Source organism: Streptomyces oceani, from assembly GCF_001751245.1.
Lineage (GTDB): Bacteria > Actinomycetota > Actinomycetes > Streptomycetales > Streptomycetaceae > Streptomyces > Streptomyces oceani.
In genome coordinates this window covers 184,298-225,844 of sequence record NZ_LJGU01000093.1, presented here as the reverse complement: position 1 = coordinate 225,844, position 41,547 = coordinate 184,298, and the positions used below count along the sequence as shown (strand labels likewise).

The window sequence follows — 41,547 nt, the reverse complement described above, 5'->3', positions numbered from 1 at the left end:
GGGGCAGCCGCGGTGGGAGCGGCTGGGGCTGCCGCGGCCGACTGACTCGGCGCTCCGTCACCGACGACGGGCTTGCCGGCTCGCTCAGCGGCGGCGGCCTCGGCCGGACTGGGTGCCGCGGCGGTCTCGGTATCCACCGCGCGCTCCTCGCGGGGGCTGGCTCCCGCCGGCCCGGGTTGGTAGTCGGCGAAGAAGTCCCACCAGGCTCGGTCTACCGAGTTCGGGTCCTGGAGGTACTGCTGGTAGATCTCATCGACGAGCCACTCGTTGGGGCCGAAGGCGGCCGCGGGATTCTTCCCGGCGGCGTCGGCTTCGGTCGAGACGCTCGAGCTATTGGGGGACTGTGACGACACGGCGACAACCGCCCTCTTCCGCTTCCTAAAAAATGGTGGACAGCGGGAGTAAAGGCTACGCCTTCTACCCGGTTACTTGCAGTCCGGGCGGGCTGTCGTCGTGCAAGTCACAGGGAAATGCTGGTTTCAGAGCCAGAATTGGCGGGAAACAAGCGTCGTTCTGCCCGTACGCGTGCGACTGGTGCCCGTGCGTGATCGACTCGCGCGCTCCGGTTGTTGAGCCGTGCGTACGGGCGCCGTGCGCCCCTGATCCGGGGGAAGCCGTACGGGAACCCGCACCGGGCGCGTCCGGCGCCCCGCACCGGGCGTCCGCGTCCGCCCTGGCTAGGGCCCCGGCAGCGTGACCTGGATCCGACAGCCCCGGTCCGACTCCGCCACCCGAATCCGTCCCCCGTGCAGGTCGACCGCCCAGCGTGCGATCGCCAGACCCAGCCCCGTACCGCCGTCCGCGCCGCCCTTCGAACCCGCTGGGCCGGTCACCCGGTTGAACCGCTCGAACACCTGGTGCCGCTCGGCCTCCGGGATGCCCGGACCCTCGTCCAGTACCTCGACCACCAGGCTCTCGGGCTGCTCACCGGCGTACGCACGCACCGTCACGCGCCCGTGCGCCGGGCTGTGCTTCACCGCGTTGTCGATCAGGTTGGCGACCACCTGGTGCAGCCGCTCCTCGTCCGCGTGACCGGTCAGCTCCGGCGGTGTGACGTCCAGGTGCAGATGGACGTCCGCTCGGGAGTGGCCCTGCCCCTTGCTCATGTTGGCTTCCTTGAGCACGCTCGCGAGGTGTGGCCACACCTCGAAGCGGCGTGCGTGCAGCGGCACCACGCCGCTGTCCAGGCGGGACAGGTCCAACAGGTGCTCGACCAGCCGACCGAGCCGTTGCGTCTGGTGCAGCGCCGTACGCATGGTCTCGGGATCCGCCGCGGAGACGCCGTCCACGACGTTCTCCAGTACGGCCCGCAGACCCGCGATCGGCGTCCGCAGCTCGTGCGAGACATTCGCTACCAGCTCCTTGCGGTGCTGGTCGACCGCCTCCAGGTCCGCGGCCATCCGGTTGAAGGTGGCGGCGAGTTCGCCGAACTCGTCCCGCCGGTCACCGCGCACCCGCCGGGTGTAGTCGCCGCGTGCCATGCCGCGCGCCGCGTCCGTCATCTCGTCCAGCGGCGCGGTGAGCGTCTGGGCCAGGAACTGTGTCATCAGCAGCGAGACGATGATCGACAGGATCGTGATCACCCGGACCTCGGTGGCCGAGTGCACCGCGAAGAGCGCCAGCAGCGTGGTGATCACCACGGAGAGGATCACCAGCGCGCCCAGCGCCGCCTTGACCGAGCGGTACGGATCGAGCGGGCGCAGCCCCTCCCAGATCCGGGCCCACATCCGGGACCAGGCCGTCCGTACGCGGGACGGTGCGCCCGTCACCTCACGCCCCGTCGGCGGCGGCGGAGGCGGCCGGTGTGGGGGTCTCCAGGGCGTAACCGACCCCGTGCACCGTACGAATCCGCTCGGCGCCGATCTTCCGCCGCAGCGCCTTGATGTGGCTGTCGACCGTACGGGTGCCCGAGGCGTCGGCCCAGTCCCACACCTCCGCGAGCAACTGCTCCCGGGAGAGCACCGCACGGGGTGAGTGCGCCAGGCACACCAGCAGGTCGAACTCGGTGGGAGTGAGGTGCACGTCCTCGCCGTTCACCCGCACCCGGCGCTGGGCGTGGTCGACCTCCAGCTCACCGAGCCGCAACGTGCCGGTGCGCGGCGTGTGCGCGGCCAGCGCGGCCCGCTCCACCCGGCGCAGCAGGACATGGACCCGAGCGGCCAGTTCGCGCATGGAGAAGGGCTTGGTCATGTAGTCGTCAGCGCCCACGCCGAGGCCGACCAGCATGTCCGTCTCGTCGTCCCTGGCGGTGAGCATCAGGACCGGAAGGGGGCGTTGCGCCTGCACCCGCCGGCAGACTTCGAGGCCGTCGAAGCCCGGCAGCATGATGTCCAGGATCAGCAGGTCAGGCTGCCACGCCTCGGCGGTGTCCACGGCCCCCGGTCCGTCGGTCGCCGTCTGCACCTGGAAGCCCTCGGCCCGCAGTCGTATGCTGATGGCGTCGACGATGGTCTGGTCGTCCTCCACCACCAGGATGCGGCGCTGACCGCCGGGGGCCGCCGCCACCGCCGCGTGTCCGTTGTGTGTCGGTGTGGTGTTGCTCTGTTCCATTTTCGTGCCGCCCCTGGTCGCCCCGTAACGTCATGTACGCATGCTTGCAGCAGCGTAAAGGCCGGTTGTGGGCCGGGGCTATGCCGGTCTCGTAGCAAAGTGCACGACATCCGGTACGCCCCGCGCGACGGGGATTTCGGCACTGCGCACCCGAAGGAAGCCGTGCTCCCGCAGCGCGGCCTCGAAGCGTGGCGACGGCTGCGCGGACCACACGGCCAGCACTCCTCCGGGGGTGAGCCGGGCCCGGCAGGCGGCCAACCCGGTGGGGGAGTAGAGCGGGCGGTTGTCCTCGGTGACGGTCCAGTCCGGGCCGTTGTCGATGTCCAGGCAGAGCGCGTCGAACCGAGCCTCGGTGTCCCGTAGGTGCTCGAGGAGGTCGGCGTGCACGATCTCCGTACGGGCGTCCGCCCGCGCGGTGGCGGACAGTTCGCCCAGGGGTCCGTCCTGGTGCCAGTCGATGACCGCCTGCTCCCGTTCGACCACGGTGATCCGGCCCCAGCGCGGTTCGTCCGCCGCCTCGGCCAGCGAGAAGCCGACCCCGAGGCCCCCCAGGAGTACGGCGGGGCGCGGCCGCCCGTCCAACTCGTCGAGCGTCGCGCGCACGAGGAGTCGTTCGGAACCGCCGTCCGAGGTGTCCATGAGGAAACAGCCGTTGGCGATGATCTGCAGACGCGTGCCGCTGCGGCGCAGCACGGTCTCACCGTGCGGTCCGTCCCGGCGGTCCAGGATGACTGGTGGTTCGGGGGCTTCGTGCACGCTGGGCATGCGCCCATCCTGCCGGAGCCGCGCAGCGGCCGGCGGCGGCTGATCGCCCACAGCGAACGCCGGTGACCGTCCGGAACATTCTCTCGCTCCTCCGCATTGAGTCAGTACAGCTCAACTTGCCTGCCTAGGGAGAGATCATGACTTCGAACTCCGAACCGCTCACCCTGCCGGTGCTGCCCCTCGACGACGAGGTGGTGCTGCCGGGCATGGTGGTGCCGCTGGAGTTGTCCGACTCCGAGGTGCGAGCCGCGACCGAAGCCGCCCAGGCCGCTGCCCAGGCCGCTGGCCAGGCAGCCGTACAGCCCGCCGGTCAGGAGAGCGGGAAGCCCCGGCTGCTGCTGGTGCCGCGCGTCGACGGCAGCTACGCGGACGTCGGGGTGCTGGGCCGGGTCGAGCAGGTGGGCCGGTTGTCCGGCGGCGACCCGGGCGCGCTCGTCCGCGGGCTGAGCCGGGTCCGGATCGGCGCTGGCACGTCCGGCCCGGGCGCGGCCCTCTGGGTGGAGGGTACCGAGATCCCGGAGGCGGTGCCGGACCCGGTGCCCGGCGCGGTCGCCGAACTCGCCACCGAGTACCGGGCGCTGGTCACCAGCTGGTTGCGCGGACGCGGCGCATGGGAGGTGGTCGACCGGGTCCAGCAGCTCGACGACATCGCGCGGCTCGCCGACAACTCCGGCTACGCGCCCTTCCTGTCCACCGCACAGAAGATCGAGCTGCTGCGCACCACCGACCCGGTGGCCCGGCTGCGGCTCGCCGTCGACATGTTCCGTGAGCACCTCGCGGAACAGGACGTCGCCGAGTCCATCGCCAAGGACGTGCAGGAGGGTGTGGACAAGCAGCAGCGCGAGTTCCTGCTGCGCCGTCAGCTGGACGCCGTGCGCAGGGAGTTGGCCGAATTGAACGGCGGCTCCGCGGATGACGCGGACGAGGCCGCGGACTACCGCGCCCGGGTGGAGGCGGCCACGCTGCCCGAGGAGGTGCGGAAGGCCGCCCTCAAGGAGGTGGAGAAGCTGGAACGCTCCTTGGACCAGAGTCCCGAGGGCAGCTGGATTCGCACCTGGCTGGACACCGTCCTGGAGATGCCGTGGCACGTCCGGACCGAGGACGCGTACGACATCGCCGGCGCGAAGGCGGTGCTGGACGCCGACCACGCCGGGCTGGACGACGTGAAGGAGCGGATCACCGAGTATCTGGCGGTGCGGAAGCGCCGCGAGGATCGCGGGCTCGGGGTCATCGGTGGACGCCGGGGCGGCGCCGTACTCTCGCTCGTGGGGCCGCCCGGCGTCGGCAAGACCTCCCTGGGTGAGAGCGTCGCGCGCGCCATGGGGCGGGAGTTCGTCCGGGTGGCGCTGGGCGGCGTACGGGACGAGGCGGAGATCCGGGGACACCGGCGTACGTACGTGGGCGCACTGCCCGGCCGTATCGTGCGGGCCGTCAAGGAGGCCGGCTCGATGAACCCGGTGGTGCTGCTGGACGAGATCGACAAGCTCGGTTCCGATTTCCGCGGCGACCCGGCCGCCGGTCTCCTCGAGGTGCTGGACCCGGCGCAGAACCACACCTTCCGGGACCACTACCTGGAGGTCGAACTCGACCTGTCCGACGTGGTGTTCCTGGCTACGGCCAACGTCCTGGAGGCCATTCCGGAGCCGTTGCGGGACCGGATGGAGGTGGTCCAGCTGGACGGCTACACCGAGGAGGAGAAGGTCACCATCGCCCGCGATCACCTGCTCGCCCGGCAGCTGGAGCGAGCCGGCCTGGCGCAGGGCGAGGTCACCCTGGAGGAGGCGACGCTACGCAAGCTCGCCACCGAGTACACCCGGGAGGCCGGCGTACGGAATCTCGAGCGTTCCCTCGCGCGGGTGCTGCGCAAGGCCGCCGCGGAACACGAGCTGGGCACTCGGGAACTCCCCCTGACGGTCGACCCGGACACGCTGCGCGCCTTGATCGGCAGGCCGCACCACACCCCGGAGTCCGCCCAGGACCCGACCGAACGGCGCACCGCGATGCCCGGCGTGGCGACCGGGCTCGCGGTCACCGGCGTCGGCGGCGACGTACTGTACGTCGAGGCGTCGCTGGCTGACGCGGAGACCGGCGGCAGCGGCCTCAACCTGACCGGGCAGCTCGGCGAGGTGATGAAGGAGTCCGCGCACATCGCGCTGTCCTACCTGCGCTCGCGCGGTGCCGAGCTCGAGTTGCCGGTCGGCGACCTGCGGGAACGCGGGATTCACCTGCACGTGCCCGCGGGCGCGGTGCCGAAGGACGGGCCGAGCGCCGGCATCACGATGACGACCGCGCTCGCCTCGCTGCTGAGCGGCCGCCAGGTGCGGCCGGAGGTGGGCATGACCGGCGAGGTGTCCCTGACCGGTCGGGTCCTGCCGGTCGGTGGGGTGAAGCAGAAGCTGCTCGCCGCACACCGGGCCGGGCTGAGGGACGTGATCATCCCGAAGCGGAACGAGCCGGACCTGGACGAGGTGCCGGAGGAGGTACGGGCAGGGCTGGAGGTACATCCGGTCTCGGACGTCCGACAGGTGCTGGAACTGGCCCTGACTCCCGCCCAGCTGCCGGTGGCCGCCTGACCCCGCCGGTGCGTAGTGTTCGGGTCGGCCCCCTCCCGCCCTGGTGGAGGGGGCCGACCCGACGCGCGTGCGCCGCCAGCTTCGCGGGACACCGGCAGCAACGTACGCGCGTAGAACTCCTCTCCGGAAGGGGAGTGTTGGGTCGCCGGTGGTCTAAACCTGGGAAATACTGGCCGAGCTGCGCCGATCGTGGCGCCCTGTCAGAAACTTTCCCGAACCGAAACCCGAGGCGCGAAGTGCACGACACCGGATTCGCGAGCGAGCCCGCGGCTGAGGCGTTGCCCGAGCCGGCGGCGGAGTCGGCCACGGAGGCGACCCCAGGACCCCCTGGGGGGCACGACGAGACCGATTTCGGGGCGGAGTTCCTCGCCCTGGAACGGGAGCTCTCCGTCTTCATGCGACGCGCGCGGGCCTCATCCGGGGAGTTGGCCCGCGCGGTGCACCCGGACCTGGAACCGGCGGCGTACGGACTCCTGGTGCGCCTGGAGGAGACAGGCCCGCAACGGGCCACCACGCTCGCCGGCTACTTCGGCGTCGGCAAGGCGACGATAAGCCGTCAGGTGGCCGCCCTGGAGTCGCTGGGGTTGATCACCCGCAGCCCCGATCCGGACGACGGTCGGGCCTCGTTGCTCCAGCTGACCTCGGGCGGCCATGACCGCTTCACTCGGGTACGGGACGCCCGCCGCGCGAAGTACGCCCGCCGACTGGCGTCCTGGGAGCGCCCTGAGATCTCCGAACTGGCCCGGCTGCTACATCGGTTGAACTCCCTGGGCGGGGCCGAGGAGAGCCCGGGCCCGCGTGGCTGACCCGGCGTCTATCGGTAGGGCGGCTCAGCGGGGTGCGGGCAGGTCCACGAAGGCCGCCGTCGCGTCGTCATGGCACTTCCCGCGGGGGAAGGCCGCGCCGTCCGGGTCGGCCGACTCGGCGGCCCGCACCTGGGTCAGCAGCGCCTCCGACCCCTCCTTGCGCACCAGTGAGAGCAGGCTCGCCCAGTCGCCCAGCCGGAAGGTCTCCGTCCAGCGAGAGGCGCCGTCGGTGAGGGCGAGCAGCCCGCGCAGGTCCGCGCGGGGCGTGTGGCCCGTCACGGCCTTCGTGGCGACCGTGGGATCGGCCGCCGCGGTGTAGAAGCCCTGGCCGCCCGGGGCGTTGCGCAGTGCCTCCACCTCACGGACGTACGCCCGCCGGGCCGCGGCGTGTTCGGCGGAACCCGCGGGCAGGGCGCGGACCTGCTCGCGGATCCGCGCCACCTGTCGCGGCAGCCGATCCAGCCGGGTGTCCAGCAACGGGAGTACCTCTCCGCTCGCGCTCTCCAGCAGCAGCACGGAGTCCGAGAGGACGAGGTGCTCCACGGCCTGCTCGCCCCAGCGAGCCGCGATGACGGTGGCCTGCGGGGTGCGTGGGTGAGAAAGGTCACAGTCGGTCTGGTGGTCGGCGGCGGTCGAGGCGATCGCCTCGGTCAGGCAGTCGGTCAGGCACAGGTCCCGCTGTGTGGTGGCGAGTTGCAGGAGTCGGCTACCGAGTCGTCCGGTGAACCACGGCACTCCGTGCTGGCAGCCGTCGTCCCCGGCGGGTGGCGTCACGCCGTCCAGCAGCACCAGCGCGCCTCCGGCGCCGGAGGCTGGTAGCGCCACCGCGGCGTAGTCCTCGTTGGGCCGTGCCGGATCGCCGGGCTCGCCGGCCACGTCAAAGCGCATGCCCCCGAGTCTGCCCGATCACCGTGCCGCGTTGGGGCGTTGAGTACCGTTTCCTCCGTTGATGTAAGGAAAGACACATCTGGTGAACTTATGAGGCAAAGGTGCGGAATTCACGCGTGACCGGAGTCACCTCGCCGCGGGTCGGTCAGCCGGCGACCGCTCGGATGTGCCTTCCTTCGCCCGGGTCCCACCGCCTGTCCCGTCCTTCCCGCTTTCCAGCCTTTCCGGTCTCTCCAGCCCATCCCAGCCCCCGGCGCCTTCCCAGTCCTCCCGGCCGCGCGGACCACCCGGGTTCTCGGGCGGTACGGTCGGACCCTCCGGCAGCGCCTCGCTCATGCCGTCGGGTAGCACGTCCCGATGCTCCGTTGCGCCCTCCACCTGCCGTAGCCGGGCCAGTTCGGCCGGGCTCAGCGAGGAGAGCAGCCGCTCCACGTCCCGCAGCCGGTCGCGGGCCCGGTTCCGGTGCTGCTCGCGCTGCTCGGACAGCTTCCGCTGCTTGGTCATCGCCGCGCGCTCCCGCTCCGTCAGGGCGTCCCGTTGACGCTCCCGGCTGATCAACCGCTTCACCCGGACACTCTGTTGACTGACCGCGTGCCGGGGGACGTGACCGCCCCGCAGCATCCGTTCGGGGTGGTCGGACAACAGCAGCCGAAGCGTCGCCGGCAGTTCCGAGCCACGGTCCCGGTACTGCTGCCGAGCCAGCTCTCCCACCGCGGACCGCCCGCTGTCCACCGCGCTGCTGGCGCGCTCCAGACGCGTGGTGAGCTTGTCCACCTTGGCGCGCTGACGCTTCAGCTTCCCGGTCGCCTTGTCGTACGCCGTGGCGGCGGCCGTCGTCTGCCGGTACAGCGTCCCCAGCCGGCTCAGCAGTTCGCTGAGCGACCGGTCCCGAGCCGTGTCCGGGCGGGCCGCGGGGCCCGTCTGCGCGCGTCCGTCGGAACCGTGGTTGCCGGACCTGCGGCCGTCAGGCCGCTCGGACGCCGGGCCGCCGCGCTCCCGGTCCCGCTCGGCCGCGGACGAAGGGCGGCCGTCCGGCGGCCGTACGGCCCGCTCCGACCCCTGGTCAGAGTCGGCGCGATCCGGGCCCGCCGGCGTCGGCGGCCGCGACGGAGTGTCGGACCAGGCGGGTTGGGCGGACAGCAACACAGTGGTGGCGACGGCGACCGCCGTCGCGCTGACGTACCGTGCGGGATACAAGGCACTCACCTCCGGGACAGGGCTCCGCTGAGCGTTGCCCCGTACCGCGCTGCCGTTACGCCGTGTTGGGCGCATCCGCGCGGGTTCCTCACCCGTGCGGGTAACGGCTCACCCGTTCAGGGCAGGACGGGAAGCAGGCCAGGGCGGAGGGGCGGAGGGCAGGGCCGGGGGTGAGCCCAAAGGCCACGAGCGGCTGGCCCAGCACGGGCGGACCTTCCACGCGTGGCCACCCCGCACGCCCCGATGTGTCCCCGAAGTCCGCCGGCGCGTGCCGGGCACCCATGTGCGCGCGCCTCCGTGGACTCGTGGGCGCTGGCACGCGGATCTGCCACGCTCTCGTCTTCAAGGGACGGCACGACCGCGACCGGATGACGACGAGGAGCGAGACGACGTGACCCCTCAACAACTCCTGGCCCGGGCCAGCGCGCTGAGCGAGTCCGGCGGCCGCCGGCTGCTGGGCATCACGGGACCACCCGGAGCCGGCAAGAGCACCCTCGCCGCGCAGCTCGTGACCGGCCTCCGCGGCCGTGCGGTGTCCGTGCCGATGGACGGCTTCCACCTGGCCGAGCAGGAACTGCGCCGGCTGGGTCGTACGCGACGCAAGGGCGCCCCGGACACCTTCGACCCTCTGGGCTACGCCGCCTTGTTGGGCAGGCTGCGGGACCAACGGCACCCGACCGTCGTCTACGCCCCCGCCTTCGACCGTGGGCTGGAGGAGCCCGTGGCCGGCAGTATCCCGGTCACGGCGGACGTACCGCTGGTGATCACCGAGGGGAACTACCTGCTGCTGGACGAGGAGCCCTGGTCCGGCGTACGTCAGCTGCTGGACGAGGTCTGGTACGTGCAACTGGACGACGTGGAGCGGGTACGCCGCCTGGTCGACCGGCACGAACACTTCGGCAGGAGCAGACCGGCGGCCGAGCGCTGGGTACGGGAGTCGGACGAGGCCAACGCGCGACGGGTGGTGGGCAGTCGGCACCGCAGCGATCTGGTCGTGTCGCTGCCCACCGGTCCGCCGTGGCTGGACGTCGAGGAGCCCGCCGAGAAGCGGCAGGTCCAGCGGCCCGGCTCGTCGTACGAGGGAGGGGGCGAGCCCGGATGAACGGCCTCCGCGGTACCGGGGCGGGCGACCGGTTCCCGCCGTCCGCTCCTCCTCGCGTTCAGCGCTGCCGTACGGTCGCGCGTACGCCACTGGCCCGGGCCGACCGGCCACTCCTGGCGCTTCTCAGCCGCCTGCCGCGCTCCCGGAATCCGGGCGGCTCCACGGCCACTTGAGCCCGCCCGCCGGGCGGCCGTCCGGGTCGTGCACGTAGCGCCAGCCGCGTGGCAGTCGCAGTCGGCGCGTGACCGCGGCGGGCTCAAGCCGGTACACGTGCACGACGCCCGGGCCGCCGTCCGGGGACGGCACCGGCACCTCGTACGACTTCGGGGGTCGCCCGGTCGGCCCCACCAGTACCGGAAGCACCCGGCCGTCCAGCGGGCCGCCGCTGAACAGCGTGTCCTCGCTGCGCACCGCCGCTCAGCACCCTTCCTCTTCGCGGCACGGCTGGCAGCCTTGGGCGCCAGCCCGCGCGCTGACCGGCTGACCGGCCTGCTGGCCGGACGTCTGTTGCCCGCACGGGTCCGTGTCCTCGTACGACAGGCAGGGCTGGGCGAGCCGGCGGGCCCCGGGCCCCTCCTCGCCGAGCTGGTCGTAGGGGTTGACCAGTACGCACACGTCGATGGACAGGCAGCCACAGCCGATGCAGTCGGTGAGGTTGTCCCGCAACTGCTGCATCAGCACGATCCGCTCGTCCAGGTCCGCGCGCCAGCACTCGGAGACCTTCGCCCAGTCCTCCTTGGTGGGCGTGCGGCTGTCCGGTAGCAGCGACAGCACCTCGCGGATCGCGGACAGCGGCATACCCAGGCGCTGCGAGGCGCGGATGAAGGCCACGCGGCGCAGTGTGTCCCGGCTGTAGCGCCGCTGGTTCCCGCTGGTGCGCCGGCTGTGGATCAGGCCCTCGCGCTCGTAGAAGCGCAGTGCGGAGGTGGCGACTCCGGCGCGATCGGCCAGCTCGCCGACGGTGGCTTCCTTGGCGTTCCAGGGCAGGTGGCTCGTGGGCATGGGGTCAGCGTATCTCGTCTTTGAAGGGGTGTTTAAGTCCTTCGGCGGTTTCCCGTCAGACCGGCGGTACGCGCGTGCCGCCCACGCGTACCGCACCCGCCCGAGTGCCGTACGGGCTCAGGCGAGCAGCCCGGAACTCTTCCACAGCCGGCGACCCGCTCCGCGCAGCACCCCGATCTCGTCCAGGAAGTCGGTGAGCCGTCGTGCCCCCCGCTGCATCACGTCCCGGCGGTGGCCGCTGGCCCGCACCTGTGCGAGGGCCTCGCGCTGGTCGAGTCCGACGTCGGAGTAGACCCGCGGGTTGACGAAGGAGATGGAGAACACCCTGGCGGCCTCGCCGGAGCTGATACGGGTCAGCTCCGCCTCCCAGCGTGGGCAGCTGATCATCTGGCGACGCAGCTCCTCGCGGGCGTACCGTACGTGCCGGGCCTCCTCCACCACGTGTATCCGGGTGACGCCGCGCACCAGTGGCTGTATCCGCTCGTCCGGGAAGGTCAGCCGCTGCATCCAGTCCAGGATCTCCTCGCCGAGCAGCGTCGCGGTGAACGAACCGGGCGTGGTGGACACCGTTTTGAGCACCCGGGCGAGGTTGTGGTGCAGCCTGCTGACCGGGTAGGCGGGCGCGCCGCTCTTGGTGATCATGCGCGCGAACATCATCGAGTGCCGGCACTCGTCGGCGATCTCCGTGAGTGCGTAACGCACGTGCGAGCTGGTCAGCGGCTTGTCGTAGATGTGCCGGACGAGCAGCTGCATCAGGATGACCTCGAACCAGATGCCCAGGGAGGCGAGGGAGGCGGCCTCGTGCCGGGCCAGGTCCTGGCGCTGCTCCTCTGACATGCGGTGCCACAGGGGCGTGTCGTAGAGGGAAACCAGCTCCGGGGGCCAGAACCACTTGCCGTCTTCGAAGGCGCTGTCCCAGTCGAGTTCGGTGTCCGGGTCGAAGGAGTGCTTGCGGGAGGCGTCAAGCAGTCGCTCGGCCACCTGTTCCCGATCCTTGAGTAGGCCGAGAGCGTCCCGGAGCGCCTGGTTCTCACTCGTCACGGTCGTCATGGCTGGAGGCACCTCGATACGTGCACTGAAACGGGGTTACCGGCGGTCACATCTGCCGTGCCCTTTATGAGACTCCGTGTCAGTAGGCTCGTCAATCCCTCGTGCGGGAATTCGTCGGCTGCGCGGCGTCGCCTCCGGTCGCATGAGGCGTACGCACGACACCGTGCCCCCGGGTCACGTGGTGCGACCGGGGGCACGGTGGGGGAGTCGACGTCCGCCGGCCCTATCCGCCCGCGGCGCCGCCTGCCGTGGGCCGGTGGGTGGCCGGCGGTGTCGTCAGCGGCACCAGTGCGGCGCGGGGCCGATGTTCTTGATGTAGCGAGCGGACGCCCAGGCCCACTTCCCGTCCGCCAGCTTGTACCAGCGCGGGTTGCCGTCGATCCACTGGCCGTTGACCTTGCACTTGATCTGGACGTACTCGCCGTGCTCCAGGGTGTCGATCACCCGGTAGTTCTGGCTTGGTCCGGTGCGGACGTTCAGGCCGGTGCGAGCGATCACCTTGCCCGTGTAGGTGCGCTTGGCCGCGTCGACGGTCGCGCCCGGCGCCTCGGCCTGCTGCTGCTTGGCCGGGGGCGCCGGGGTGGAGGAGTCGCTGGCCAGGGCCGGGCCGGTCGCGGTCAGGGCCGCTACGGCGCCGCCTGCGGCGCACAGCGCGATCTTGCTGAGCATGGAGTTGGGCACTGCTGTCTCCTGTGGAGGTGCGGACCCGGGGTGGATCCGGAAGGTCTGTGAAGGGGAAAGGGGGTGGACGCGAATCGTGGTGCATCGCTCACCCTTCGTGCGTAAGACACGCTAAATGTCCCACTTTGCGTATTCAAGGAATGACTCCATGTCATACGCCGCTGGTGGCCCGCCGATCCCGCCCGGACACCCGTACGGCCCCGCCGGGCGTGGGCGAGGCCGTACGGAAGCCGTCCCCCGTAGAGCGTCCGGCGGCAGGGGAGCGACACCGTGTGGGGCGTACGCCGACGCCCGGCGCCCGGCCGCGTTGTCGTCGGTCGACAGCGCCTCCGGCTGCCTCCCTCCGCCCTGCCGGACTCGGGCCTCGACACCCTCCTTCTCCCCTCACCTACCGCCGGACGCTCTCAGGCGGCCGAGACCACCTCCATGGCCGGGGTGCGCAAACTCCGCCGTGCGGTGAGCACGCAGGAGGCCAGCGTGACGAGCAGCGCCACCGCCACGATCCCCCCGTACATCGCGGGTCCGACGTCCGGCACCACTCGGTCCGTACGGGCGATGGTGAACGGGATCAGTGTGACCAGGCCGGCGAGGCTCCCGAAGCCGATCCCCGAGCAGGCGAGGACGAGGCCCTCCAGGCCGACCGTGCCCAGCACCTGCCCCGGGGTCGCGCCGACCAGCCGCTGCTGGCCGAACTCCCGCGTCCGGAAGGTGGTGGTCGCGACCAGGGTGTTGATCAGCATGATGCAGGCGAACAGCGCGATCATGCCGATGACGACGAAGTTCAGCAGCTCGATGTTCTTGTCCTCGGTGCTCTTCGTCAGCCCCGCCGCGTCGGTGGCGTCGTTCTCCACCGCCTGCATGTAGAGCGTCCCGAAGGAGATCCCGGTGAAGAGGATGACCGGCATCAGCGCGTTGGCCAGCTGCTGGGTGCGCCGGCGCACGTTGTGCGCGGTCAGATAACCACTGGTCCCGGCAAACCAGCGCAGCGGCGCCGTCAGCACGGCGCCGACCGTACGAACCAACAGGGGCGCCAACAGGGCCAGCCCGAGGGCGAAGGTGATCGAGGCGGTGCCGGCGGTCTGCATGGCGTCCGAGCCCTCGCCGTTCATCACGGTCATGGTCACGACGCCCTGGCTGGCGCCGACCAGGAGGAGTAGTACGGCACCGATCCGCCGCGCCAGGCCCATCGGCGGATTGGCGAGCTGAGCGTCGGTCAGCGCGTCCCTCGCCCGCATCGCGGTGGCGCGGCGGGCACCGAGGAAGGCCGCCAGGACGGCCGCGGCGAAGGTGATGCCGAGTCCCATGGAGAGCCCCGTCGCGCCGAAGGCGTAGTCGATCTCCTCGTTGACCTGGCCGGTCTCCTTGAGGACTGCCAGCAGCCCGCGGCCACCCAGCATGGCCGGCGCGACCGCCAGCAAGGCCGCGCTCGTCGAGACCACCAGCGCCTCGCCCACCACCATCCGGCGGAGCTGGGCCGGCGTCGCCCCGACACTCTTCAGCAGCGCCATCTCCTGCGCGCGCTGGCGTACGGCGAGGGTCAGGGTGGAGCTGACGGCGAAGACCACCAGCAGCAGCCCCCAGCCGCCGACCACCGTGGCCATGGTGCCGAGCGTCTCCTCACTGGCGGCGTCGACGTGATCGCCGGCCGCGGTGTCCAGCATCGAGGCGAAGGACATCAGGACGGTCGCGCCCAGCAACGTGGAGAGGAAGCTGGCGGCGAACGCACCGACACGGAACCGCAGGGAGCGCAACGCAAGCGTGAACATCGGGCTCACACCCCCTGGTTGACGGGCTGCCACGGTCCGCCGGAGCCGCCGTATGACTGGCCCGGTGCCGGAGCGGCCAGCACCTCGTCACCCAGGTGCGCCATCCGCTCGGCCACGGCCTCCGCCGTGGGCCGCTCCAGCCGACCGGCCAACCGCCCGTCGGCGAGGAACAGCACGGAGTCGGCGTACGACGCGGCGACCGGGTCGTGGGTCACCATCACCACCGTCTGGCCGTAGTCGCGCACCGCCCGCCGCAGCAGGTCCAGCACGATGCGCGCGCTCCTGGTGTCCAGGGCACCGGTCGGCTCGTCACCGAAGAGCACCCGTGGGTTGGTGACCAGGGCCCGGGCGATCGCCACACGCTGCTGCTGGCCGCCGGAGAGTTCCGCCGGGCGGTAGCCCAACCGCTCCCCGAGACCGACCTCCTCCAGGACGCGTACGGCCGCCTGCCGGTCGACCCTGCGGCCCGCGAGCCGCAGTGGCAGCGTGACGTTCTGCAGCACGGTCAGCGTCGGCAGCAGGTTGAACTGCTGGAACACGAAACCGATCCGCTGCCGTCGGAACTTCGTCAGCTCCGTCTCGCTCCCGCCGACCAGTTCAGCGCCGTCCACCACCACCACGCCGCTGCTCGGCTGGTCCAGGCCGGCGGCGCACTGCAACAGCGTGCTCTTCCCGGAGCCGGACGGCCCCATGACCGCGGTGAAGCTGCCGGCGGGCAGACTCAGGGACACCCCGTCCAGCGCGGTCACCTGATTCTCGGCCTGTGCGGCCCGCGTGCTCTGTTGGGCGTCCGCGGCCCGCGCGCCCGAGCCGTACACCTTGCGTACGGACACGAGCCGCAGGGCTTCCGGGTGCCTTGCCGGTTGCTCCTCGTGCTGCCGGAACATGTCTCTCACTTCCCCTCATGACCCTCTTGACGCCGGTGTGCGCCGTCGAGAACGACGCTACGGAGCGTGTGGGGTCGCGCCGATGGCCGTACGCACCGAGCGCGGGGTGCACTTATCCGTACCCCCTACGGGGTGCTGCGGCCTCGGGCGGGGCGGCCAGCCACCCTGGCCCGGGGCGCCTGGCCGGTCAGTCCGTCGAAGCCGCCGAGGCCGCCGTCGCCTGTGCCCGTAGCCGCGCTACCTCGTCGCGCAGCAGCGGCAGTTCGGCGTACAACGCGTCGCCGGGGCAGTCGGTCTCGAAGGCGTCCCGGTGGCCCGTGATCACCGGGAAGCGGGCCCTCGACCGCTCGTCGAAGCGGCTCTCGTCATTGGTGGAACGCAGCCACACCGCGCCGTGCGGATCGGCGTCCGGTGGCAGCTTCCAGGCGGCCACCGCCGCGATGGCGTCCAGCATTGCGCGGGGCACCGGCTCGCCGGCGGAGAAGTCGCCGAGCGCGGCTATCCCCACGGTCGTCCTGTTGAACCCCTTGGTGTGCGCGCCACGCACCGTGCGTTCCGCGTCGCCGCCGCCCCGCCCCTCATACACCGTGCCGCAGCGGTCCACGACGTACTGGTAGCCGACGTCGTCCCAGCCCTTCGCGCGGACGTGGGCGGACTCCAGGGCCCGCAGCATCCGGGGGACATCGGCACAGTCGTAGTCCGCCGGATGGTTGGTGTGGTGGACGAAGACCGCGCGCACCTCGGGGAGATACTTCGGGGCCTCGCGTACGAGTCCCTCGTCCGCGTGCCAGGCATCGCGCTCCACCAGTCGGGGACGCGGGGCGGTGGCCGGCCGGGTCGTCTCCGTGGGTTCGTCGGTGTTCCCCGGCCGGGCCGGGGACTCCCACCGCAGCATCACCGCGAGCGGCAGCGCCGCCAGCACCAGGGCAGTTCGGGACAGGCGCGACATGCGGACCAGCGTGTGTCCGGCAGGGTGGCTGGCACAGGCGACCGCCGCCGTTCGGGTGAGCCGTACGGTCCGGGCACGCGTCCGTAGGAGCCCCTCGCGGGCGTGCGCCCCGACGAGCCGGATGGCGGTTCGCCACCGATCATGGGGAGTGAGGGCCGGGCTCTCGGGAACCCGGCGTCACCCGGGCACCCGCAGCCAGAAGGGACCGACACCGTGGCACGACCCAGGATTCTCGTGGTGGGCGCGGGCTTCGCCGGCGTGGAGTGCGTACGCCGCCTGGAGCGCCGACTGACTCCGGGCGAGGCGGAGATCGCGCTGGTCACGCCGTTCTCCTACCAGCTGTACCTACCGCTGCTGCCGCAGGTCGCCGGTGGTGTGCTGCCGCCGCAGGCGGTGGCCGTATCGCTGCGTCGAAGCTCCCGGTACCGCACCCGGATCGTCCCCGGTGGAGCGATCGGGGTGGACCCCGACGCGAAGGTCTGCGTGATCCGCAAGATCACCGGAGAGACGGTGTACGAACGCTACGACCTGATCGTGCTGGCCCCGGGCAGCATCACCCGCACCTTCGACATCCCGGGACTCGTCGACCAGGCGCACGGCATGAAGACCCTCGCGGAGGCGGCGTACCTCCGGGACCACGTGATCGCGCAGCTCGACCTCGCCGACGCCAGCGACGACCCCGAGGAGCGGGCCTCCCGGCTGCGGTTCGTCGTGGTGGGCGGCGGCTACGCCGGCACGGAGACCGCGACCTACCTGCAGCGGCTCACCGACGCCGCGATCCGCCGCTACCCGCGGCTCGACCCGGCGCTGATCAAGTGGCACCTGATCGACGTGGCCGACCGGGTCATGCCGGAACTGGGCGAGTCACTGGGCGAGAGCACGCTGCGCATCCTGCGTCGTCGTGGCATCGAGGTGTCGCTTGGTGTCTCCGTCGCCGAAGCGGGCCCGGAGAGCCTGCGACTCACCGACGGACGGGTGCTGCCCTGCCGTACGTTGATCTGGACCGCGGGCGTCGCGCCGAGCCCGCTGGTGGGCACGCTCGGCGCGGAGACCGTGAAGGGCCGGCTGGCCGTCGCCCCGGACATGAGCCTGCCGGGCTTCGACGGGGTGTTCGCCATCGGGGACTCCGCCGCCGTGCCCAACCTCGTGGAGGGCGACGGCGCCGTCTGCCCGACCACCGCACAGCACGCGCTGCGACAGGGCAAGGCGTGCGCGGCGAACATCATCCGGCGACTGCGAGGCCAGCCACTCCAGCCGTACCGGCACCGTGACCTGGGGCTGGTCGTGGACCTGGGCGAGACCGACGGGGTGTCCAAGCCGGTCGGCCTGGAGCTTCGGGGACTGCCGGCGCAGGCGGTCGCGCGGGGCTACCACGTCATGGCGATGCGTACGCAGGTCTCCAAGGCGCGGGTGCTGACCAACTGGCTGCTGAACGCCACGGCCGGGGACGACTTCGTCCGCATCGGCTTCCTGTCCGGACAGCAGGCCACGCTGCGGGACTTCGAGTACACCAACGCCTACCTCACCCGGGAGCAGATCCGGGAGCACTCCGCTCTGCTGGCGGCCGGTGTGTCCGGCGGGGCCGGCGCGACCTGACCCGACAGCGGGCGCGCGTCCACCGCGGCCCGACGGCCGGTCGCCCGGTGGTGACCGTGGCCCGAGACAGCGATCGGAGGCCGCACGGATGCGAGCGATCACCGTGGTGCCGGGCGCGGCGGACCGCACACGCCTCGAGGAACGTCCCGAACCCCCGGAGGACGACGGCTCCGTCCTGGTGGAGGGCCACCTGCTGGGTATCTGCGGCACGGACGTCGACATCGTGCGCCACGGCTACGGCACCCCGCCGCCCGGTCGACCCCGACTGGTGCCGGGGCACGAGTCCCTGGGCCGCGTACGGGACGCCCCGCCGGACAGCGGTCTCGCCACCGGCGACGCGGTGGCGGGAATCGTGCGGCGGCCCGATCCCGTGCCCTGCCCACCCTGTGCGGTGGGCGACTGGGACTTCTGCCGGAACGGGCGGTACACCGAGCGCGGCATCAAGGAGCGGGACGGGTTCGCCGCCGAGCGTTGGCGTGCCGACCCGGAGTTCGTCGTCCGCCTGGACCCCGCGCTGGGCGACTCCGGGGTGCTGGTGGAGCCCGCGTCCGTACTGGCCAAGGCATGGGAGCAGGTGACGCGGATCACTGCCCGCTCCTCCGCCCGGCCGCGCCGCACGCTGGTCACCGGGGCCGGGCCAATCGGCCTGCTGGCCGCGTTGCTCTCGACGCAACACGGCATGGAGACACACGTGTTGGACCTGGACGACTCGGGGCCCAAGCCGACCCTCGTACGGGACCTGGGCGGCTTCTTCCACACGGGCGACGTCCGCGACCTCGGCCTGGTGCCGGACGTGGTCATCGAGTGCACCGGCCACGGGCCCCTGGTCTTCGAGCTGTGCGGGGCCGTCGCGCCCAACGCCGTCATCTGCCTGACCGGGGTCTCCTCCGGCAGCCACAGCGTCCGGGTCTCCGCCGACGAACTGAACAAGGAGATGGTCCTGGAGAACAGGGTGATCTTCGGTACGGTCAACGCCGCCCGCCGGCACTACGAGCAGGCCGCCGCCGCGCTGCTCCGCGCGGACCGGCCCTGGCTCGAACGGCTGCTGACCCGCCGGGTGCCGATGGGCGACTTCACGGACGCTCTGGACAAGGGCGCGGAGGACATCAAGGGCGTCGTGGACCTGCGCGCCTGACGGCTAAGCCGACGCCGCCCCTCAGGCTTCTCCCGGGCCCAACAGTGACCCCAGTGGGCCGAGATCCAGATCGAGATCCGCCATGGTCAGGTCGTATCGCTCGCACAGCTCCGTCATCCGGTCGTGCAGCACCATCAGCGTCATCCCGACGCGTTCCTCCTGGTCCTCACCCAGGTCGCCCTGGTCGACCCGGTGCAGCGCGGTGCGTTCCATCAGTTGGCGCAGCAGCTCCACGATGGTCAACACGAGCTTGACCAGATCCCGTTCAACCGTGTCCGGGTCCGTGTGCAGGCGCTGGGCGGCCGTACGGGGCCGCCCAGCGCCCGCACCGGACGGCTCCGCGCCGCCGGCGGGGAGCAGGTCGAAAGCGTGCGCGGCGGCCCGCGCGACCTCGTCCCAGCGGGGGTCGCCGAAGACGTACCCGGATTCCTCGGGCATGGTGGGCCTCCCTTCGTACGATACGGCGCGCTGCGGCCGGCGGGGGCGGCGTGAACTCACCAGGGGGCTGGATCGTCCGGCGTGACCGAGCGGATGACCGCGCGCAGGTTGATGTGGACGAGGTCGGTGCCGGCGATGGAGAGCACCACGTCCCCGGTGAGCACCGCGCCGCCGGTCAGCAGTCGGTCGAGCAGGTCGATCAACGCGACCTGCCGCCCCGCCAACTCGTCCGCTCCGGCGCTCCGGCTCGGATGGGCGCGCTCGGCGCGCGCGCCGGTTTCCGGTCCGGGAACCGGCGCGGCCCCCCACGCGGGGGCGTGTTCGGCTCCCGACCCCGACCGGTCGCGGGAGGGTGTACGGGCCGTGGGCTCAGGCATCGGACGGCGTCGCGAAGGAGTAGGGGGCCCACGGGCCGGTCACCTCGATCCGCACGCCCGGGGACTCCTCCGCCAACCGGTGCAGCTTCGCGGCGAAGTCCCCGGCGCGCTCGGTTTCCACCAGATACGCGTCATTGGCGATGTTCTCCCCGGGTCCGGTGGCCAGTTCCCCCTGCTGCGGACGGTGTGCCATGCCGGCGACCGCGAGGGCGGCGGCCGTATCGGAGACCCGGAGGGCCACCGACTCGGCCGCGCGTCGGGCCTCCCGCCGGCCGTCGCGTTGGGTGCGGCGTTGTCGGAGGTACGCCCGGCCCGGTCTCGGGTCGGGCGGCTCCCGGCCAGCGCGGGCCGGGGTGGCGGGCGCGGGCTCCTCGGCGGCCGACGGGTCCGCGTAGACCTTGACACCCCACTCGGCCCGGCCGGTCAACCGGTTCAGCAACGCCCGGAACTCCGCACCGCGTTCGTCCAGCATGCCGGCCACCCGGTCGTCGTCCCGACAGAGCGTCGCCAGCCGCATCGGCAGGACGTAGGCATGCTGGTAGGCCGCCTCCACCACCGCGTGGTGCCGGCGGGCGACGACCTCCACCCGTGCCAGGTCCTCCAGCTGGGCGGCCAGGCCGGTCTCGTCGTACCGTTCCTCGGCCACCGAGCTGACCAGGGCGCTCAGGCCGGCGGCGGACACCGTGCGCAGCGCCGAGCCGTCCAGGCCCTCGACCCGGGCGGGCACGCCGGCCAGCGGGGCGTCCTGGTCGCCGACCGCGTAGACGTAACAGAGCACGCCGTTCATCGGTCCCTCCTTCCGGCCGTGGGTACCGTGCCGGCCGGCAGTTCCATGTCGGCTCGCAACTGGGACAGCTCCGCCCGCAGCCTGGCGTTCTCCTCGGCGAGCGCGTCATCTCCCGCCGCGCCTCCCGCCTCGGTGTCCGCACCGGTCACCGCCGGTGACTCGGGGGAGGTACGGGCTTCGGGCCGCGCGCGGGAGGAGAGCGACGGGTCATGCTCCCACCAGTCGATGCCCATCTCCTTCGCCTTGTCCACCGAGGCGACCAACAGCCGTAGCTTGATCGTCAGCAGCTCGATGTCCAGCAGGTTGATCTGGATGTCACCGGCGATGACAACGCCCCGGTCGAGCACTCGTTCCAGGATGTCGGCGAGGTTGGCGGACGAGCCCTGCTGGCCGTACGAGGCGGCGAGCGGGCGGGTGGCACTCGTACGCCCGGGGAGTTCTTCGGACATGTGGATCACCCCTGTCTGCGCTCGGGGGTCGTTCAGCGGCGAGCAGGTCGCGGCTGATCAGTGGGTTCCTCGACGTCTTCCGGGAGCTCCGCCTCCGGGTCCTCTTCCTCCGGGTCCTCGGTCTCCGGGTCCTCTGCCGCCTCTTCCGCCTCGTCGCTCTCGTCGCTCTCGTCGTCCGGGTCGTCCGCGTCGGCCTCTTCGGTGTCGCCGGCCTCCGGCTCGTCCTCCTCCGCGACCGGCTCGTCCTGGTCACCCTCGTCCGGGAGTTGGCCGTCGTCCTCCTCGGCCCCCTCCTCGGCGACGGCGTCCGCGTGCTGCACGACCACTTCGCCGTCCCGGATCTCGCCGCGCCAGCCGTCCGTGGCCGTGCCACGCAGCATCAGGAACCTGCGGTACTGCTTGAGGTCCAGCCGGGCCCGACGGCCCTGGGCGCGCCAGATGTTGCCGGTCTTCTCGAACAGCCCGACCGGGAAGTACTCCAGCACCAGCAGTACCCGGGTCAGGTTGTCGGCGAGGCGGTGGAAGGTCACCACTCCCTTGACGGTGCCCTTGGCGCCCTCGGTGGTCCAGGCGATGCGTTCGTCCGGGATCTGCTCGGTGACGTTGGCCCGCCAACCACGGGTGGACTTGGCGACCTTCACCTTCCAGTTGCTGCTGGTCTCGTCCGCCTTCTCCACGCTGACGACGCCCTTGGCGAAGGTGCTGAACTCCTGGTACTGGGTCCACTGGTCGTACGCCTCCCGTAGGGGGACACCGACGTCGATGTCCTCGATCACGGTGACGCTCTTGGACTTGCCGCCTCCACTCTTGCCACCGCCACCGCCCTTGCCGAAGAGGCCCTTCACCTTGTCCTTGACGGTGTCCTTGAGTTGGGTCGCGCCCGCGGTGGCCGCCGCCTTCGCGGGCGACTCACCCTCGCTGAGCGCCTTGGCGCCCTTCGAGAGGCCGCTGGGCAGCCCGCCTCCCTCGCCCGGGTCGCCGAGCTTCTGCACGCTCTCGCCCAGTTTGTGCCCGAGGTTGGTCACGGCCTGCTCAGCTCGTGCGCGTGCGTAGCTCTGGAGTTCCTGCTTCAGCCGGTCCGTCGCCGGGTCCTGGGCCACTTGGTCGGCGAACCTGCGCAGGGTGGACTCAGCCATGGTCGCCTCCCCGTGCGCTGGATCGCCGACCACCGGAGGCCGCCTGGACGCTCTTGGTGGCGTTCTTGGTGGCGCTCTTGGTCGTGCCCGTGCTTGCGGCCCTGGTGGTACTGGCCCCGTCGGACGTGCGTTTCGCCGACGCGGCCCGGGACGTCTTCTCGGAACCCGGCTTGCCGGAACCGCTTTTCCCCGATCCAGTCCTGCCGGAGGAGGTCTTCCTCCCGGCCGGTGCCCGGCGCCGTGGGGCGGACCGCTTGGCGCCGCCCTCGTCGTCGGCGGACTTGGCGGTGTCCTCCCGCGTGTCGGCTTCCGCATCCGTGTCGCCGGGCTCCTCCGCGTCCTCGTCGGACTCGCCCGGCGTACCGCCGAGGTCGAGCGTGCGCTGGTGCAGCGTCTCGGCGAGACCCTCGGCCCGCTTGGTCAGCGCGGAGGTCGCGGCGGACTTCGTGGCGTCCACGACTTCCTTGCAAGCCTGGTCGCTGAGGCCGCTGAGCGCGGGTGAGTTGGCCGCCATCCTGCCGAGTCGTTGCGGGTTCATGCTGAGTTTCCGCCCGGCGAGGAACATGCCGAGGCCGAGAGCCATCCTGGCCTTCCTGGTGCGTCCGAGGAGGTATCCCCCCACGAGCGCACCGCCTATTCGCGCGGTGTGGTTCGTCATCTGGTGATGCACCTCTGTCGTTCGATCAGGGATCAGGACCGGAGTCCGGGACACGGGGGCCTGAGGATCCGGAGATCCCACGTACCTCAGGAGTTCAGGCGCCGTTGCTGCTCCGTACGCCAGGTGAACTCCGCCAGCAGCTCGTCCTCCCGCCGGTCGAACTCCTCTTCGGTGATGTCGCCGTTCAGGAGCTGTCGTTCCAGTTCGCTCAGTGCCGCTCGCACCGGTGCCGGGTCGTAGTACTCGCGTTCAGCGGTCTCCAGGACCTGCTGAAGCACCCAGTTCGTGCCCCGCAGCGGGGCGAGGGGGAAGGTCAGCAGCTGTCCCACAAGGCCCATGCCGGCCTCCGTCGTGTCGTGCGTCCGCCTCGCTCAGACGAAGCTGTACGGCGGTAGCGGTCCGTTCAGGTTCAGGGTGTACGCGGCACCCCGACGTGTGGCCTCCTCGTCCACCCGCCGGGTCAGCGAAGCCGCCTGCTCCCGGCTCACGAGAAACGAGACGTTGAGGAAGTGCGCTTCGCCGGGGTCCCCGACGGCGTGCTCGGCGACCTCCGGGGCCAGCCGGGCGAGGAGGTCCTCCGCCTCCCGATCCCGCCGGGCGCGTACCTCGTTCGAGACGAGCTCCCCCAGGGTGACCCGCTGGTCGTGCGCGTTCGGATCGCGCCGCGTGAGGTCGTTGAGCCGCCGGATCTCCGCCGAGTCGGCGACGATCTCCCGGAGCCGGTCGTCCTCGTCGCGGGCGGCCTTGAGGTTGTACTCCAGGCAGCCGGTCAGCTCGCCGAGGCGTTCGGTGTACGCGTCCCGGTGCTCCTCCAGTGCCGCACGCACCTGTTGGTCGTCCGGGCTCACCAGGCCGAAACGCATGGGGAGCACGGCACCGTCGGCCATCAACCGTTCCAGGACGTGCTGATGAGCCAGCAGGTCGCGGCGTTTGGCCCGGAGATCCTCCGGGGCGTCACTGACCACGGCGGTCAGCCGCGGGGTGCCCAGGGTGCGGGGCAGGGAGGGCGGGTCGCCGACACCCGGCAGGTTCGCCACGTCGACCGGGTGGTCGGCCAGGGTGATCGCGTAGACGTACGTCGACATGGCTCACTCCTCACCGCGGCGGGCGGTCCGTCGGCTGCCTGAGGAGGTCGAGGACGACCGTTTCCTCGGCTCGCGTTCCGCATGCTTCTCCTCGTCGCCCCCGCCGTTCCCGCCGCTCTGTAGGGACTCGCTGAACGCCTCGACGGCACCGGTCAGGGCGCCCTTGGACTTGCCCTTGGCGCCGCTCTCGGTGGCCTCCCCCACGATGTCGGTCAGTTGGGTGGGTTGCTTGCGACCGGACTCCAGGTCGAGCCGGTTGCAGGCCTCGGCGAACTTCAGGTAGGTGTCGACGCTGGCCACGACGACCCGGACGTCGATCTTGAGGATCTCGATGCCGACGAGTGACACGCGCACGAAGGCGTCGATGACCAGCCCCCGGTCGAGGATGAGTTCGAGGACGTCATAGAGGTTCCCGGAGCCGGAGCCGGAACCCCTATCGGTTGTCTGGGTTTGCGGTACTACCGTCATGTTTGGTCATCCCTTCGCTCCGCGGCGCCGTGCGACGGCAGAGCCGGGCGGGAGGGGTGGTGCCCGTGGGCACGCTCAGCGGTCGATCTGTCCTCTGGCGTACCGACGGACGCGCTCATAGCCGAGCAGGCGGCCCTGCCGGTCGAGTTGGACCCGGTAGGACGCCATGACACTGCTGGTGTCCGGTATCCGTTCGATCTCGACCACCTCGACGTCCGCCGACCAGCCGGCCTCCACGGACCTCAGGGCCGATACGGAGGACGGCTCCGCGCCCAACAGTTCGGTCAACTGCCGAGCGGCGGCGCGCATCGCTTCAAGGGGGGAGAGGTCTCCCGCCCCGTCCGGGGTGTCGCCTCCGTCCTCCGTGCGCGCCGTCGTCATGGTGCGAACCGCCTGATCACTCGAGGTGCCGAGGACCGCCAACCGGTCCTGGACTGTCCCGCCGAGTGCCCGAGACGTCCGGACGTATGCAAGGCACCGGGTTGGGAATGTCCCCCCTACGGGTGGGAGGGGAAGCCGATACCCCAACCCCCGCCCCCATGGCGGGCATTGACCACGAGAAGACGGTCGCCTTCGGGTACGCCCGCCCCCGTGGCGGTACGGGAAGCGGGCGTACGGGCCTACGGACGGCGGCTCAGCGGAGCACGGACAACCCGGGAAGCCGGTTGAGCGCGGCGGCGACCTCGAACCGGCTCGGCACGGCGAAGTCCTCGTCCCGGATGGCCAGCAACGCACCGGCGCCCCGTGCGAGGTCGTCCTCCAGCCGCAGCAGACCCGCGGCCAGGGTGCGCCTGCCGTCCAGATAGCCCTCCCGCACGAGGAGTTCCATCGCCAGCCCGATGCCCACCAGGTGCCGCTGATCGGCGGTGGGCTCCACCGCGCGCATGCTCACCGACTGCTCGCCGAAGACGATCGCGTCCCTGCCGCGCGCGGTGATCTTCGTACGGCCACGCGCCGTGCTGTCCACGGACGTCGGGTCCGGTTTCCGGTGGATCGGGGCGGGAAACGCATCGGCCTCCGCGTCCCTCCCGGTGGGCGTCGCGGCCAACTCCTTGGCCCGCTCGGTGACATCGGCCGGCTCGTACGCGTCCATCATGACCACCCGGTCCGCGACGTCCATGTAGTCGCCGGAACCGCCCATCACCAGCACCGTCGATACCCCGTGGTCCCGGTGCAGCGAACGCACCAGGTCCACCAGCGGAGTCAGCGGCTCGCGCTCCTTCGCCACCAGTGCCTGCATCCGGGCGTCCCGGATCATCAGATTGGTCGCGGCGGTGTCCTCGTCGATCAGCAGCGTGTGGGCACCGGCCTCCACCGCCTCCACGATGGACGCGGCCTGCGAGGTCGAGCCGGACGCGTTCGCCGTGCGGAAGTCCGCGGTGTCGCCGCCGCCCGGCAGGTGGTTGACGAAGGCGTGCAGGTCCACCCGCTCGATCCGCCGGCCGTCCTCCGCCCGGATCTTCACCGTCTCCGGCCGGGCCACCGCCAACTCCCTGCCGTCTTCCGGCACCTTGTCCCAGATGCCGGTCTCCAGCGCGCGCAGCAGCGTCGACTTGCCGTGGAAGCCGCCGCCGACGATCAGCGTGACACCCTCTGGTACGCCCATGCCGGACACGCTGCCGGCGTTCGGCAGGTCAACCGTGACCCGTAGCTCCGCCGGGCTGCGGAAGGGCACGGCGGACGGACCCGTCAGCGGACGTTCGTCCACACCACTGCGCCGCGGCAGTATCGCGCCCTCCGGGACGAACGCCACCAGGCCGAGCCGGGGCAGCGCCGCGCGCAGCGCGCAGGAGTCCTCGACCGTCTCCACGAACCGCCGTACGTCCTCGCCGTCCAGTGCCGGGAACCGCAGCGCACGGTCGACCACCCGGGGCAGCGAGGTGCACAGCAGCCGCTCCGCCGCCGAGGCGTCGATCCGACGACCCCGGCCGGGTAGCGGTACGTTCAGCCGCAGCGTCACCGAGCCCGGCCCGCGTCCGGCGACCGACTGCTCGGGCGGCACCACCTGGCACGAGCCGCGGTCGAACACCTCCTGTCCGCCGGCGTCGACCACGACGCCCCTGTCCGCGGCGCCGCTGGCCTGGACCGCCTCCGCCGCCCGGCGCGCCAGATAGCTCGTCAGTGCCCGCCGCCGGTCCGCGGTCGCGTACAGCTCGGGCGGGAGCTGCGCGACATCGGCGGGCACGTGCAGCGCCAACCGGGCCGGTGGCGCGTAGGGATCGGCCTGTCCGCGCACGATCTCCAGCTCGAAGCCGGGCAGTGACCAGCGGCCCAGGAGCGACTTGTAACCGCCGTACGAGGCTCCCTCGAGCTGGCGCAGTGCCTGCGTCAGGTTGTCGCTGCTCGGCCTGGGCCGGCCCTCGCGTGGCGAGTGCGGTCGACCGCCACCGCCGTGTGTGCGTCGCGGGCCCTGCCCACGCCCGTGTCGGGGGTGCGGCACCGTGCGTCTCCCTCTGGTCTGGTTCGTTCCTGGGGGCTGCCATTCTCGCAGCCCGTCGCGACCGCCGTACGCCGCCGGGGCCGCCGTTGTTCGGCCCGGGGGGGAGCGGGGGCGGAGGGGGAGACGTGCCCGCGGGGCTCAGTCCAAGGCGGCGGCCCGGATGTCCGGACGCGGCTCGCCGGACTCGACGATCCGGTCCGCCAGCCGCTGCCGCAGCGCGTGCAGGATCTCGCCGTGCGCGGGGTCACCGATGAGGTTGTGCAGTTCGTCCGGGTCCGCCCGCAGGTCGTAGAGATACGCGTCCACGTACCGGTTGGCGGAGGCTTCCCGCCACGGGTCCGCCTCGGGCGCCACGACGCCGTACTTCCAGTCCCGGGTGCGCAGCGCGCGTCCCACCTCCGACTCGCTGACCTGGATCAACACCTCCTCCGGCCAGGGGTCGCCGGCCGAGCGCAGGAGCGGCAGCAGCGAGCGACCCTGCATCCGGGCCGGCACGGGCAGCCCGGCCGCGTCCAGCAGGGTGGGCGGCAGGTCGACGTGGCTGACCAGCTGCGGCAGTCGTACGCCGGTGCCCAGCCCGGGCCCTGACAGCGTGCTGGGCACCCGGATGGAGGCGTCGTGCACGCTGCGCTTGTACTCGCTGTTGCGGGTCTTGAAGTGGCAGCCGTGGTCGGAGGTGAACAGCACCACGGTGTTCTCCAGCGTGCCCTGCGCCTCCAACGTGTCCAGCAGCCGGCCCAGCACCTCGTCCAGCCGCCGCACCATGCCGTAGTAGCCGGGCAGATGCTCCGCCCAGTTGCCGCCCCCGAGCGCGGTCAGGTCGGAAGGTGTCCACGGGTCGGCGTACCGCTCACGGTAGCCCTCGGGAGCCGGATAGTCGTCCCGGGAGTTCTGGTGGTGCGGCTCGATGAACGAGAGGAAGAGGAAGAACGGCCGGTCACGGGGCCGTTCGAGATAGCGGATCGCGGCGTCGCCGACCGCGTCCGCGCGGTAGCCGTCGAACTCGTGCGGTTGTCCGTCCTCGTCGTAGAGCGTGCCGCCGTAGGCGTCCGAGGTGAACTCCAGGATGTTGGCGGCCAGCCAGTGCTCGTACCCCCCGCGGTACTCCTCCGGTACGGCGCCGGTGTAACCGTCTCCGGCCAGGTGCCACTTGCCGATGTAGCCGGTGTCGTAGCCGCCGGCCCGGAAGTGGTGTGCCAGCGTGGGGACTTCGGGGGAGAGCGGGACGCCGTTCCGGAAGACGCCCGTCGCGGTCGGGTACTGCCCCGTCTGCATGCTCGCTCGGGACGGCGCGCAGACCGGCTGGCAGGTGTAGGAGTGCTCGACGTGCACGCCGCGTTCGGTGAGCCGGTCCAGCACCGGGGTGAGGCCGAGCGGGTTGCCGTGCCCGCCGGTGGTGTCCCAGCGCTGCTGGTCGGTGAAGAACACCAGGACGTTGGGACGGTCCGGGGTCTGACCGGCGGCTGTGGGTGCGTTCACCTGGGACCTGCGCTTTCGTCGAGAGGACTGGCGTACGTCGTGGGTCGTCCGCACCCTTGCATTCCCTCAGCGGCCGGACTGACACGGGCGGGCGCCGAACCGGCCCACTCACCGAGCCGACTCCTGCTCCTCCGATGGTGCTTCCGTCCCGAACTCCGCCCAGACTGTCTTGCCGGCGCCCTTCAGCGGTCGCACACCCCAGCGTGTCGCGAGCGCGTCCACCAGCAGGAGGCCGCGCCCGTGCTCCTCGACCGGCGTGTGACCCGGTCCGGCGGGCCGGACGGACTGAGCGGTCGAGTGGGTGTCGGACACCTCGACACGGACGACTCCGGTTCCGCTGTCATGGGTCAGTCGGAGCGTGAAGTCCCGTCCCGGTGCCGCATCGTGCAACACGGCGTTGGACACCAGCTCGGTGACGACCAGTGCGGCGTCGTCGTGGGCGGCCGTCCCGCGCGGGATCTCCCACTCGACGAACTGCTGTACGGCCAGCAGTCGTGCGAGCCGTGCGCCGCGTCGGGTCGCGGACAAGCGCTGCACGAACGTGAGGAGCGGGGTGGGGCTTTGGGTGTCGGGTGTGATCATGCGGGTCAGACTTCATCCCCGGTGCTCGGGCGGACAGGACCGGCACCGATACATATCCCGCTGTATCGCCTCGCCCACTGGATTGGGTCGGTGGCGAGTCGTAACGATGAGTGGCTCGCGGTGGTTACGCAGGGACAGGGCACGGAGAGGCGGGATTCGATGGGCGCGGACACGATCGGCACGACCGGGTGCGGCAGCGGCGGCGAGCCCGAACCGTCGGACAGCCTCAGGACCTTCGGCGCGGTTCTGAAGGCTCTGCGGGACGAGTCGCGGCTCACCCAGGAGGAGTTCGCGCCCAGGGTGCGCTACTCGGCGGCGTACATCGCGAAGATCGAACAGGGCAAGCGCTTCCCGCCCCGTGACCTCATCGACCGTGCCGAGGACGTCCTCGGACCACTCGCCGCCCGTGTGCTGGCCGCGGCGGCGCGCAGCCTCACGCGCAAGGTGGGTCTCGCCTCATGGTTCCAGCAGTGGGCCGCGATCGAGGAGGAGGCGGTGTCGTTGTACGCGTACGAATCCAGTGTTGTCCCTGGCCTGTTGCAGCCCGAACAGTACATCCGGGAGATCTTTGAGCGCCGGCTTCCGCCTCTGACGGAGGAGCAGTTCGAGAGCCAGGTGGCAGCCCGTCGCGCCAGGCAGCAGCTCCTAGAGGAACGGCCCAACACCACCTTCTGCTTTCTCATCGAAGAGGGGTTGCTCCAACGACGTTTTGGAGGTGTGGAAGTAACCGACGTCCTGCTCAGCCATCTACTCGAGCAGGGTGCTCGCCGCAACGTGGAGATTCAGGTTATGCCACAGCAACAGGAGGACCACTCTGGATTCGAAGGGCCGATGTATCTCGCGGAAACCTCGGACAATCGCTGGGTCGGCTACGTCGAAGCGCACGACACAAGCATGCTGATCAGGGACCCGAAATCGACGAGTGCGATGCTCCAACGCTATGGCAAGATGCGCTCACAGGCACTGAGCAGGCAAGTCACCATGAGCTTGTTGAAGCAGATGCGAGGAGCGCTATGAGCACCACGGAACTGGTCTGGATCAAGAGCAGCTACAGCGGCGGTGGCGGCGGCAACTGCGTGGAGGTCGCGGTCGGTTCGGGGGCCGTGCTGGTGCGGGACTCCAAGGATGTGGCGCGCCGACCGCTGACCGTCTCCTCCGAAGCGTGGTCGGCCTTCGCCGCGCACTCCGCGCGCTCCAGCTGCTGATCCCCGGCGTCGGGCGTTCGTACGTAATCCGGTCAACGTCACGTCCCCCTCGTCCGGTACAGGACCAGCACGAACGCCGGAACGCCGATCAGCGAGGTCACCACACCCACCGGCACTTCCTGCGGGTCGAGAACGGTACGGGCCAGGGTGTCGGCCCATACGAGGAACACCGCTCCGGTGACCGCGGTGACGGGCAGCAGCCGGGCGTGCCCTGGACCGACGAGGGCGCGAGCGGCGTGCGGCAGGACGAGGCCGACGAAGCCGATCGCGCCGGCCACGCTGACCAGCGCGGCCGTTAGCAGCGCGGTCACACACAGCAGTACCAGCCGGGTCCGGCCCACCGAGACTCCAAGGGTGGCTGCCGCGTTCTGACCGAAGGCGAAGGCGTCCAGGGCGCGCGCGTATCCGAGACAAACCATCAGTGCGAAGGCCAGCACGGCCAGGCACAGCCACACGTCGGTCCATCCTGCCCCGCTGAGCGATCCCAGCAGCCAGAACAGCACCCCCCGAGTGGTCTCCGCGTCACCTGACGTCATGACCACGAACGAGGTGAGAGCGGAGAACAGTTGCATCGCGGCGACCCCGGACAGCACCACCCGGTCCGTCGCCCGCCGAGCGTGTGGCTGAGCAGCAGCACCAGCGCGAACGAACCGACCGCGCCCACGAACGCGCCCCCGGAAAGCGACACGACACCGCCCCCGGCGCCGAGGACGACCACCACAACGGCGCCCGTCGACGCCCCGGACGAGACTCCCAGGACGAAGGGGTCGGCAAGGGGGTTGCGCAGCAGTGACTGCATCACGGCTCCGCACACGGCGAGTCCGGCCCCGCACACCGCGGCGAGCAGGGTGCGTGGCATCCGCAGGTTCCACACGATGCCGTCACGGATCGGGGTCAGTTCCGTCGTGCCCCAGCCCAGGTGGGCCGCGACGGCGGACCAGACCTCGCCGACCTTGATATCCGCGGGACCAAGGGTGACGGACACGGCGACGGACGTGGCCAGCACCGCGAGCCCGGCGCCGAGCCCCGCCACGGTACGCAGCGCTCCGACCGCCACCCGGAGCAGGCGGACCTCGGAGGACCGCAACACGGTGGTCATCCGTCGAACCCGTACGAGCGCAGCGCCGCGGCCACCTTCTCCACACCCTCGACCGTGCGGATAGTCGGGTTCATGGCCTGCCCGCTGAGTCGTACGTACCGCTTCTTCCGCACCGCCTCCATGTGCCTGGTCACTCGGTTGGACTCCAGGAACGCGATCTTCTGCGCCGCCGTCTCGGCGGTCTGCGACTCGCGGGTGAGGTCGCCGAGGACGATTACCTCGGGGTTGCGGTTGGCGACCGTCTCCCAGTTGATCTGGGGCCACTCCTGGGTGTCGTCGTCGAAGACGTTCTTCGCTCCGAGCGTGTTGGTGATGATCCCCGGCGCGCCGCAACAGCCGGCCATGAAGGGGGAATCCCGGTTCGCGAACCAGTACAGGACCGTGGCGCCCTCGGCGTCGGTCGCGGCCTTGGCCTTCGTCACCCGGCCCCTCAGCTGGCTGACCAGCTTCTCACCGCGCTTCTCCACTCCGAAGATCCGTGCCAGTTCCCGCACTTCGCGATAGACGGTGTCCATGGTCAGCGGCTTCGTTCGGGAGCCGTCACCGGAGCCGCTGTTGTCCTTGCCCTCACAGTCGGCCGGCGAGAGGTAGGTCGGAACGCCGACTTCCTCGAACTTCTCCCGGGGGGCCACCCCACCCTTGCTCAGTGTGGAAGCAAACGAGGAGGCGACGAAGTCCGGTTCGGTGCCCAGGACCTTCTCGAAGGACGGGGCGTTGTCGGCGATCCTGGGGACCTTCGCGTTGGCCTTCTCCAGGTGTTTCGTGACCGGGTCGGTCCAGGTCGCGGTCCCCACCATGCGGTCGGCCAGGCCGAGGGAGAGCATGATCTCGGTAGTGCCCTGATTCAGGGACATGGCCCGCTTCGGAGGTCCCTTGACCGTCACTTCCTGTCCACGGTTGTCGAGCGTGACGCCCTGGGACGTGGAGCCGTCGGACTTCCCGGAAGTGCTGGTACTGGACCCACACGCGGTGAGAAGCAGCGCCCCGGTCAGCAGCAGTACGGAACAGCGGGCAGCAGGTGACACGTGCATGGTGGCGAGTTTCCTGGCGTCGGGGCCCATGCGCGGGGCCCGTGCGGACGATCGGTCGCCAGCAGGTCTTCGGACTCGGGATCATCCCTGCGGGACGCCTTCCCAGACCCGGCCGTGACCGTCGTCCAGTGGCTGCTGCCCCGCCGTCACCCTCACCGCTGCGCGTCAGTTCCGGACTCTCACCGGATTCCCTGACCCTGCACACGTACGACCGTGGGCACGGGTTCGACTGGCTGGCTGAAGCTACCACAGGATTCCCGACCCCGGACGAGGCGCCCGCAGGTCAAGTGCCGTACCTCACTGATCGACGCAGGGTCCTGGGGCCCCGCCGGCGGTGCGGGCCAAGCTCTCCGTGGTCGTACGGACGGGTCCGGGAGTTTCCGCAGGTCCGCGCGGCACAGCCGCTGGTTCGGTCCCTGTCATAACACCTGCGGTCTCGTGAGCCCGACCAGGCGGAGCCGGAACTCCGGTAACGCTTGGGGCGGGTCGAGAGGTTACGGAAGCAGCGTGGGGAAGTTTGACGCAGATTGCGCCTGACGCGCGACGCATGGACACGAGATGAAGGGCTCAGGTAATTTCCTGGTGGCATTTAACAAACTATTGGTGACGGAGGACGGAATGCCTCGTACGTATCTCGTGACAGGTTCGGCATCCGGCATAGGAAAGGCAATCTTGCTCCGCTTGAGAGATGAGGGATATCGAGTGATCGGTGTTGATCTCAAGGATGCTGATATCTGTGTGGATATTTCTCTGCCGGAGGGACGCAAAGAGCTCACCGAGCGGGCCGGGGAGTTGACTGACGGCCGACTCGACGCGGTCATTGCGTGCGCCGGCGTACGCGAATTCTCTCCCCGCACGGTTCAGGTGAACTACTTCGGTACGGTCGCGACGCTTGAGGGACTCCGTCCGATGTTGGCTCTGGGGGAAAACCCGCGAGCGGTCGCGGTGTCATCCATGGCCTGCATTCACGATTACGATTCAGGCGTCGTGAAATCCTGCCTCGCCGAGGATGAGGGGGCTGCGGTCGCTGCCTCCGAGAAGGTTCCCAACGAGGATGTGACCCTCCTTTACGGGTCGTCAAAGGTCGCGCTCTCGAAATGGATTCGGCGAACGGCTATCTCGCAAGAGTGGGCTGGTTATGGGATTCCTCTCAACGCCATCGCACCGGGTATCGTGGTCACTCCGATGGCACAGCCCTTGTTCGATGACCCAGCAGCCCGCGAAGTCCTCGAGCACTGTCCGATGCCGCTTTCCGGTTTCGCAGAGCCGGAGCAGGTCGCCTCACTTCTCGCGTGGCTCACCTCACCAGAGAACACGCACCTCACCGGTCAGATCCTGTTCATCGACGGCGGTGCTGAAGTCAGCTGGCAGCCTGACGCGTTGACTTGGGCATCTGCCGGTGAGCCTCGGCACCGTACTTTCCTGCGCCGTCTGCACGGGCGGTTGGGAAGGATCGGTCAGCTTGCGACCCCGTCGAAACGCCGGTGACGTTCAGCAGGGGGAAGTTCGACAGCGAGCGCTGAACCAGCAGGCTGGGCGAGCCCCGGGTCCCCCATACCCCGGGGCTCCCGTGCAGCGGTAGCCCCGGGGTCCGGTCCAGACGAACGTGGCGGCTCCGGCGCCGATGTGTCGCGGGGTGTCACCACCCCGTGTGGCCGAACCGGCTCAGCGGTACGGTCAGGCTTCCCGCCCATCCGCCGCGGACAGGACGCGGTCCGGCCGGATCGGGAGGTCCCGGTGGCGTACACCCGTCGCGTGCCACACGGCGTTGGCGACCGCCGCGGCGGCGCCCACGATGCCCACCTCGCCGATGCCCTTGATGCCGACCGGGTCGTCCGGGTCCGGGTCGTCCACCCAGTGGGCCTCCATGCTCGGCACGTCGGCGTGGGAGGCGATGTGATAGCCGGCGAGGTCGCCGCCGACGAGGCCGCCGGTGTTCTCGTCCCGCGTCGCCTCCTCATGCAGCGCCATGGACAGACCCCAGGTCATCCCGCCGAGGAACTGGCTGCGTGCGGTGAGCGGGTTCACGATACGGCCTGCCGCGAAGACGCCGAGCATGCGCCGCACGCGGACCTCGCCGCTGCCGGTGTCCACGGCGACCTCGGCGAACTGCGCGCCGAAGGAGTGCCGTTCCTTCGCGCTGAGGCCGCCGATCGCCTCGGTGGTGTCCGACCGTACGGTGATCCCCTCGGGCGGGATGTCGGCGTTCAGCGCGAGGCGCTCCCGCAGCTCTCCGGCCGCGGCCGTGACAGCCCACGCCCAGGAGCGGGTGCCCATCGAACCGCCGGCGATCATCGCGGGCCCGAAGTCGCTGTCCGCGATGCGCACCCGGACCCGTTCCGGCGGCACCTCGAGCGCGTCCGCGGTGACCAGGGTGAGGGCCGTACGGGCGCCCGTACCGATGTCCGCGGCGGCGATCCGGGTGGTGAAGCTGCCGTCCGGCTCCGCGGTCAGCGCGGCCGTGGAGGGCACGGCGCCGGACGGGAAGGAAGCTCCCGCCGTGCCCGTGCCGAGCAGCCAGCGCCCCTCGCGACGCGTGCCGGGACGCGGGTCCCGTTCCGCCCAACCGAACTGCTCGGCGCCCTCCCGGAAGCAGGCGAGCAGATTGCGGCTGCCGAACGGCAGCCCGGACACCGGCCCCCGCTCCGGCTCGTTGCGCACGCGCAGCTCGATCGGGTCGATACCGCAGCGCTCGGCCAGCTCGTCCAAGGCCGACTCCAGGGCGAACGAGCCGGGCGCCTCGCCCGGAGCGCGCATGAAGGTCGGCGTCGGCACGTCGAGTGGTACGGCCCGGTTGGCCGTACGGTGCGCTTCGGCGTCGTACATCACCCGGGTCGCCCCGGCGCTCGGCTCGACGAAGGTGTCCATGGTCGACGTCTGGTTCAGGGAGTCGTGTTCCAGCGCGCGCAGTCGCCCGTCCGTGCCGGCGCCGAGCCGGAGGCGTTGCGCCGTGGGGCTGCGGTAGCCCCCGAGGGCGAAGGTCTGGCGGCGGGTCAGCACGACGCGGACCGGGCGCTCCAGAGCGCTCGCGGCCATCACGGCGGCGACCTGGTGGGCCCGGACCCGCTTGCTGCCGAACCCGCCGCCGACGTGCTCCGAACGCACCCGCACCGAGGCCGGGTCGAGCGAGAACAGCTGGGTGAGTTCGCCCGCGACCCAGGTGGTGCCCTGGTTGGAGTCGACGACGTCGAGCCGGCCGTCCTCCCAACGCGCCGTCACGGCGTGTGGCTCCATGGTGGTGTGGTGCTCTTCGGGGGTGGTGTATTCCTCGTCCACCACGACCGGCGAGGCGGCGAGTTCCGCCGCCATGTCGCCCTTGTCCGTCACGTCCGCCTCATCTCCCGCCGTCGGGAGGTTCGTACGGTCGTCCCGGTGGTCACTCCGGAAGGCGACGTCGTGCGTTTCCCGCTCGTAGTGCACCACGAGCGATTCGGCGGCCTCCCTGGCCTGTTCGGACGTCTCGGCGACGACCAGTGCCACCGGCCACCCCACGTGCGGCACCCGGTCGTGCTGGAAGAGGAGAGCGCTCGGGTCCGGCGGCACCCCGATCATGCTGGTGAAGTCGCCCTCGACGCGCGGCGCGTTGCCGTGGTGCAGTACGGTGAGCACGCCCGGCATAGCCAGCACGGTCGTGTCGTCCACGGAGCGGATGCGGCCCCGCGCGATGGTGGACAACACCAGCCAGCCGTGGGCGAGTTCGGTGAAGGGGATCTCGCCCGCGTAGCGCGCCGTGCCGGTGACCTTGTCGCGGCCCTCCACTCGGGTGTGCGCGGTCCCGACCGCGCCCGGGGCCGTCGTGGAGCCCGCGGCGGTGCCAGGCGTGGTGGTGGTCATCGGGCGGCCTCCTCGGTGAGTTCGGTGAGCACGCTCACCATGAGATTGCGGATCAGCTTCACCTTGTACGCGTTGTCGGGCAACGGCTCGGCCGCCGCCAACTCGGCGTCCGCGGCAGCGGCGAAGCTCGCCTCCCCGGCCGGCGCACCGCTCAGTACGGCCTCGGCCGCCCTGGCCCGCCACGGCCGGGACGCGACCGCGCCGAGCGCCACCCGTACGTCCCGTACGACACCGTCCTGGACGTCGAGCGCGGCGGCGACCGAGCCGATGGCGAAGGCGTACGAGGCACGCTCGCGCACCTTGCGGTAACGGGAGCGGGCGGCGACCGGGGCGGCCGGCAGCGTGACGCCGGTGATCAACGCGCCGGACGGCAGGGCGGTCTCCCGGTGCGGGGTGTCGGCCACCGGGAGGTAGAACTCCTCCAGCGGCAACTCGCCCAAGCCGTCGGCCGTCTCGTACGAGACGACGGCGTCGAAGGCAGCCAGCGCGACACCCATGTCAGAGGGATGCACGGCCACGCAGTGCTCGGAGGCGCCGAGGATGGCGTGGTTGTGGTGCGCGCCCTCACGGGCGGGGCAACCGCTGCCGGGCACACGCTTGTTGCAGGGGCTGGCGACGTCGGTGAAGTAGCCGCAGCGGGTGCGTTGCAGCAGGTTGCCGCCGACCGTGGCCATGTTGCGCAGCTGACCGGAGGCCCCGGCCAACAGCGCCTGTGTCAGCGCCGGGTAGCGGCGGCGTACGTCGGGGTGGGCGGCGAGGTCGCTGTTGCTCACGGTCGCGCCGATGCGCAGGCCGCCGTCCTCCGTCGACTCCACCTGGTCGAGGGGGAGTTCGCGGACGTCCACGAGCCGGTCCGGGCGCTCCACGCCCGTCTTCATCAGGTCGACGAGATTGGTGCCGCCGCCGAGGAACCGGGCGTTCGGATCGGCGTTGAGCAGCGCGACCGCGCCCGGGACGTCGTTGGCGCGCTGGTAGTCGAACTCCCTCATACCCTTGCCTCCGTGTCCCTCGCCTCGACGCCGCTCGCGTTGGCGGCCTTCGTCTCGGTCCCGGCGGCCTGGGAGACCGCCCGTACGATCGACACGTACGCGCCGCAGCGGCACAGGTTGCCGCTCATCCGTTCCCGTATCTCTTCGTCGGACAGGGGTGGAGGTGCCGCTTCCGGTCGTACGTCCCCGGTGACGGCACTGGGCCAGCCCGCCTCGTGCTCCGCGAGCATGGCCACGGCCGAACAGATCTGCCCGGGCGTGCAGTAGCCGCACTGGTAGCCATCCCGTTCGAGGAACGCCTGCTGGACCGGGTGCAGTTGCTCCCCGTCCGCCACGCCCTCGATCGTGGTGATCTCCCGGCCCTCGGCGGCCACCGCGAGTTGCAGGCAGGAGACCGTACGACGCCCGTCGAGCAGGACCGTGCAGGCGCCGCACTGGCCGTGGTCGCAGCCCTTCTTGGAGCCGGTCATGTCGAGTCGCTCGCGCAACGCGTCGAGCAGGGTGGTGCGGTGGTCGACGGTCAGGGTGTGCGTCTCGCCGTTGATGCGCAGAGTGACGGCGCTGGACGACGATGGGGCCATGGTCAGCCTTCTTTCGGTATCCGGACACGTCGGAACCGGCCCGCGGCACGGCGTGGACCGGGTGCGGTCGAGTGAGGGCGGTCGGGCACGGGCGGAGAATGCCGTGTGTGGCGTGGATGGGCCGGAGGAGTGCAGGATGCGGGCAGGGAACGTCGGTGGGACGGCCACCGGTTGCCGAGGTCGGCCGCGCCCGTCGCCAGGACGGCAAACCTAATCGGACAACTGTCCGCTTAGCAAGGACGAGTTTCGGCCAGCAGCTCGGAGGTCCGGAGGAGGAGACGAGTGCGGGAGAAGAGGGAGACGCCGCTGCGCTCGGACGCCAGACGGAACCGGGAGCGCATCCTCGCGGTGGCCCTGGTCGAACTCACTCGCTCCGCGGACACCCCACTGAGCGTCATCGCGAGGAAGGCGGGAGTCGGACAGGGCACGCTCTACCGCAACTTCCCCAGCCGCGAAGCGCTCGTACTGGAGATCTACCGGCACGAGATGCGGCAGGTCGCCGACAGCGCGGTGCAACTGCTGAACGACAGGGAGCCCGAGCGGGCGCTGCGCGAGTGGATGGACCACCTCGCACGGTTCGCGATGACCAAGGCGGGGCTCGCGGAAGCCATCCGCCAGGCCACCAGCACCTCCGGGAACCTGCGGAAGCCGGCGAACACGCCGGTGACCTCCGCGGCCGAACTCCTCCTCCGGGCCAACGAGGAGGCCGGCACCATCCGCCCCGGAGTGACCTGGGACGACTTCCTGCTGGCGATCTCCGGTCTCTGGCAGATCGACCCGCACAGCGACTGGCAGCCGCGCGTTACCCGGCTGCTGGACCTCATCATGGACGGGCTGCGCGCGGGCGCCCCGGGGCGGTGAGGTCGACCGGCCGCGGGCCCGCCGCGGCCCCCCGGGCAGGGGGACCGCCCGCGGCAGTGCCCTCGGGGGGCGTACCCTCCGTACGGCAGGGATCGAGGGCGGCGAAGCGACCACCGGGCAACCTGGCGTGAGTCGCGAACCTGCGCCCGCAGCTGGCCGGCGGCGCTTTGACCGAGGATTCACCCGCGTTCGCTCACGGTTTCCCTGGGGTGATGGGGGCTGGTCAGGTCGTCCTCTCACGTGGCCCGTGGCGGTCCGCGGGTCGCTCGCTGCCGGGTCTCCCACTCTCGTGCGGAGCTGCTGTTGCGTAGCGTTCGGTCAAGGGCCGTTTCACCAGCTTGCCGGTGGTGGTGCGGGGTAGTGACGCCACGAAGTCGACGGACTTGGGTGCCTTGAAGTGCGCGATACGCTCGCGTACGTAGGAGATGATCTCCGAGGCGAGTGAGTCGGAGGGAGCCCAGCCCTCGAGGAGTTGGACGACGGCCTTCACCTGTTGTCCCGTATCCGGGTCCGGGACGCCGATGACGGCGACGTCGTGCACCGCGGGGTGGAGCGCGAGCACGTTCTCGGTTTCCTGCGGGTAGATGTTCGTCCCACCGGAGATGATCGTGAACGCCTCGCGATCGGTGAGGAATAGGTACCCTTCCTCGTCGACGTATCCGAGATCACCGACAGTGGTCCAGGCCGGGTGCCGCGGGTGCCGCGAAGCGGCGGACTTCTCCGGATCGTTGTGGTAGCTGAACGGCACCTCGTCGCGGGCGAAGTACACCCTGCCGACTTCGCCCACCGGGACTTCAGAGCCGTCCTCGTCGCAGATCCGCACGTCTCCGAGGAGGGACCTGCCGACCGAGCCTGGTCGTCCAAGCCACTCCGGTGTGGATATGAACGTGAGGCCATTCCCCTCCGTGGAGCTGTAGTACTCCACGAGAATCGGTCCCAGCCAGTCGATCATCGCTCGCTTGACCTCCGGTGGGCAGGGGGCCGCTGCGTGTACCGCGAACCGCAGCGTGCTCAGGTCCGCCCGCTCGCGGACCTCGGCCGGCAGCCGCAGCATGCGCACGAAGTGAGTCGGCACCATCTGGAGGACCGTGACGCCGTATCGCTGGATGGCGTCGAGCGACTCCTGGGCGGAGAACTTCTCCATCAGGATGACCGTGCCACCGTGACTGTGGGCAACACCACACCACCGCAGCGGGGCAGCGTGGTAGAGGGGTGCCGGGGACAGGTACACATCCTCGGCGGTGAGCTCCAGTAACTGCCCGGCGACAGCTGTCAGCGCGTCCCCGGGCTGGTCCACCTCGAAGTCCGGCAGCGGCGGTTTCACTCCCTTGGGCCGGCCGGTTGTCCCGGAGGAGTAGAGCATGTCGGCCCCGCGTGGTTGACGTGACGGAGGGACCGGAGCGGTCGCGTCGAGTAGGGAGCGATAGGAACGGTACCCCTCGACACCGTGGTCGAAGGCGTAGCGATGTCGGACGCCAGGGGTCCTGGACACCAGCTTCCGGGCGAGCCCGGCTACCCCGGCCGAGACGACGAGGACGGTCGCGCCACAGTCGTTGACGACGTGGGCGGCCTCCTCAAGGGCCAACTGGTGATTGACCACGGTGATGTACAGCCCGGACCGCAAAGCCGCCCAATAGACCTCGAAGGCCTCGGGGACATTATCGGAGAGGAGCGCCACGACATCCCCCTGACGCAGACCTGCTTGGCGCAGGGCCGTCGCCAGGCGTGCCGAGCGCTCGTCGAGTTCGGCGTAGGTGAGGACGCGGCCTGACCGCGCCATCACCACGGCGGGCTTCTCCGGAGTGGTGACGGCGTACATTCCCGGATACAAGAGCAGGCTCCTTCGTGGAGGGCGGTTGTACGGGGCCGCGGACTCCGGGCTGTGGACCGGAGGCCGGGTTGCCCGACACGCTGGTGCGTGGTGCGTGGTGCGTGGTGCGTGGTGCGTTAGGGAGCGGTGGCGGACCAGGAACCCCGCGTTCGCTCGGACGTCTCCGCTCGACGTCTGCGGGGCTCCGTCACGGGGGCGCCGACTGGGGCCGGAAGTTGGGCTCGCCACCACCGGTCCAGCTTCTTCTCCATCCGGCGCTGCGCTGACAGCTGTTCGACCGTGGGTTCCCAAGGAGCCACGCGAGGCTTCCCAGTCGCTGCGTCGCGCGTCGTCCGTCCCGATATGGCCCAGTGGACACGGATCAGTTCCCCCAGGACCTGCCGGGTTTGTGCGTGGTTGAGTTCGTGGCCGGCTTCGTCAAGGACGCAGCTTCGGGCGTGCGGCACCGACTGAAAGACGGTTCGTACGTCCGTAGCGCAGATCCAGGCATCCCGTTCGCCGTGAAATCCCAAGAAACGAGTGGAGTCGGCGCTTCGGAGATCGTGGATGGTGCCGCTGATACCTGCCCAGTCGTCCAGGACCAAGCTCCCGACGCCGTCGAGTCTGATCTCGTGCCCGAACAGGGTGCGCACCCCGTCCGTATCGTGCAGCGTCCCGTCTCGAAACTGTGCCACCAGATCAGTGCCGCGGAGCAGCGCGGTGAGCGTGGCGCGGGTGTCGACGACGCCGCAGAGAGTGCCGACGAGGCGAAACAAGTCCGGGTGCAGGGCCGCCGCGCGGAGTGCGGCCCGCCCGGTGACGCTGGCCGCCAAGGCGCTGACCCGTTCGGAGGCGAATCTGCTGCGTGCCCACAGGGCGACATCGCACAGGTCTTCGCAGGCCCGGGTCAGGGTGAAGTCGAGGATGTCGCCGTCGCTCAGCCCCACCGAGTTGGTGAGATCGAAGCGTATGACGGTGAAGCCGTTCAGGAGCAGTTGGAGCCCGGACAGCACGGTCCATTGCCGTGTCCGGCCCAGACCGGCCACCACCACGACCACCTGCGGTGCGCCGTCACCGCCTGGGTAGTCCCCCCGCCGAGTCCGGGACACCGTGCCGCGAAGCGTCGCGCCGTGCCGGTTCAGCAACGAGAACGGTTCCGTGGTCGATGCGAAGGGGCCGTCGAACACGGCCCACCCTTCTCGGGGCACACCCTTCGTGCTCATGGGTTCCCCGTGACCAGTCGCCATCCCAGGCTCCTGCGGAGATAGATCAGCGGCGTGCCCTCCTGCGA

42 protein-coding genes, 1 pseudogene and 1 riboswitch (1 of these 44 running past the window's edge) are annotated in these 41,547 nt (G+C 70.8%); of the genes and pseudogenes, 9 read left to right on the top strand and 34 right to left on the bottom strand.

Annotation, left to right across the window (positions count from 1 at the left end; translation table 11 throughout):
• The 4 genes from AN216_RS02340 to AN216_RS02325 form a co-directional block, all read right to left on the bottom strand.
• The coding region (locus AN216_RS02340) for a 2-oxoglutarate dehydrogenase E1 subunit family protein (RefSeq protein WP_139140836.1) at nucleotides 1-353 on the bottom strand (353 nt) is incomplete at its 3' end.
• A gap of 324 nt (nucleotides 354-677) precedes the next feature.
• A complete protein-coding gene (locus AN216_RS02335) occupies nucleotides 678-1,727 on the bottom strand; it encodes a HAMP domain-containing sensor histidine kinase (RefSeq protein ID WP_070194863.1) in 1,050 nt (349 codons plus the stop codon).
• A 43-nt stretch (nucleotides 1,728-1,770) separates the two neighbouring features.
• Nucleotides 1,771-2,550, bottom strand: coding sequence for a response regulator transcription factor (locus AN216_RS02330; protein WP_070194862.1), 780 nt, complete (start codon nucleotides 2,548-2,550; stop codon nucleotides 1,771-1,773).
• A 78-nt stretch (nucleotides 2,551-2,628) separates the two neighbouring features.
• Nucleotides 2,629-3,315, bottom strand: a complete 687-nt coding sequence (locus AN216_RS02325) for a spermidine synthase family protein (RefSeq protein WP_070194861.1) — start codon at nucleotides 3,313-3,315, stop codon at nucleotides 2,629-2,631.
• Nucleotides 3,316-3,452: 137 nt separating this feature from the next.
• On the opposite strand from AN216_RS02325, the gene lon reads away from it, so the two are divergent.
• Together lon and AN216_RS02315 are read left to right on the top strand one after the other, a co-directional pair.
• Nucleotides 3,453-5,888, top strand: a complete 2,436-nt coding sequence (lon, locus tag AN216_RS02320; protein WP_070194860.1) for an endopeptidase La — start codon at nucleotides 3,453-3,455, stop codon at nucleotides 5,886-5,888.
• Nucleotides 5,889-6,124: 236 nt separating this feature from the next.
• Complete coding sequence (locus AN216_RS02315) at nucleotides 6,125-6,694, top strand: MarR family winged helix-turn-helix transcriptional regulator (RefSeq protein WP_420855678.1); 570 nt, start codon at nucleotides 6,125-6,127, stop codon at nucleotides 6,692-6,694.
• 24 nt (nucleotides 6,695-6,718) lie between these two features.
• On the opposite strand, the gene AN216_RS02310 is transcribed toward AN216_RS02315, so the two are convergent.
• Both AN216_RS02310 and AN216_RS02305 read right to left on the bottom strand, forming a co-directional pair.
• Nucleotides 6,719-7,582, bottom strand: a complete 864-nt coding sequence (locus tag AN216_RS02310; protein ID WP_070194859.1) for a protein phosphatase 2C domain-containing protein — start codon at nucleotides 7,580-7,582, stop codon at nucleotides 6,719-6,721.
• Nucleotides 7,583-7,708: 126 nt separating this feature from the next.
• The gene (locus AN216_RS02305) at nucleotides 7,709-8,779 is read right to left on the bottom strand and encodes a coiled-coil domain-containing protein (protein WP_070194858.1); all 1,071 of its coding nucleotides are present in this window, start codon (nucleotides 8,777-8,779) and stop codon (nucleotides 7,709-7,711) included.
• Between the two features lie 391 nt (nucleotides 8,780-9,170).
• Between AN216_RS02305 and AN216_RS02300 the strand changes: the two genes are divergently transcribed.
• Nucleotides 9,171-9,881, top strand: a complete 711-nt coding sequence (locus AN216_RS02300) for a nucleoside/nucleotide kinase family protein (protein WP_079166152.1) — start codon at nucleotides 9,171-9,173, stop codon at nucleotides 9,879-9,881.
• 123 nt (nucleotides 9,882-10,004) lie between these two features.
• Here the strand turns inward: AN216_RS02300 and AN216_RS02295 are convergent, their stop codons facing one another.
• The 7 genes from AN216_RS02295 to AN216_RS02265 all read right to left on the bottom strand — a co-directional run bounded on the left by AN216_RS02295 (nucleotide 10,005) and on the right by AN216_RS02265 (nucleotide 16,216).
• Nucleotides 10,005-10,292 (bottom strand): hypothetical protein, encoded by a 288-nt coding sequence (locus AN216_RS02295; protein WP_070194857.1) that lies wholly within the window; start codon nucleotides 10,290-10,292, stop codon nucleotides 10,005-10,007.
• A 6-nt stretch (nucleotides 10,293-10,298) separates the two neighbouring features.
• Nucleotides 10,299-10,883: a redox-sensitive transcriptional activator SoxR gene (soxR, locus tag AN216_RS02290; RefSeq protein WP_079166151.1), complete on the bottom strand. Its 585-nt coding sequence runs from the start codon at nucleotides 10,881-10,883 to the stop codon at nucleotides 10,299-10,301.
• A 117-nt stretch (nucleotides 10,884-11,000) separates the two neighbouring features.
• Nucleotides 11,001-11,933, bottom strand: coding sequence for an AurF N-oxygenase family protein (locus tag AN216_RS02285; protein WP_070194856.1), 933 nt, complete (start codon nucleotides 11,931-11,933; stop codon nucleotides 11,001-11,003).
• A gap of 276 nt (nucleotides 11,934-12,209) precedes the next feature.
• Complete coding sequence (locus AN216_RS02280) at nucleotides 12,210-12,614, bottom strand: SH3 domain-containing protein (protein ID WP_244502279.1); 405 nt, start codon at nucleotides 12,612-12,614, stop codon at nucleotides 12,210-12,212.
• Between the two features lie 404 nt (nucleotides 12,615-13,018).
• Nucleotides 13,019-14,380 (bottom strand): ABC transporter permease, encoded by a 1,362-nt coding sequence (locus AN216_RS02275; RefSeq protein WP_070194855.1) that lies wholly within the window; start codon nucleotides 14,378-14,380, stop codon nucleotides 13,019-13,021.
• A 5-nt stretch (nucleotides 14,381-14,385) separates the two neighbouring features.
• On the bottom strand, nucleotides 14,386-15,267 hold the full coding sequence (locus tag AN216_RS02270) for an ABC transporter ATP-binding protein (protein WP_070194854.1): 882 nt from the start codon (nucleotides 15,265-15,267) through the stop codon (nucleotides 14,386-14,388).
• Between the two features lie 187 nt (nucleotides 15,268-15,454).
• A complete protein-coding gene (locus AN216_RS02265) occupies nucleotides 15,455-16,216 on the bottom strand; it encodes a peptidoglycan recognition protein family protein (protein ID WP_070194853.1) in 762 nt (253 codons plus the stop codon).
• 213 nt (nucleotides 16,217-16,429) lie between these two features.
• On the opposite strand from AN216_RS02265, the gene AN216_RS02260 reads away from it, so the two are divergent.
• The gene (locus tag AN216_RS02260) at nucleotides 16,430-17,812 is read left to right on the top strand and encodes an NAD(P)/FAD-dependent oxidoreductase (protein WP_070194852.1); all 1,383 of its coding nucleotides are present in this window, start codon (nucleotides 16,430-16,432) and stop codon (nucleotides 17,810-17,812) included.
• Nucleotides 17,813-17,900: 88 nt separating this feature from the next.
• Nucleotides 17,901-18,947, top strand: coding sequence for a glucose 1-dehydrogenase (locus AN216_RS02255; RefSeq protein ID WP_070194851.1), 1,047 nt, complete (start codon nucleotides 17,901-17,903; stop codon nucleotides 18,945-18,947).
• Between the two features lie 21 nt (nucleotides 18,948-18,968).
• Here the strand turns inward: AN216_RS02255 and AN216_RS02250 are convergent, their stop codons facing one another.
• The 13 genes from AN216_RS02250 to AN216_RS02190 all read right to left on the bottom strand — a co-directional run bounded on the left by AN216_RS02250 (nucleotide 18,969) and on the right by AN216_RS02190 (nucleotide 28,846).
• Nucleotides 18,969-19,385 (bottom strand): gas vesicle protein K, encoded by a 417-nt coding sequence (locus AN216_RS02250; protein WP_070194850.1) that lies wholly within the window; start codon nucleotides 19,383-19,385, stop codon nucleotides 18,969-18,971.
• A gap of 56 nt (nucleotides 19,386-19,441) precedes the next feature.
• Nucleotides 19,442-19,609, bottom strand: coding sequence for a gas vesicle protein (locus AN216_RS29905; protein WP_070194849.1), 168 nt, complete (start codon nucleotides 19,607-19,609; stop codon nucleotides 19,442-19,444).
• Between the two features lie 145 nt (nucleotides 19,610-19,754).
• Complete coding sequence (locus AN216_RS02240; RefSeq protein ID WP_070194848.1) at nucleotides 19,755-20,549, bottom strand: GvpL/GvpF family gas vesicle protein; 795 nt, start codon at nucleotides 20,547-20,549, stop codon at nucleotides 19,755-19,757.
• Complete coding sequence (locus tag AN216_RS02235; protein ID WP_070194884.1) at nucleotides 20,546-20,998, bottom strand: gas vesicle protein; 453 nt, start codon at nucleotides 20,996-20,998, stop codon at nucleotides 20,546-20,548. Before AN216_RS02235 ends, AN216_RS02240 begins: the two co-directional genes overlap by 4 nt.
• A 32-nt stretch (nucleotides 20,999-21,030) precedes the next feature.
• A complete protein-coding gene (locus tag AN216_RS02230; protein WP_070194847.1) occupies nucleotides 21,031-22,134 on the bottom strand; it encodes an SRPBCC family protein in 1,104 nt (367 codons plus the stop codon).
• A complete protein-coding gene (locus AN216_RS02225) occupies nucleotides 22,127-22,792 on the bottom strand; it encodes a prolipoprotein diacylglyceryl transferase (protein ID WP_070194846.1) in 666 nt (221 codons plus the stop codon). The genes AN216_RS02230 and AN216_RS02225 overlap by 8 nt, the downstream gene beginning before the upstream one ends.
• A gap of 86 nt (nucleotides 22,793-22,878) precedes the next feature.
• Nucleotides 22,879-23,130 carry a gas vesicle protein GvpG gene (locus AN216_RS02220; RefSeq protein ID WP_070194845.1) on the bottom strand — a complete coding sequence of 84 codons (252 nt, stop codon included), beginning with the start codon at nucleotides 23,128-23,130 and terminating at the stop codon, nucleotides 22,879-22,881.
• Between the two features lie 33 nt (nucleotides 23,131-23,163).
• Entirely contained in the window at nucleotides 23,164-23,877 is a 714-nt protein-coding gene (locus tag AN216_RS02215; protein WP_070194844.1) for a GvpL/GvpF family gas vesicle protein, read from the bottom strand.
• Between the two features lie 3 nt (nucleotides 23,878-23,880).
• Complete coding sequence (locus tag AN216_RS02210) at nucleotides 23,881-24,345, bottom strand: gas vesicle structural protein GvpA (protein WP_070194843.1); 465 nt, start codon at nucleotides 24,343-24,345, stop codon at nucleotides 23,881-23,883.
• Nucleotides 24,346-24,420: 75 nt separating this feature from the next.
• Complete coding sequence (locus tag AN216_RS02205; protein WP_079166159.1) at nucleotides 24,421-24,726, bottom strand: gas vesicle protein GvpO; 306 nt, start codon at nucleotides 24,724-24,726, stop codon at nucleotides 24,421-24,423.
• Nucleotides 24,727-24,979: 253 nt separating this feature from the next.
• Nucleotides 24,980-26,785, bottom strand: a complete 1,806-nt coding sequence (locus tag AN216_RS02200) for an ABC-ATPase domain-containing protein (protein WP_079166148.1) — start codon at nucleotides 26,783-26,785, stop codon at nucleotides 24,980-24,982.
• A gap of 138 nt (nucleotides 26,786-26,923) precedes the next feature.
• Nucleotides 26,924-28,264: a sulfatase family protein gene (locus AN216_RS02195; protein WP_070194842.1), complete on the bottom strand. Its 1,341-nt coding sequence runs from the start codon at nucleotides 28,262-28,264 to the stop codon at nucleotides 26,924-26,926.
• Nucleotides 28,265-28,372: 108 nt separating this feature from the next.
• Nucleotides 28,373-28,846 (bottom strand): ATP-binding protein, encoded by a 474-nt coding sequence (locus AN216_RS02190; protein WP_070194841.1) that lies wholly within the window; start codon nucleotides 28,844-28,846, stop codon nucleotides 28,373-28,375.
• Between the two features lie 159 nt (nucleotides 28,847-29,005).
• Here AN216_RS02190 and AN216_RS02185 point away from each other — a divergent pair, with 159 nt between their 5' ends.
• Both AN216_RS02185 and AN216_RS02180 read left to right on the top strand, forming a co-directional pair.
• Nucleotides 29,006-29,863, top strand: coding sequence for a helix-turn-helix domain-containing protein (locus AN216_RS02185; protein ID WP_070194881.1), 858 nt, complete (start codon nucleotides 29,006-29,008; stop codon nucleotides 29,861-29,863).
• The gene (locus tag AN216_RS02180) at nucleotides 29,860-30,051 is read left to right on the top strand and encodes a DUF397 domain-containing protein (RefSeq protein WP_070194840.1); all 192 of its coding nucleotides are present in this window, start codon (nucleotides 29,860-29,862) and stop codon (nucleotides 30,049-30,051) included. Before AN216_RS02185 ends, AN216_RS02180 begins: the two co-directional genes overlap by 4 nt.
• Nucleotides 30,052-30,089: 38 nt before the next feature.
• Here the strand turns inward: AN216_RS02180 and AN216_RS02175 are convergent.
• Both AN216_RS02175 and AN216_RS02170 read right to left on the bottom strand, forming a co-directional pair.
• A pseudogene (locus AN216_RS02175) lies at nucleotides 30,090-31,150 on the bottom strand (FecCD family ABC transporter permease).
• On the bottom strand, nucleotides 31,147-32,181 hold the full coding sequence (locus tag AN216_RS02170; protein WP_070194880.1) for an ABC transporter substrate-binding protein: 1,035 nt from the start codon (nucleotides 32,179-32,181) through the stop codon (nucleotides 31,147-31,149). Before AN216_RS02170 ends, AN216_RS02175 begins: the two are co-directional and overlap by 4 nt.
• Nucleotides 32,182-32,226: 45 nt before the next feature.
• Nucleotides 32,227-32,412, bottom strand: a riboswitch (cobalamin riboswitch).
• 327 nt (nucleotides 32,413-32,739) lie between these two features.
• Between AN216_RS02170 and AN216_RS02165 the strand changes: the two genes are divergently transcribed.
• Entirely contained in the window at nucleotides 32,740-33,669 is a 930-nt protein-coding gene (locus AN216_RS02165) for an SDR family oxidoreductase (RefSeq protein WP_338059225.1), read from the top strand.
• A 189-nt stretch (nucleotides 33,670-33,858) separates the two neighbouring features.
• On the opposite strand, the gene AN216_RS02160 is transcribed toward AN216_RS02165, so the two are convergent.
• The 3 genes from AN216_RS02160 to AN216_RS02150 are packed head-to-tail and all read right to left on the bottom strand — an operon-like array spanning nucleotide 33,859 to nucleotide 37,585.
• Nucleotides 33,859-36,015: a xanthine dehydrogenase family protein molybdopterin-binding subunit gene (locus AN216_RS02160; RefSeq protein WP_070194838.1), complete on the bottom strand. Its 2,157-nt coding sequence runs from the start codon at nucleotides 36,013-36,015 to the stop codon at nucleotides 33,859-33,861.
• A complete protein-coding gene (locus AN216_RS02155; protein ID WP_070194837.1) occupies nucleotides 36,012-37,004 on the bottom strand; it encodes an FAD binding domain-containing protein in 993 nt (330 codons plus the stop codon). Before AN216_RS02155 ends, AN216_RS02160 begins: the two co-directional genes overlap by 4 nt.
• Entirely contained in the window at nucleotides 37,001-37,585 is a 585-nt protein-coding gene (locus AN216_RS02150) for a (2Fe-2S)-binding protein (protein WP_070194813.1), read from the bottom strand. The genes AN216_RS02155 and AN216_RS02150 overlap by 4 nt, the downstream gene beginning before the upstream one ends.
• 282 nt (nucleotides 37,586-37,867) lie before the next feature.
• Here AN216_RS02150 and AN216_RS02145 point away from each other — a divergent pair, with 282 nt between their 5' ends.
• Nucleotides 37,868-38,446, top strand: a complete 579-nt coding sequence (locus AN216_RS02145) for a TetR/AcrR family transcriptional regulator (RefSeq protein WP_070194812.1) — start codon at nucleotides 37,868-37,870, stop codon at nucleotides 38,444-38,446.
• Between the two features lie 223 nt (nucleotides 38,447-38,669).
• Here the strand turns inward: AN216_RS02145 and AN216_RS02140 are convergent, their stop codons facing one another.
• The 3 genes from AN216_RS02140 to AN216_RS02130 all read right to left on the bottom strand — a co-directional run.
• Nucleotides 38,670-40,277, bottom strand: coding sequence for an acyl-CoA synthetase (locus tag AN216_RS02140; RefSeq protein WP_170843003.1), 1,608 nt, complete (start codon nucleotides 40,275-40,277; stop codon nucleotides 38,670-38,672).
• 116 nt (nucleotides 40,278-40,393) lie between these two features.
• Complete coding sequence (locus AN216_RS02135; RefSeq protein WP_070194835.1) at nucleotides 40,394-41,479, bottom strand: alpha/beta hydrolase family protein; 1,086 nt, start codon at nucleotides 41,477-41,479, stop codon at nucleotides 40,394-40,396.
• A protein-coding gene (locus AN216_RS02130) for a flavin reductase family protein (RefSeq protein WP_070194834.1) crosses the window boundary here: on the bottom strand, nucleotides 41,476-41,547 show its 3' end. 435 nt of this gene lie beyond the right edge of the window; the window shows 72 of its 507 coding nt (coding positions 436-507); the start codon falls outside the window, past its right edge — the gene reads right to left on this strand; the stop codon is at nucleotides 41,476-41,478. The genes AN216_RS02135 and AN216_RS02130 overlap by 4 nt, the downstream gene beginning before the upstream one ends.

Coding starts and splice junctions, on each gene's coding strand:
- AN216_RS02210 (WP_070194843.1), bottom strand. CDS start 24,345: ATGACGGTAGTACCGCAAACCCAGACAACCGATAGGGGTTCCGGCTCC.
- AN216_RS02285 (WP_070194856.1), bottom strand. CDS start 11,933: ATGACGACCGTGACGAGTGAGAACCAGGCGCTCCGGGACGCTCTCGGC.
- AN216_RS02325 (WP_070194861.1), bottom strand. CDS start 3,315: ATGCCCAGCGTGCACGAAGCCCCCGAACCACCAGTCATCCTGGACCGC.
- lon (WP_070194860.1), top strand. CDS start 3,453: ATGACTTCGAACTCCGAACCGCTCACCCTGCCGGTGCTGCCCCTCGAC.
- AN216_RS02215 (WP_070194844.1), bottom strand. CDS start 23,877: ATGTCGACGTACGTCTACGCGATCACCCTGGCCGACCACCCGGTCGAC.
- AN216_RS02155 (WP_070194837.1), bottom strand. CDS start 37,004: ATGAGGGAGTTCGACTACCAGCGCGCCAACGACGTCCCGGGCGCGGTC.
- AN216_RS02185 (WP_070194881.1), top strand. CDS start 29,006: ATGGGCGCGGACACGATCGGCACGACCGGGTGCGGCAGCGGCGGCGAG.
- AN216_RS02275 (WP_070194855.1), bottom strand. CDS start 14,380: ATGTTCACGCTTGCGTTGCGCTCCCTGCGGTTCCGTGTCGGTGCGTTC.
- AN216_RS02265 (WP_070194853.1), bottom strand. CDS start 16,216: ATGTCGCGCCTGTCCCGAACTGCCCTGGTGCTGGCGGCGCTGCCGCTC.
- AN216_RS02330 (WP_070194862.1), bottom strand. CDS start 2,550: ATGGAACAGAGCAACACCACACCGACACACAACGGACACGCGGCGGTG.
- AN216_RS02160 (WP_070194838.1), bottom strand. CDS start 36,015: ATGACCACCACCACGCCTGGCACCGCCGCGGGCTCCACGACGGCCCCG.
- AN216_RS02150 (WP_070194813.1), bottom strand. CDS start 37,585: ATGGCCCCATCGTCGTCCAGCGCCGTCACTCTGCGCATCAACGGCGAG.
- AN216_RS02235 (WP_070194884.1), bottom strand. CDS start 20,998: ATGTCCGAAGAACTCCCCGGGCGTACGAGTGCCACCCGCCCGCTCGCC.
- AN216_RS02230 (WP_070194847.1), bottom strand. CDS start 22,134: ATGGCTGAGTCCACCCTGCGCAGGTTCGCCGACCAAGTGGCCCAGGAC.
- AN216_RS02165 (WP_338059225.1), top strand. CDS start 32,740: ATGAAGGGCTCAGGTAATTTCCTGGTGGCATTTAACAAACTATTGGTG.
- AN216_RS02240 (WP_070194848.1), bottom strand. CDS start 20,549: ATGAACGGCGTGCTCTGTTACGTCTACGCGGTCGGCGACCAGGACGCC.
- AN216_RS02270 (WP_070194854.1), bottom strand. CDS start 15,267: ATGTTCCGGCAGCACGAGGAGCAACCGGCAAGGCACCCGGAAGCCCTG.
- AN216_RS02190 (WP_070194841.1), bottom strand. CDS start 28,846: ATGATCACACCCGACACCCAAAGCCCCACCCCGCTCCTCACGTTCGTG.
- AN216_RS02180 (WP_070194840.1), top strand. CDS start 29,860: ATGAGCACCACGGAACTGGTCTGGATCAAGAGCAGCTACAGCGGCGGT.
- soxR (WP_079166151.1), bottom strand. CDS start 10,883: ATGCCCACGAGCCACCTGCCCTGGAACGCCAAGGAAGCCACCGTCGGC.
- AN216_RS02255 (WP_070194851.1), top strand. CDS start 17,901: ATGCGAGCGATCACCGTGGTGCCGGGCGCGGCGGACCGCACACGCCTC.
- AN216_RS02220 (WP_070194845.1), bottom strand. CDS start 23,130: ATGGGCCTTGTGGGACAGCTGCTGACCTTCCCCCTCGCCCCGCTGCGG.
- AN216_RS02225 (WP_070194846.1), bottom strand. CDS start 22,792: ATGACGAACCACACCGCGCGAATAGGCGGTGCGCTCGTGGGGGGATAC.
- AN216_RS02170 (WP_070194880.1), bottom strand. CDS start 32,181: ATGCACGTGTCACCTGCTGCCCGCTGTTCCGTACTGCTGCTGACCGGG.
- AN216_RS02250 (WP_070194850.1), bottom strand. CDS start 19,385: ATGCCCGAGGAATCCGGGTACGTCTTCGGCGACCCCCGCTGGGACGAG.
- AN216_RS02335 (WP_070194863.1), bottom strand. CDS start 1,727: ATGTGGGCCCGGATCTGGGAGGGGCTGCGCCCGCTCGATCCGTACCGC.
- AN216_RS02135 (WP_070194835.1), bottom strand. CDS start 41,479: ATGAGCACGAAGGGTGTGCCCCGAGAAGGGTGGGCCGTGTTCGACGGC.
- AN216_RS02310 (WP_070194859.1), bottom strand. CDS start 7,582: ATGCGCTTTGACGTGGCCGGCGAGCCCGGCGATCCGGCACGGCCCAAC.
- AN216_RS02205 (WP_079166159.1), bottom strand. CDS start 24,726: ATGACGACGGCGCGCACGGAGGACGGAGGCGACACCCCGGACGGGGCG.